General features: G+C 64.3%; 53 protein-coding genes and 2 pseudogenes (1 of these 55 only partly in view). 25 read left to right on the top strand and 30 right to left on the bottom strand.

What is annotated here, in order from left to right:
• The first annotated feature begins 164 nt into the window (after positions 1–164).
• The 8 genes and pseudogenes from QCE64_RS31390 to QCE64_RS31425 all read left to right on the top strand — a co-directional run.
• Positions 165–737, top strand: a complete 573-nt coding sequence (locus QCE64_RS31390) for a hypothetical protein (RefSeq protein ID WP_310008053.1) — start codon at positions 165–167, stop codon at positions 735–737.
• Complete coding sequence (locus tag QCE64_RS31395) at positions 691–1,851, top strand: TrkA C-terminal domain-containing protein (RefSeq protein ID WP_310008054.1); 1,161 nt, start codon at positions 691–693, stop codon at positions 1,849–1,851. Before QCE64_RS31390 ends, QCE64_RS31395 begins: the two co-directional genes overlap by 47 nt.
• A gap of 240 nt (positions 1,852–2,091) precedes the next feature.
• Entirely contained in the window at positions 2,092–3,195 is a 1,104-nt protein-coding gene (locus QCE64_RS31400) for an FUSC family protein (protein WP_310008056.1), read from the top strand.
• Between the two features lie 44 nt (positions 3,196–3,239).
• A complete protein-coding gene (locus QCE64_RS31405) occupies positions 3,240–3,926 on the top strand; it encodes a YoaK family protein (RefSeq protein ID WP_310008059.1) in 687 nt (228 codons plus the stop codon).
• A 161-nt stretch (positions 3,927–4,087) separates the two neighbouring features.
• On the top strand, positions 4,088–4,831 hold the full coding sequence (locus tag QCE64_RS31410) for a haloacid dehalogenase type II (protein ID WP_310008061.1): 744 nt from the start codon (positions 4,088–4,090) through the stop codon (positions 4,829–4,831).
• 589 nt (positions 4,832–5,420) lie between these two features.
• Positions 5,421–6,638, top strand: a complete 1,218-nt coding sequence (locus tag QCE64_RS31415) for an alpha/beta hydrolase (RefSeq protein WP_310008063.1) — start codon at positions 5,421–5,423, stop codon at positions 6,636–6,638.
• Between the two features lie 81 nt (positions 6,639–6,719).
• Positions 6,720–7,630 (top strand): annotated as a pseudogene (locus tag QCE64_RS31420) (transposase); the annotation flags it as partial.
• Positions 7,631–7,781: 151 nt separating this feature from the next.
• A pseudogene (locus tag QCE64_RS31425) lies at positions 7,782–7,994 on the top strand (ShlB/FhaC/HecB family hemolysin secretion/activation protein); the annotation flags it as partial.
• Here QCE64_RS31425 and QCE64_RS31430 read toward each other — a convergent pair.
• The 7 genes from QCE64_RS31430 to norR all read right to left on the bottom strand — a co-directional run bounded on the left by QCE64_RS31430 (position 7,978) and on the right by norR (position 15,070).
• Positions 7,978–8,793, bottom strand: coding sequence for a c-type cytochrome (locus QCE64_RS31430; protein WP_310008065.1), 816 nt, complete (start codon positions 8,791–8,793; stop codon positions 7,978–7,980). The pseudogene QCE64_RS31425 and the gene QCE64_RS31430 sit on opposite strands and share 17 nt — an antisense overlap.
• Entirely contained in the window at positions 8,790–10,415 is a 1,626-nt protein-coding gene (locus QCE64_RS31435) for a b(o/a)3-type cytochrome-c oxidase subunit 1 (protein WP_310008067.1), read from the bottom strand. The genes QCE64_RS31430 and QCE64_RS31435 overlap by 4 nt, the downstream gene beginning before the upstream one ends.
• Complete coding sequence (locus QCE64_RS31440; protein WP_310008069.1) at positions 10,405–10,971, bottom strand: cytochrome C oxidase subunit II; 567 nt, start codon at positions 10,969–10,971, stop codon at positions 10,405–10,407. The genes QCE64_RS31435 and QCE64_RS31440 overlap by 11 nt, the downstream gene beginning before the upstream one ends.
• Positions 10,972–10,989: 18 nt before the next feature.
• Complete coding sequence (locus QCE64_RS31445; RefSeq protein WP_309820351.1) at positions 10,990–11,154, bottom strand: hypothetical protein; 165 nt, start codon at positions 11,152–11,154, stop codon at positions 10,990–10,992.
• A gap of 13 nt (positions 11,155–11,167) precedes the next feature.
• The gene (locus QCE64_RS31450; protein WP_404987650.1) at positions 11,168–12,457 is read right to left on the bottom strand and encodes a c-type cytochrome; all 1,290 of its coding nucleotides are present in this window, start codon (positions 12,455–12,457) and stop codon (positions 11,168–11,170) included.
• Between the two features lie 13 nt (positions 12,458–12,470).
• Positions 12,471–13,082 carry a c-type cytochrome gene (locus QCE64_RS31455; protein WP_309935430.1) on the bottom strand — a complete coding sequence of 204 codons (612 nt, stop codon included), beginning with the start codon at positions 13,080–13,082 and terminating at the stop codon, positions 12,471–12,473.
• A gap of 395 nt (positions 13,083–13,477) precedes the next feature.
• The gene (gene norR, locus QCE64_RS31460) at positions 13,478–15,070 is read right to left on the bottom strand and encodes a nitric oxide reductase transcriptional regulator NorR (protein ID WP_309926435.1); all 1,593 of its coding nucleotides are present in this window, start codon (positions 15,068–15,070) and stop codon (positions 13,478–13,480) included.
• A 112-nt stretch (positions 15,071–15,182) separates the two neighbouring features.
• On the opposite strand from norR, the gene hmpA reads away from it, so the two are divergent.
• The 3 genes from hmpA to QCE64_RS31475 all read left to right on the top strand — a co-directional run bounded on the left by hmpA (position 15,183) and on the right by QCE64_RS31475 (position 17,196).
• On the top strand, positions 15,183–16,364 hold the full coding sequence (gene hmpA / locus QCE64_RS31465) for an NO-inducible flavohemoprotein (RefSeq protein WP_309934868.1): 1,182 nt from the start codon (positions 15,183–15,185) through the stop codon (positions 16,362–16,364).
• A gap of 163 nt (positions 16,365–16,527) precedes the next feature.
• Positions 16,528–16,965: a carboxymuconolactone decarboxylase family protein gene (locus QCE64_RS31470; protein WP_309926437.1), complete on the top strand. Its 438-nt coding sequence runs from the start codon at positions 16,528–16,530 to the stop codon at positions 16,963–16,965.
• A gap of 90 nt (positions 16,966–17,055) precedes the next feature.
• Positions 17,056–17,196, top strand: coding sequence for a hypothetical protein (locus QCE64_RS31475; RefSeq protein ID WP_309820363.1), 141 nt, complete (start codon positions 17,056–17,058; stop codon positions 17,194–17,196).
• Positions 17,197–17,605: 409 nt separating this feature from the next.
• On the opposite strand, the gene oxlT is transcribed toward QCE64_RS31475, so the two are convergent.
• From oxlT to QCE64_RS31510, 7 genes are all read right to left on the bottom strand, one after another.
• Entirely contained in the window at positions 17,606–18,922 is a 1,317-nt protein-coding gene (gene oxlT / locus QCE64_RS31480) for an oxalate/formate MFS antiporter (RefSeq protein ID WP_310008071.1), read from the bottom strand.
• Between the two features lie 354 nt (positions 18,923–19,276).
• Positions 19,277–20,677 (bottom strand): OprD family outer membrane porin, encoded by a 1,401-nt coding sequence (locus tag QCE64_RS31485; protein WP_309934872.1) that lies wholly within the window; start codon positions 20,675–20,677, stop codon positions 19,277–19,279.
• Positions 20,678–20,909: 232 nt separating this feature from the next.
• On the bottom strand, positions 20,910–21,893 hold the full coding sequence (locus tag QCE64_RS31490; protein ID WP_309926444.1) for an oligopeptide/dipeptide ABC transporter ATP-binding protein: 984 nt from the start codon (positions 21,891–21,893) through the stop codon (positions 20,910–20,912).
• The gene (locus QCE64_RS31495; RefSeq protein ID WP_310008073.1) at positions 21,886–22,881 is read right to left on the bottom strand and encodes an oligopeptide/dipeptide ABC transporter ATP-binding protein; all 996 of its coding nucleotides are present in this window, start codon (positions 22,879–22,881) and stop codon (positions 21,886–21,888) included. Before QCE64_RS31495 ends, QCE64_RS31490 begins: the two co-directional genes overlap by 8 nt.
• A 3-nt stretch (positions 22,882–22,884) precedes the next feature.
• Positions 22,885–23,775 (bottom strand): ABC transporter permease subunit, encoded by an 891-nt coding sequence (locus tag QCE64_RS31500; protein WP_309926447.1) that lies wholly within the window; start codon positions 23,773–23,775, stop codon positions 22,885–22,887.
• A gap of 10 nt (positions 23,776–23,785) precedes the next feature.
• Positions 23,786–24,706, bottom strand: a complete 921-nt coding sequence (gene oppB / locus QCE64_RS31505; RefSeq protein ID WP_309926448.1) for an oligopeptide ABC transporter permease OppB — start codon at positions 24,704–24,706, stop codon at positions 23,786–23,788.
• A 26-nt stretch (positions 24,707–24,732) separates the two neighbouring features.
• Positions 24,733–26,370, bottom strand: a complete 1,638-nt coding sequence (locus tag QCE64_RS31510; protein WP_310008074.1) for a peptide ABC transporter substrate-binding protein — start codon at positions 26,368–26,370, stop codon at positions 24,733–24,735.
• A gap of 390 nt (positions 26,371–26,760) precedes the next feature.
• Between QCE64_RS31510 and QCE64_RS31515 the strand changes: the two genes are divergently transcribed.
• The gene (locus QCE64_RS31515) at positions 26,761–27,663 is read left to right on the top strand and encodes a LysR substrate-binding domain-containing protein (protein WP_309926452.1); all 903 of its coding nucleotides are present in this window, start codon (positions 26,761–26,763) and stop codon (positions 27,661–27,663) included.
• Positions 27,664–27,679: 16 nt separating this feature from the next.
• On the opposite strand, the gene QCE64_RS31520 is transcribed toward QCE64_RS31515, so the two are convergent.
• Together QCE64_RS31520 and QCE64_RS38025 are read right to left on the bottom strand one after the other, a co-directional pair.
• Positions 27,680–29,074, bottom strand: a complete 1,395-nt coding sequence (locus QCE64_RS31520; RefSeq protein ID WP_310008076.1) for a cytochrome c — start codon at positions 29,072–29,074, stop codon at positions 27,680–27,682.
• A 14-nt stretch (positions 29,075–29,088) separates the two neighbouring features.
• Positions 29,089–29,433, bottom strand: a complete 345-nt coding sequence (locus tag QCE64_RS38025; RefSeq protein ID WP_404987655.1) for a sugar dehydrogenase complex small subunit — start codon at positions 29,431–29,433, stop codon at positions 29,089–29,091.
• Between the two features lie 343 nt (positions 29,434–29,776).
• On the opposite strand from QCE64_RS38025, the gene QCE64_RS31530 reads away from it, so the two are divergent.
• The 3 genes from QCE64_RS31530 to QCE64_RS31540 all read left to right on the top strand — a co-directional run bounded on the left by QCE64_RS31530 (position 29,777) and on the right by QCE64_RS31540 (position 34,083).
• Positions 29,777–30,538 carry an SDR family oxidoreductase gene (locus QCE64_RS31530; protein WP_310008080.1) on the top strand — a complete coding sequence of 254 codons (762 nt, stop codon included), beginning with the start codon at positions 29,777–29,779 and terminating at the stop codon, positions 30,536–30,538.
• A gap of 116 nt (positions 30,539–30,654) precedes the next feature.
• Positions 30,655–32,361 (top strand): gamma-glutamyltransferase, encoded by a 1,707-nt coding sequence (gene ggt / locus QCE64_RS31535; protein ID WP_404987805.1) that lies wholly within the window; start codon positions 30,655–30,657, stop codon positions 32,359–32,361.
• Positions 32,362–32,676: 315 nt separating this feature from the next.
• Positions 32,677–34,083: an NCS2 family permease gene (locus tag QCE64_RS31540; protein WP_310008084.1), complete on the top strand. Its 1,407-nt coding sequence runs from the start codon at positions 32,677–32,679 to the stop codon at positions 34,081–34,083.
• 111 nt (positions 34,084–34,194) lie between these two features.
• Here the strand turns inward: QCE64_RS31540 and QCE64_RS31545 are convergent, their stop codons facing one another.
• The 5 genes from QCE64_RS31545 to QCE64_RS31565 form a co-directional block, all read right to left on the bottom strand.
• Positions 34,195–34,344, bottom strand: a complete 150-nt coding sequence (locus QCE64_RS31545; protein WP_181290817.1) for a hypothetical protein — start codon at positions 34,342–34,344, stop codon at positions 34,195–34,197.
• Between the two features lie 108 nt (positions 34,345–34,452).
• Entirely contained in the window at positions 34,453–34,920 is a 468-nt protein-coding gene (locus tag QCE64_RS31550; RefSeq protein WP_310008086.1) for an RbsD/FucU family protein, read from the bottom strand.
• 64 nt (positions 34,921–34,984) lie between these two features.
• Positions 34,985–36,109, bottom strand: a complete 1,125-nt coding sequence (locus QCE64_RS31555; RefSeq protein ID WP_310008087.1) for a M14 family metallopeptidase — start codon at positions 36,107–36,109, stop codon at positions 34,985–34,987.
• A 79-nt stretch (positions 36,110–36,188) separates the two neighbouring features.
• On the bottom strand, positions 36,189–36,995 hold the full coding sequence (locus tag QCE64_RS31560) for an ABC transporter substrate-binding protein (RefSeq protein WP_310008089.1): 807 nt from the start codon (positions 36,993–36,995) through the stop codon (positions 36,189–36,191).
• A gap of 122 nt (positions 36,996–37,117) precedes the next feature.
• Positions 37,118–38,224, bottom strand: coding sequence for an ionic transporter y4hA (locus QCE64_RS31565; RefSeq protein WP_309926463.1), 1,107 nt, complete (start codon positions 38,222–38,224; stop codon positions 37,118–37,120).
• Positions 38,225–38,482: 258 nt separating this feature from the next.
• On the opposite strand from QCE64_RS31565, the gene QCE64_RS31570 reads away from it, so the two are divergent.
• The gene (locus tag QCE64_RS31570) at positions 38,483–39,454 is read left to right on the top strand and encodes a sensor domain-containing diguanylate cyclase (RefSeq protein ID WP_309934889.1); all 972 of its coding nucleotides are present in this window, start codon (positions 38,483–38,485) and stop codon (positions 39,452–39,454) included.
• Positions 39,455–39,666: 212 nt separating this feature from the next.
• On the opposite strand, the gene QCE64_RS31575 is transcribed toward QCE64_RS31570, so the two are convergent.
• Positions 39,667–40,098 carry an OsmC family protein gene (locus tag QCE64_RS31575; RefSeq protein ID WP_309838145.1) on the bottom strand — a complete coding sequence of 144 codons (432 nt, stop codon included), beginning with the start codon at positions 40,096–40,098 and terminating at the stop codon, positions 39,667–39,669.
• Between the two features lie 462 nt (positions 40,099–40,560).
• Between QCE64_RS31575 and QCE64_RS31580 the strand changes: the two genes are divergently transcribed.
• The 4 genes from QCE64_RS31580 to QCE64_RS31595 all read left to right on the top strand — a co-directional run bounded on the left by QCE64_RS31580 (position 40,561) and on the right by QCE64_RS31595 (position 43,837).
• The gene (locus tag QCE64_RS31580) at positions 40,561–41,328 is read left to right on the top strand and encodes a hypothetical protein (RefSeq protein WP_309934891.1); all 768 of its coding nucleotides are present in this window, start codon (positions 40,561–40,563) and stop codon (positions 41,326–41,328) included.
• Positions 41,325–41,708, top strand: a complete 384-nt coding sequence (locus tag QCE64_RS31585) for a hypothetical protein (protein ID WP_310008091.1) — start codon at positions 41,325–41,327, stop codon at positions 41,706–41,708. The genes QCE64_RS31580 and QCE64_RS31585 overlap by 4 nt, the downstream gene beginning before the upstream one ends.
• A gap of 1 nt (position 41,709) precedes the next feature.
• A complete protein-coding gene (locus tag QCE64_RS31590; protein ID WP_310008093.1) occupies positions 41,710–43,050 on the top strand; it encodes an FAD-binding oxidoreductase in 1,341 nt (446 codons plus the stop codon).
• Between the two features lie 133 nt (positions 43,051–43,183).
• Positions 43,184–43,837, top strand: coding sequence for a DsbA family oxidoreductase (locus tag QCE64_RS31595; protein WP_310008095.1), 654 nt, complete (start codon positions 43,184–43,186; stop codon positions 43,835–43,837).
• A gap of 41 nt (positions 43,838–43,878) precedes the next feature.
• Here QCE64_RS31595 and QCE64_RS31600 read toward each other — a convergent pair whose 3' ends face one another.
• The 3 genes from QCE64_RS31600 to QCE64_RS31610 all read right to left on the bottom strand — a co-directional run bounded on the left by QCE64_RS31600 (position 43,879) and on the right by QCE64_RS31610 (position 47,083).
• Entirely contained in the window at positions 43,879–44,781 is a 903-nt protein-coding gene (locus QCE64_RS31600) for a flagellar brake protein (RefSeq protein ID WP_310008096.1), read from the bottom strand.
• A 201-nt stretch (positions 44,782–44,982) separates the two neighbouring features.
• Positions 44,983–45,996: a lipopolysaccharide heptosyltransferase I gene (gene waaC, locus QCE64_RS31605; RefSeq protein WP_310008098.1), complete on the bottom strand. Its 1,014-nt coding sequence runs from the start codon at positions 45,994–45,996 to the stop codon at positions 44,983–44,985.
• 208 nt (positions 45,997–46,204) lie between these two features.
• Positions 46,205–47,083 (bottom strand): neutral zinc metallopeptidase, encoded by an 879-nt coding sequence (locus QCE64_RS31610; protein ID WP_309934898.1) that lies wholly within the window; start codon positions 47,081–47,083, stop codon positions 46,205–46,207.
• A 387-nt stretch (positions 47,084–47,470) separates the two neighbouring features.
• On the opposite strand from QCE64_RS31610, the gene QCE64_RS31615 reads away from it, so the two are divergent.
• Genes QCE64_RS31615 through QCE64_RS31625 form a run of 3 tightly spaced genes read left to right on the top strand, consistent with a single transcriptional unit; the run spans position 47,471 to position 49,988 of the window.
• On the top strand, positions 47,471–48,868 hold the full coding sequence (locus tag QCE64_RS31615) for a cytochrome ubiquinol oxidase subunit I (protein ID WP_309926481.1): 1,398 nt from the start codon (positions 47,471–47,473) through the stop codon (positions 48,866–48,868).
• 3 nt (positions 48,869–48,871) lie between these two features.
• Positions 48,872–49,873, top strand: coding sequence for a cytochrome d ubiquinol oxidase subunit II (gene cydB, locus QCE64_RS31620; protein WP_309838155.1), 1,002 nt, complete (start codon positions 48,872–48,874; stop codon positions 49,871–49,873).
• Positions 49,851–49,988 carry a hypothetical protein gene (locus QCE64_RS31625; protein WP_309926482.1) on the top strand — a complete coding sequence of 46 codons (138 nt, stop codon included), beginning with the start codon at positions 49,851–49,853 and terminating at the stop codon, positions 49,986–49,988. The genes cydB and QCE64_RS31625 overlap by 23 nt, the downstream gene beginning before the upstream one ends.
• Before the next feature lie 31 nt (positions 49,989–50,019).
• Here the strand turns inward: QCE64_RS31625 and QCE64_RS31630 are convergent, their stop codons facing one another.
• The gene (locus QCE64_RS31630) at positions 50,020–51,069 is read right to left on the bottom strand and encodes a permease (protein WP_309926484.1); all 1,050 of its coding nucleotides are present in this window, start codon (positions 51,067–51,069) and stop codon (positions 50,020–50,022) included.
• A gap of 34 nt (positions 51,070–51,103) precedes the next feature.
• The gene (gene mnmH, locus QCE64_RS31635; RefSeq protein WP_310008100.1) at positions 51,104–52,168 is read right to left on the bottom strand and encodes a tRNA 2-selenouridine(34) synthase MnmH; all 1,065 of its coding nucleotides are present in this window, start codon (positions 52,166–52,168) and stop codon (positions 51,104–51,106) included.
• Between the two features lie 157 nt (positions 52,169–52,325).
• Here mnmH and QCE64_RS31640 point away from each other — a divergent pair, with 157 nt between their 5' ends.
• Entirely contained in the window at positions 52,326–53,714 is a 1,389-nt protein-coding gene (locus tag QCE64_RS31640; RefSeq protein ID WP_309926488.1) for an ethanolamine ammonia-lyase subunit EutB, read from the top strand.
• Entirely contained in the window at positions 53,711–54,496 is a 786-nt protein-coding gene (gene eutC / locus QCE64_RS31645) for an ethanolamine ammonia-lyase subunit EutC (RefSeq protein WP_310008102.1), read from the top strand. Before QCE64_RS31640 ends, eutC begins: the two co-directional genes overlap by 4 nt.
• Here the strand turns inward: eutC and QCE64_RS31650 are convergent.
• From QCE64_RS31650 to QCE64_RS31660, 3 genes are all read right to left on the bottom strand, one after another.
• Entirely contained in the window at positions 54,493–56,346 is a 1,854-nt protein-coding gene (locus tag QCE64_RS31650) for a sigma-54-dependent Fis family transcriptional regulator (RefSeq protein ID WP_310008104.1), read from the bottom strand. The genes eutC and QCE64_RS31650 overlap by 4 nt on opposite strands.
• A 150-nt stretch (positions 56,347–56,496) precedes the next feature.
• Positions 56,497–56,670, bottom strand: coding sequence for a DUF1328 domain-containing protein (locus QCE64_RS31655; RefSeq protein ID WP_309820442.1), 174 nt, complete (start codon positions 56,668–56,670; stop codon positions 56,497–56,499).
• Between the two features lie 167 nt (positions 56,671–56,837).
• On the bottom strand, positions 56,838–57,162 hold the 3' end of the coding sequence (locus tag QCE64_RS31660) for an OpgC domain-containing protein (RefSeq protein ID WP_309926495.1). It continues 824 nt past the right edge of the window; 325 of the gene's 1,149 nt are visible here — the last part of the coding sequence; the start codon falls outside the window, past its right edge; its stop codon occupies positions 56,838–56,840.

The raw sequence follows: 57,162 nt of genomic DNA on the forward strand, positions 1-57,162 counted from the left end.
ATCGAAGTGTTTTATAACCGCAGTCGTCGTCATTCATCGCTTGGCTTCGTGTCGCCAACCCAGTTCATGCAAGACTGGGTTGTGGCTCAGCGGACAAGGGATGCGGCTGCATAACCCGGGGGCCTCTGGAAGGCGAAAAACCGAGGGAACCTCAAACCGCTTCGATGCTCGCGGGCAATGTAGCCGCGAACGTGTTGGCGGGTCTTGGTGGTGCAATCGTGGTGGGTGGTGCAGGCGCGGCCACGGCAACGAGTGCGGACCTCTACAATCGCAGCACGAGCAATGCTGACGGCAAGGGCAGCACAGGCAGCGAGTTCGTCGATAAAATCGTTGATTGGGCGAAAAACACCTATGGCGACGTACCGGGTACGCTAAGCCGTTGGTGCAATCAGATAACCGTTCAGATGAACGCGGATGCTGCGTCGACGGCGTCGCAACGACCGTCCGACCTGATTGCACAAGGTACGGCGAACGGTATCAACACTATCATCGGTTCCAAAGGTGGCGAGCCGCCGACGGCCAATCCGGGGACTGTGCTAGCAGATTCGACAGCGGGGGCGGCGGGATCGGCCGCGATGGGAACCCCAGGCTACGTGCCCAGTAATGCAACGCTCAATAGTGGGAATGGTGATGAGCCATCGGTAAACAACGGTTCAAGTAATTCGTCAAACAATTCTGGACCGGTTGAAAATGCTGACAGCGCTGATCCCGCGCTTCATGCGGACGTCGTTACGTGACGCGGCGAATGCGATCGAACAGGCATCCGGCAACGGCATCGACAGTCAAATGAACGAACGGTCGGCATCGATGCCTCTGCTGGTCGGCCGGGCATATATGGCTGGAGGGGCGGCCGGTCTCACCGTGGCCGAGATCGAGATACGTCAGCGCGATCTCATCAGCATCGAGCGGGTACGGCGCGCGGGGACATTCATCGAAATTCACGACGGCCTCGTTCTCGATCCTGACGACACCATCCTGATCGTCGGCATGCGCGACTCGGTCCTCGCGGCCGCGCGATGCTTCGGCGGCGAGGTCGCGGAGTGTCATGAGATGTCCGTCGAGATGCGCTCCCGGCAGGCCGTCTTTACCCGCGAAGGCGGGCAACGCCTGCGGCTCGTTGACGGCAGGGCGACGATCGACGGGAAGCCTCGGCGCGGCGTATATATTCAGGCCGTGACCCGGGCAGGCCGTTCACTACCCATACTCGCGAACACCGAACTGCAACACGGGGATGTCATCACCTTCTACGGTTCGCCCGAAAGCACGCTGCATGCGGCGGAGGCGGCAGGCTTCCATCTCCAGCGCTCCGACAAGACCGACTTCGTGTACATGAGCATGGGGCTCGTGGCCGGGTTGGTATTGGGCAAGTGCGTCGTTTATATCGGTGGCTTTCCGCTTACGCTCGGTGCGGGAAGCGGCTGTCTGATTGCGGGCTTGCTTTTCGGCTCGATGCGGGGCAAGCATCCGATGTACGGCGCAATGCCGCCCGCGGCTTCGCAAGCGTTCAAAGACTTCGGTCTGTCCACATTCGTTGCGGCGGTCGGTCTGGATTCGGGCGTTCAAGCGCTTCTGACAGTGAAAGAGAGCGGCATCACCCTTTTGTTGCTGGGGTTCTTCGTCACGCTGTTCCCGATGATCCTGTCCATGCTGTTCGCCCGCTACGTTTTGGGCTATCGGAACGCCGCTCTCCTGGCTGGCGCCATGGCGGGCTCACGAGGCGCGAGCCCCGCCTTCGGGCAAGTAATCGACAAGTCCGAAAGTTCGGTGGCCACCGTGCCCTTCGCCGTTACCTATGCGTTGGGATCCGTCTTGCTCGCGTTGTTGGGACCCGTTCTGATCGAGCTGGCCTGAGGGGTCCGCACGCGTGCGACGCAAGGACTGAAGCGCCCTGCCCGTTCAATCCGACACGCCATTTCCACGAGTAAATCTGGCCTAAGAATGGGAACCTATGATCTGTCTTGACGGATCGATCAGGCAACCACGGACGATCCCGCTATCACAAAGATCTGAAATCTGACGCGATCATTGCGCGTCGCCGGGCGGCCCGTATGCTGCCCAGTTCGCGCTTTCAGCGCGATTGGAGAGCGTGGCGTGTCTGAGCTTATCGAGAGGATTCTGGTCTGGTTTGAATGTATCGATCCGGGGGCGTACCGGCGCGTCAAAGGGCTACGAATCGTCACGGCATACGGCAGCGCTCTCGCGCTCGGAACCGTTCATGACATCACGGTCCTTGACCCCGGTCATGCGTCGATTGCAATGCTCGCGGGTAGCTTTGCACTCTGGGCAAGCGTGTTCGAAGCACGCGGCACGCGGTATGGATCGACGCGCGACCTCGTCATGCTATGCAGCTGCGCTGCGGTCGGCGCTTTGTTCTTTGCAATGCTCGCGCCTCTGCTGAGTCTTCCGCTAGTAAGGCAATATGGATTAGGCGGCGGCGAATGGATTCTCTTGCCCAGTGTTTTTCTGACCGGCTTTCTTCGACAATATGGCGTCCTCGGAACGGGTCTGGGTTTGCAGCTTTATATCGGCGAGCTGCTCGCCTACGGTGCTCACCTCACGCCCATCGACGTGCGCGAGATCGGTGTTGCCCTGGCGGTCGCGATCGTCGCGTCGGTCGTGCCTCGCCTCCTGACCGGTCCGAACGAAATGCCGGCCGCTGCGGCATCACCGTCGCATTCTTCCTGTCGCGCGTCCAGCCTCTCGGCCGAGTGCATCATTGGGCTGCAGGCAAGTGCCACGGCGGTGATCATCATCGTGTTGAACAGCGTGTTCGGACTCATTCAACCTGTGTGGGCCATCACGGCCGCCGTATGCGGCACGACCGTGACAGCAACCGGTACGGTCGCGCGCATGAGGCGGCGAATCATCGGGACACTCGTCGGCGTGCCGCTCGGGCTCGCGTGCCTGCCTATTGCGACGCATGCACCCCTCATCGTGTGTGGTGCTGTGGCACTCGCTCTCATCGTCTATACGGTGACGCTATCCGATCGCTATGACATCGCTTGCGCCGCCTTTTCTTTCGTCTTAGTGATAACGCTTGCCGCCACGGGAGAACATTCGGTTTCGGTGCTCGTTGCCCGCGCGTGGGAAACACTTCTCGGCGGAATGATCGCGCTGGTGATGGCCGTGTATGTGATTCCCCTGCGTCCGGTGCGAGAGTCCGAAGCGGCGGCAACGGGACGCACCCTTCATTGACCGTCGTAACGCGATCAGATATTCAATGTTTTGGAGGAGTTGACATGACGGCTCTTGAACTGGCCGGGAGGAGCCGCGGCGTCGCTGTCCTGCTGACACTGTCCGGTGGATTTCTGGACGCCTTTACCTATGTCGGGCACGGCGGTGTATTCGCAAACGCAATGTCGGGGAACATTGCCCTTCTCGGTATCAATGTGGCCAGCGGAGACTGGACGCAGGCTGCACGACATGTTCCACCGCTCATTGCCTTCGCTTTTTCGGTATGTGTCGTCCACATGCTGGGCCTGGCCACAATCGCCCGATTCGTGACGCGCCCGGCCCTTGCGTGCCTTGTTCTCGAGATCGGCTTTCTGGCGCTGGCTGCCAGCAATCTGCTCAGCCTGCCGGATTTCGTCCTGATTCCCGGCATAACGTTCGTTGCGACATTGCAAACATTATCGTTCACTCACGTCGAAAACGTGACCTACACGTCCGTGATGACGACAGGCAATCTACGACGGGCCACGAAGCGGCTGCTCGAAGGGTTGATTCCGCGCTATGACAAGGCGGCGCTACATGATGCCTCGCTCCTTGGAGCCGCGGGTCTGTGCTTTCTGACGGGAGCGGTTCTAGGCGCCTATACGACTGCGGCAATGATGAATAATGCCCTCTGGATTGCGGTCCTTCTGCTTCTCTCGGCGCTGACGCGGATGTGCCAATTATCGCGCAGCGATTATGTTCGACATTCTTGAGAAAGCGGCGGTTCGCTCCTCTCGTGATCTCGAACATGCAGTGTTGAATCAGTGTTTCCGACATCGCCGCTCGAACTCCTGAATCTGGTGGAATCGGCAAGGTCATATACCGGACTATTCCAGCTACAAACCAAACGGCGTGAGGAATAGAAACCAAAAAATTGCGAAAGTCCCGCCCTACTTCAGACAGGGGTCAAGATGAATTCTCTTCGGCATTAATTTTTGACGTGCAGGGAAGCACGACTGATTTTCGCTCAACCGTGTCCGCAGCGGCCCGTACCATCGCCTCAGATCGCGCGACGGGCGTCGACTGGGGACGTTTTGTCGATGAATGGCGGCGGAAATATCGTCCGGCGCTCGATGCAGTTCTCGCGGGAACCGAACCTTGGAGGCCGGTGGATCGAATCTATAGGTCAGTACTCGACGAAGTCATAGACGAATATAACGTGGGGTTCCTGACGCTCGACGAGCGTGAGCGCATCAACTTTGCGTGGCAGACGATTGAGCCATGGCCCGATGCTGTCGAAGGGCTGCAACGGCTGAAGCGGCGTTTCAAACTGGTGACGCTATCGAATGCGGACGTCAGCGCGATGATCAATATTTCAAAGCGCGGGTCGTTGCCGTGGGACGCAATCTTCACCGGCGAAATGATCCAGACGTTCAAGCCAGATCCGCACACCTACGAAATGGCCTTGCGCTATCTTGGCCTATCGGCTGGTGAAGCGATGATGGTCGCGTGTCACAAATATGACCTGTACGCGGCACGCGAGCTCGGACTGAAAACGGCTTTCGTTGCGCGTCCTCTTGAGTTTGGGCCCGACTGCAACGTCGACACTTCGTTTGAAGATGGCTTTGATATTAACGCGCATGATTTTCTTGAACTCGCGACCCAGTTGGGATGCTGAGGGCGAATACCTCAAACACTTTTGCGAGGTCTTGGATGCGCGCCGAAGGTCTTCTATGCGCGTCAAAGACCTCCTTTCGTGATGGTATCAAGTCATACATTTGATCGTTTGACTTTACAGTCGGCACAACAATGTAGTCGAGTGCATGTGTTCTGTCCCATCCGCAGAGACAGCTCCACGATGTAATACTAAGCTAACTTCACGCCAATATTCTGGCCCATATCGCAACATTTAGAAAAGGATTGACACGATTTTTGAGCCAAATGAGCCGATAAGGGTCAAACGATTCTACAGTCGCGCACCTGGTAACACCCCGTAAATGGGCCGAACTTTTAGCTCCGGAGGTCAGATTTGCGTTCGTTTTCCACCGCACTCTGATCCATGGGCAATGCTTAGGATCTCGGTCGTAATTTGATCTGATTGTGCCTACGTCTCGTTCGCGCGTGAACCTATGGGCAGGTTCGCGAACGCGAACGTCCGACCGTGACGCCCAGTTCAATAGCAGCGGAGCCTGCCAGATGACGGTAATCAACCGGGCCAATGTAATCGTCAGCAGCTGAACATTAACTTTACCTAGGAGTAGTAGAGCATGAAACTTGATGAATGGCTGTCTAACGACGCCAGCACAAAAGTCAACGTGCGAGGAAGAACGATGTGGTCAAACTGGTCTAGGACTCTCATCTCAGGGATTGTTCTTTCTTTCGCGTGTTCTGCTGTACAAGCGCAGCCAGGTAATCGAAGCAGCACCTCGGAATCCAATCCGATCGCGCAAGACAGCTTCTTCTTTGTGGGCGGTAGCTACGTTGGCGATTCAGCCAAACCGGTCATGCATGGCCAGATGTACGTGGAAAAACTCACGCCTACCCGGCGCCTCCATCCCTACCCAATCGTCCTTATCCACGGCGCGGGGCAAACTGCCACCAACTGGATGGGCACACCCGACGGCCGGGAAGGCTGGGCCAAGTTCTTTGTGGCTCAAGGCTACGAGGTCTATATGGTAGACCAGCCAGCGCGTGGACGATCGGCCTGGCAAGAAGGCATCGACGGTAAGTTGAGCACCTTCGACGCGAAAACCGAAGAGAGCCTGTTCTCCGTTCCCGAGCAATTTAATCTCTGGCCGCAGGCCAAGTTTCATACTCAATGGCCGGGTAGCGGTCCGAGTCACGGCAAAATCGGCGATCCAGTTTTCGACCAGTTCTATTCAACACAGGTGCAGTTCCTCGCCAGCAATGCGGAAACGGAGACGTTGATTCAGCACGCTGCTGCGGCGTTGCTGGATAAGATCGGACCGGCGATCGTGCTCACCCACTCGCAGTCCGGTCCGTTCGGCTGGTTGATCGCGGATGCGCGGCCAAAGCTCGTCAAGGCGATTATTGCCGTCGAACCCTCGGGCCCACCGTTCCAAAACGAGATCCCGTTCGGCACCGACAAAGCGCGTGCCTGGGGTGTGACCGACATTCCGATGACTTATGATCCGCCGATCACCGATCCTTCGCAGTTGCAGATCGAACAACAAGCCACGCCGGACAAGCCGGACCTGGTGCGATGCTGGAGCCAGAAGGCACCGGTGCATTCATTGGTGAACCTGAGTGGTATCCCGGTGATGATGGTGACGTCGGAAGCCTCATACCACTCCGCGTATGACCACTGCACCGCCCGGTATCTGAAACAGGCAGGGGTGAACACCGACTTCGTGCGGCTGCCTGACGTCGGCATTCATGGCAACGCGCACATGATGATGCTTGAGAAGAACAACCTCCAGATTGCTGGTCTAATCAGTTCGTGGCTTGGCAAGAACGTCAAATAGGCGATCCTGAAAAATCTCGAAGTCCCTTACTGACGGGCTGTTAAGGGCGAAACTGGATTACCGGAATTGCAGGATACGGGGCGCCTGGCCGGGTTGATCGACTGGGCGCATCTCGGCACGACGATGAGTGCAAGCTTCGTGTCTGTTGCCGGACGACCCGCGACATCCCCGCGCTTGATTGCTGGTTTGTTCTATCTTCAACACACGTTTGACCTGTCCGATGAAGAGGTTGTGTGGCAGTGGGTCGAAAACCCTTATTGGCAAGTCTTCACGGGCGAAGTGTTTCTGCAGACCGAGCCACCCATCGATCCGTCGAGCCTAACGCGCTGGCGCAAACGACTCGGTGAGGCGATGTCGAACGGCAAGTCGAGCGGGTATCGGAGTCGGGCCGCATCGCATTGCTCGAACTGATTGCTCAAACGAAGCGCATCCTGTCGCAAAAGCCCAGGGACAAGAACAAGCTCTACGCACTACACGCTCCCGAAGTCGAGTGTCTAGCCAAAGGCAAGGCTCGTATGCCTTATGAATTTGGGGTGAAAGTGTCGAGCACGACGACGCATAAGGAAGGGTTGGTCGTCGGGGCTCGCTTGATGCCGGGAAATCCGTACGATGGTCACACGCTGGCAGAGGCGTTGGAGCAAGCCGCAATTCTGAGTGATGTAAGTCCGGAGGTGGCGATTGTGGATCGCGGATACAAGGGCGTTGCGATTGAAGGCGTAAAGATCTATCACCCGGGTATGCGTCGCGGCATCACGCGTGGACTGCGCGCGATGATCCGCCGGCGAAGCGCAATCGAGCCCGCCATCGGCCACATGAAGACAGACGGCAGGCTTGATCGGAATTGGCTCAAAGGTGCATTAGGCGATGCGATTCACGCAGTGTTGTGCGGCGCGGGTCACAACCTGAGGATGATCCTCAGGAGGCTGAGGCTTTTTTACGTCTTGATGCTGAGCTTGTTCTTCAGCATGCCTCCTCGAATGTTCCTCTCGTAACTCAACTCGTGCAGGGCTCGGCGCATTGTTCAGGGTCGACTCGATAAGATCGCTGATTGGGCGAACAACACACGTCACGACGCACCGGGTACGCCAAGCCGTTGGGGCAATCAGATCGCTGGTCAGATGAACGCGGATGCTGCGGCGACTTGCACGCGTCGGCTACGGGCGCGTGTTCGGCCCAAACACGGCATTCCTTGCAGGCACCCGGTTGCTGGGAGCGGTACTCGGCATCCGAGGCAGTCTTCCGCTCAAGCTCGCGGCCCTGAAGTACGACCTCTTCGCGGGCACCCCGCTCCTCAAACCCGCCTCGCTCATCACGGCGCGCGTGACGCTCGGTTTTCAGCTCACTGCCCAGATCTGACCTTTTCCAGCTCCCGCGCGTAATACATCGCCGCCGCATCAATCTCCTCGGCGGTCATGTTGCGCGCCACGTTCCGCATGACGCCATCGATATCATTGGTCCGCGCCCCGCTCGCGAACGCCAGCAACTGCGACTTCGTATAAGCCGCCGGCAGACCATCGAGCCAGGGACTTCCCGCCTTGCTGTCGATGCCGCCATGACACACCGCGCACGGCGCCACATTCCGCATCGGCGCTCCGTGCGCGACGATCGCCGGCGCACGCGCATCGCTCACCTTGCGCTGCGCCGGCGGTCGCGGCAGGCTCGCGTAATACGCCGCGAGATCGCGCATGTCCTGATCGCTCAGGTTCATCGCCATCGGCGACATCACGGCGTTGCTGCGCGCGCCGTTCTGAAAATCGATCAACTGCTTGTAGATCACCGCCGCATACTGGCCTGCCAGATTCGGCGAGTTCGCATCGCTCATGCCGCGCTCGCCATGACACATCGTGCAGCGCAAGGCCAGCGTCGCGCCTCGTCCGATGGAATTCGAACTGACCGTCGCGAGCAGTTGCGGCGTCATCTCGACGCTCGTCAGCTTCGCCTCCGGCTCGACGATCACGCCTCCCGCGTACCAGCTGCGCGGCACGCCCGCCGCGCTGCAGATGGCGTTCCAGATGCCGCTGAACTGCGCATCGCGCTGCACCGAAGGCAGCCACACGAAGCCGATCAGCGCCGCCACGATGGCGATCCCGATCGTCCCCAGCACGCTGACCGTGAACCAGCGGTTGCGGAAAGTGAAGAGGCGTTCGTCGCTCATCGCGCGGCTCCGATGGGCACGGCAGGCACCGACGTGTCGGAGCGCGCGAGCAGTTGCGCGATCGGATAGCCGTAGTTGACGAGCGTGAGCCCGATCATCAGCGTGAGCCACAGGGCAAAGCTGTTCAGCGCCACCGGAATGCTGCTCGGCTCGTGCACCGCGCGGCTGAAGCGGAACGGCTCGATCGTGGCGCGCGGCGTGCGATGCGCCTTCACCAGCACGATGAAGAACAGCACCGCCGACACCAGCAGAATCAGCGCGCCCACCACCGAGATCACCACGGACAGCGCCTGCGCCGCGATCTCCGGATCGCTGTAGTCATAGAAGGCCATGCGTCGCGGCATGCCCAGCAGGCCGACGAAATGCCACGGGAACGTCAGCACGATCATGCCGATGAACCACAGCCACAGTTGCCAGCGCATCAGCTTCGGATGCAGCAGCGGCCGCCCGGTCAGATGCGGCCACAGATCGTAGGCAATCACGAAGTACATGATGACGATCGCCCCGCCGAAAATCAGGTGGAAGTGCCCGGTCACCCACTGCGTGTTGTGAATCGTCGAATCGAGCTGGTAGCTCATGTTGATGAGGCCGCCCGCGCCGCCAAAGCCGAGCATCACGAACGAAAACGCCACGGCCAGCATCATCGGATTGTCCCAGGGCAGCGCCTTAAGCCAGCCCAGCGGGCCGCGTCCGCCGCGCAGCCGCGCCGCGATCTCCACCGACGCGCAGATCGTGAACACGGTCAGCAGCGTCGGCACGGCGACGAGCGCGGTGAACACCGAATGCATGAACTTGAAGCCCGAGCCCACTTGCGGATCGGCGAACAGGTGATGGATCCCGATCGGCATCGACACCACGAGGAACAGGATGAACGAGATGCGCGCCATGGCATCGCTGTACAGACGGCCGCCGATCGCGCGCGGGATGATTGTGTAGTACGCCACGTAGGCGGGCACCAGCCAGAAATAGACGATGGCGTGCAGCGTCCACGAGAAGAAGATGCGAGCGAGGCCGGCATCGATGGTCGTCTTCCAGCCGAAGGCCACCGGCAGGATCAGGAACAGCACTTCGATCGCCGCGCCCACCGCGGTCCAGCCCCACAGATAGGCGCCCGCGACGGTCGCGAACATCGCGAGCGGCACCGGCTTGCCGCGGTTCTCGCGCTTCCACGCCGCGAGGTTCACCGACATCAGCGCAACCCACACCCACGAGCCCACCACGACCAGTACCACGCCGATGTAATAGAAGACATTGCCGATCATCGGCGGATAGAAGGTGTAGAGGACCGAAGCCAGACCCATCGCCACCGGTATGGTTGCCGTGATCGCGCCCGCTGCTACCAGCCAGAAGCCCAGCCACGCCCAGCGCAAACCCGCGAGCGGACGCTTCAGCGCCAGTTCGCTGACGGCATAGCCGAAGCCCATCGCCACGAGCGTCGGAAAGGCATAGCCCATCACGGTGCCGTGCTCCGTCACCGAGCGGTAGTACAGCTCCGGATTCTGCAGCCACGGATGCAGTGGACTGCGCACCAGCATCTGCCATGCGCCGAGCAGGAGCGCGATGCCGAAGGCGCCGAACGCCAGCCAGAAATGCGCGAGGACGAGCCGCTTGCTATTGAACACAGGACACTCTCCGCGAACGGGCCGGCAGCTTGGCGGCCCTCTCCATGAACTCGGCGCGATCGATCACCTTCACGTGCGCCCACATGTTCTGATGCCCGGTGCCGCAGTACTCGTGGCAGGGCATCAGATGATCGCCGGTCGTCTCGAAGGTCGTCTTGAAGGTCGAGACATAACCCGGTTCCAGCATCGAATTGATGTTGGTGCCGGTGATCAGGAAGCCATGTACGACGTCCGCCGCCGTCGCGCGGAACGTCACCGGCACGCCCGCCGGCACCACCAGGCATTGCGGCGTGAACGAATACTGCTGCGCGACGATGCGCACCGTCACCGAACCATCCGCCTCCGGTGCGCTGCCCAGATTGCTCTCGATGAATTCGCCCGACACGCCGAGCGTCTCCGGCCGCACGGTCTCGACCCGCGACGGCGGCATCATCGCCCAGTGCAGGCCGGTGTAGACGACCATCCCGACCAGCAGCACGGCGATCGCGAGGACGAGGATCGCCCAGCGCCGCTCCACGCGTTCGGCAGTGTCATGCGAGCTTGGATCGATGGCCATAGGCGAAGTCTGGATGAATCACCGGATCACGCCGCGCGGCAGGAACACGGCGAAGTAAAAAACGAACCACATGCCGATCACGATCGCAGTCGAGATACCGGCCAGCACGATTGCGCCGCTCGGGCCGCGCTTCACAATCTCGTCGAGCTTCGCGTCTTCCTCGGCGTTCGGGTCTTCGTTCATGGTCGTCAGGGTTCTAGTAAAGCGGCGCCGAGCGCAGTTCGTTCACGTCCTTCACCGTCACCGGCGCGCCCTGGTTGCCCCATGCGGTGCGGATGTAGGTCACCACCGCCGCCACCTCGACATCGGACAGCGCTTGCGCGAACGGCGGCATGCCATACGGCTTCGGATTCTTGAACGTGCCAGGCGGATAACCGCCGTTCAGCACCATGCGGATCGGGTTCACGGCCGAGTTCATCACGATCGACTGATTGTTCGCGAGCGGCGGAAAATCCGGCGGCTTGCCCTCGCCGCGCGCAGCGTGGCACTCGGCACATTGGGCGTCGTAGATCTTCTTGCCGAGCGGCGCGAGACTCGTCTGCTGCTCCATCACCGCCGGTCCGGGCGGCGCGGACTTGTCGCCGGAACGCGCGGGCAGCGCCTTCAGATAGACGGCCATCGCGCGGACGTCGTCCTCGCTCAGATATTGGAGGCTGTCGTACACCACTTCGGCCATCGGGCCGTACACCGCGCCGCGATGACTCACGCCCGCATGCAGCAAACCGACGATGTCGTCCATGCTCCAGTCGCCGAGGCCTGCCTCCCGGTTCGAGGTCAGCGAAGGCGCGTACCAGTTCTGGATCGGGATCAATCCGCCTTCGAATGCCTTGGAGCTCACGTTGCCGCCGAGTGCGTTGATCGCGGTGTGGCACATCGAGCAATGTCCGAGTCCTTCGACCAGATACGCGCCGCGATTCCATTCCACCGATTGCTTCGGGTCCGGCCGGTACTCGCCCTCCCTGAAGAACAGAGAGCGCCAGCCAAACAGCAGTTGCCGCTTGTTGAACGGAAAGCGCAGTTCGTGCGGCCGGTTCGGCTGGTGCACGGGCGGCGTCGACATCAGGAACGCGTAGATCGCGTCGGAATCGGCGCGCGTGACTTTCGTGTAGGACGTGTACGGCATCGCCGGATAGAGCAGCGAGCCGTCGCGCGACTTGCCGTCGTGCATCATCCGGTAGAACTCGTCGGCGCTCCAGCCGCCGATGCCCGTCTCCCGGTCCGACGAAATGTTGGGCGTGAAGAGCGTGCCGAACGGCGTGTCCATCGGCCGGCCGCCGCCGAAGGTCCGGCCGGCGGGCAGCGTATGGCACGCGATGCAATCGCCCGCGCGCGCCAGATACTCGCCGCGCTTGATCGTCTCCGCGCGGTCCTGCGCATGGACCTGCCTCAACGGTGCCAGCAGCAACACCGCCCATGCCGCGCATGCCGCGCATGCCGCCAGTAGAACCGCGACGGTCAGCGCTCCGGAGGGTCGAAATCGGCGCACGTCGGGGTCCTCGTCAGTGGGGAACGCTGCCGCAGGCGAGCGGCATCGTGAGCGAACCGGCCGCCACCGGCGCCGGATCAGCCGGCGCGGGCAGCGAGGCCAGGTACGCGGCGATCCCGGTGATGTCGCGATCGGAGAGCAGCTTGGCGATCTGGCCCATGCAATCGGGCGCGGCCGTGGTGCGGGTGCCGTAGCGCCATGCGCCCAGTTGCGCGCTCAGATAATCGGCATGCAGGCCCAGCAGGCCGGGGATGGCAGGCTCCATGCCGGTCATCGCCGGGCCGTGGCAGCTGATGCAGGCAGGCACGCTGCGCACCGGATCGCCTTTCGTGACCAGCGACCTGCCCAGTTCGAGCGTTTTTGCATCGACACTGACGGGCGCCGGCGGCGGGAACGGCGGACGCTCGCCCGCGAAGTACGCGGCAATCTCCTTCAGATAGGCATCCGGAAGATAGGCGAGCAGGTAATTCATCGGCGGATATTTGCGCCGGCCGTCGCGGAAGGCGAGCAACTGGTTGTACAGGTAGCCGGCAGGCTTGCCGGACAGGCGCGGGAAATAGTCGTTGTCCGTGCCCTCGCCGTGCGCGCCGTGGCAGGCGGCGCAGCCCATCACGCGGGCCTGCATGGTGTCCGGCGCGCGCTCGGTGGCCGGCGCGTCCGCGGCGAACGCCCCGCTGCCGAAACACAGCAATAGTGCGCACACGATGAACGTGCTGAGCTTCGCCGCGTCTGTCACGTTCTGCACGTAACCCCCGGTTGTCGAAATGCCGTGTTCGAAATGCCGTTGTCGATACGCCGCGCGGGACAGGCCCGCATCCGGCACGCTGCTTCAAGGCACTGCAGTGAACATGCTGTCGATGGGTTGCGTCAGGCTGTTCTGATACTAGAAGACAGCGCCCGCTTTTCCCAGCACCGGGATTGTCTCAATGCGCGCGCACGCCGCGTGGCGGGCACGAGCGCGTTTCTTGATCTAAAACAATCTATTCAATATTTTCGGGATAGGCAAAGAGCCGGCCGCGCTCACTTGAGCCCAAGGCGCTTCGCGAGACGATTCAGGTTGGCCCGATCCAGACCCAGCTCGCGGGCCGCGGACGCCCAGTTCTGCTCATGACGCCTGAGCGTATCGAGGATCAGCGCGCGTTCGTAGGCGCTCACCGCTGCACGAAAGTCCGTGCCGCTTGCCGACAGCGGCGGCGGCGCGGCGGACGCCTGCGTCGGGGCGGCATCGCCATTGAGCGCGAGATCGGCGGCGCTGAGCGTCAGGATGCGCGGACGCTCGCGGTGCGACGCCAGCGCCTTCAACGCGCTCCGGCCGATCAGATGCTCCAGTTCGCGCACGTTTCCCGGCCAGCGATAGGCCAGCAGCGCGGCCTGGGCGTCGGCGGCGAGGCGCAGACTCAGCAGGCCGAGACGCGAACGGTTTTCCTCGAGGAAGAAGCCGGCCAGCAGCAGCACGTCGCGGCCGCGCTCGCGCAGCGCCGGCACGACCAGCGGATAGACCGACAGCCGGTGATACAGGTCCGCGCGGAACCGCCCTTCGCGCACTTCTTCGGCGAGATCGCGATTGGTCGCGGCGATCAGCCGTACATCCACCTTGTGTTCGCTGTCCGAACCGATGCGCTGCAACTGCCCGTTCTGCAGCACGCGCAGCAGTTTCGCCTGCACGGGCAGCGGCAGTTCGCCGACTTCGTCGAGAAAGAGGGTGCCGCCGTCGGCGAGTTCGAACTTCCCGCGCCGGTCCGACGACGCCCCCGAAAACGCCCCTCGCACATGCCCGAAGAGCTCGCTTTCGACGAGCGTATCCGGCAGCGCGGCGCAGTTGAGGCTGACGAGCGGCTTGTCGGCGCGCGGCGACAGCGCGTGAATCTCGCTCGCGACGAGTTCCTTGCCGACGCCCGTCTCGCCCGTCACAAGCACGGTGAGATCGCTCGAGGCGACGATCGCGATCTCCTCCAGCATCCGCCGATGCCGATCGCTGCCGCCGATCATCTCGCGCCGCTTCGGCCCGCCTGCCTGCCGGTAAGCCTCCGCGCGATGACGCTCCGCCTCCCTCGAACGCGCCAGCCGGTCGATGCGCCCCGCGACGCTCACCGTCGCCGCCGCAAGACTCAGAAACGCTTGCAGCGAGGCCATGTCGATGCCGTCGAAACGGGCGGGATCGAGCGCGTCGAGGGTCAGCAGGCCCCACGCGCGGCCATCGATCCACAGCGGGCAGCCCAGGCAGTCGTGCACCTCCAGATGGCCGCTCAAGCCCTTGACGAGGCCGTCATAGGGATCGGGAAGGTCGGAGCTGGCGGAGAAGCGTGTCGGCGCCTCGTGCGCAAGGATGCGCGCGAAACGCGGATGTTCGCTCACCCGGAAGCGCCGCCCGAGCGTATCGCCCGACAGACCGTCGATGGCGAGCGGCACGAGCGTGTCGCCGTCGAGCCGCAGGAGCGCGGTGGCGTCGCTCGGAAAAAGCGCGCGGGACGTATGCAGCAGACGCCGGTAGCGCTCGGTGTCCGGCATCTCGCTCGACAGATCCTCGATGAGCGGAACCAGCGCGTCGAGCAGCACGCGCGAAGTCATTGCGACTACGTCAGCAGTCTTTTTGACTAGAGTCGAATCGACCATATAAATCTTCAAAGCATTGATTTAACGACGATTCTACCTTGGCACAAAACCTGTATTGGAGTTTGCACAGACTTCCGATGCGCCATGCATCTTCATCAACGAGGAAAGAACCATGCTGTCAGCCGAACACCGTGCCATCGTCAAGGCAACCGTTCCCCTGCTCGAAAGCGGCGGCGAAGGGCTCACCACCCATTTCTACGCCCGGCTGCTCGCCGACTATCCCGAAGTCCGCCCGATGTTCAATCACGCGCACCAGGCGAGCGGCGCGCAACAGCGCGCGCTCGCCAACGGGGTGCTGATGTATGCGCGCCATATCGATGAACTGGAGAAGCTCGGCGGGCTCGTCGGCCAGATCATCCATAAGCACGTCGCGCTGAATATCCTGCCCGAGCATTATCCGATCGTCGGACGCTGCCTGCTCGCATCGATCCGGGACGTGCTCGGCGCGGAGATCGCCACCGATGCCGTCATCGACGCTTGGGCCGCCGCCTACGGGCAACTCGCCGATCTGCTGATCGGGCTCGAGGAAGGCATCTACAGCGAACGCGAACAGGCGCCCGGCGGCTGGCGCGGCACGCGGCGCTTCGTCATTGCCCGCAAGGAAAAGGAAAGCGACGAGATCACGTCGTTCTACCTGACGCCCGAAGACGGCGGCGCCCTGCTCGACTTCCGTCCGGGCCAGTACATCGGCTTGCGGGTGGTAATCGACGGCGAGGAAGTGCGTCGCAACTATTCGCTGTCGGCCGCGCCGGATGGCCGCGAGTACCGCATCAGCGTGAAGCGCGAGGCGAACGGCAAAGTCTCCGGCTTCCTGCACGAGCACAAGCACGCCGGCGACGTGCTCGAACTCTATCCGCCCGCCGGCCATTTCACGCTCGAACCCGGCGAGAAGCCGGTCGTGTTCATCAGCGGCGGCGTCGGCATCACGCCGACGCTCGCGATGCTGCACACCGCGCTCGTGACGCAGCGTCCGGTCACGTTCATTCATTCGGCGCGGCACGCCGGCGTGCATGCGTTCCGCGAGACCATCGAGACGCTGGCGGCGCGCCATCCGCAGCTCAAGCGCTTCTACTGCTACGAGCACGCGCGCGACGGCGATCATCCGGCGGACGGAATCGGTTTCGTCGACGAAGCCTTGCTCGACAAGTGGCTGCCCGCGGATCGCGACCTCGATGCCTATTTTCTTGGGCCCAAGCCCTTCATGAAAGCCGTGAAGAAGCACTTGAAGGCGCTTGGCGTGCCCGAGTCGCAGAGCCGTTATGAATTCTTCGGCCCGGCAGCGGCGCTCGACTGAACGCCTTGACGCGGGTGTTCGAAACCGCGGCGCAGCTTGCCGCGGTTTTTTTCGTCCGGCGAAGACTTCCACTGGTTACCCCATATTCCACAAAACCGGCTATTTGAATAGGCCACCATCCGGCCTATTCTGAACCTGTCCAAACCCACCAAGGAGCAGCGCCATGGAATCCCGTCTCGACTTCTACAAGGCCAATCCCGCCGCTATCAAGGCCCTCGTTGGCGTGGAAGAGCGCATCGGCAAATCCGCGCTCGAAAAGTCCCTGACCCATCTGGTGCGCCTGCGCGCGTCGCAAATCAACGGCTGCGCGTTCTGCGTCGACATGCACACCACCGATGCCCGCAAGGGCGGCGAGACGGATCGCCGTCTTGCGACCGTCGTGGTATGGCGCGAGACGCCGTTCTTCACGGATCGAGAACGCGCCGCGTTCGAATGGACCGAAGCACTGACGCTGGTCTCGCACGACCATGTGCCGGACGCCGTCTGGCAAGCTGTGAAGCCGCATTTCAGCGACGAGGAAATCGTCGACCTGACGCTGCTCGTAACCGCGATCAATGCATGGAACCGTTTCGCCATCAGCTTCCGCAAGCTGCCCGCCTGACGCGCCCGGCCCACTTTGACGATCCGGGCGTCGCAATGTGACTATGATGGCAGGCACCTTCCATGAACATGGCGCCCTGCCCATCTGATCGTGAATCTTCGTTCTCTTCGCCTCGCCGTCCTGGTCATCGCCGCGTCACTCGCGCTCGGCGGCTGCGGTCTGTTCGGCTGCGGCGGCGTGGCCACCAACGGCGGCGGCTTCGGCGGTTGCAGCGTCGGCACGCGCTTCTGAGGCTTCTCCCTCATTCGGCAGGGCTCGCATTGAGCCCGCGAAGCGGCGTCCTTCCCCACGGGAGCAGGGTTTTCCGGCAAGCCGTTCCCGCCGACACTGTCTCCAACCACCCGTTTGGAGAAAATCATGGACGCTGACCTCGCTCTCGCCCTCTTCGCATGCGCTTCACTGGCATCGGCACTGAGCTTTCCGGCGTGGCTCGCCATGATCGAACGGCGCACGCCACGGTACGTCACAGTCACGGCTGCCGTCCGGCCGACGAGATAAGAGAGCGAGGAGACCATCCGCCGGCGGCTGCACAACACGCGCAATCGCAATCGGCCTGCGGGCCGCCTCGTCAGTCGCAAGCCGCGAAACGCGCGAGCTCGATAACAATAAAACGGGCGACACGCCGGGTCGCCCGTCCTGGTCACTCCTTCATGGCAGGCGTATAAGGCAGATCCAGTGCCGCCGCGCGCGCATGCCGCACCGTATGCGCCTGACGCATCGGCTTCAGCACGAAGAGCGCAAGCAGCGCCGAGAGCGCCGCCATCCCCGCCGCGAGCATGAACACGGCGTGCCAGCTTCCGGTCATCGACGTGATGACGCTCGAAAATGGCACCAGCAGCGCAGCCGTGCCCTTGGCCGTATAGAGCAGCCCTGCATTGGTGGCCGCGAACTTCGGGCCGAAGGTGTCGCCGCAGGTCGCCGGGAACAGGCTGTAGATCTCGCCCCAGGCGAAGAACACGATGCCGGTCAGCACCACGAAGGCCACCGGATTCTGTCCATAGCGCGACAGCGCGACGATGCCCACCGCCTCGATGGCGAACGCGATGAACATCGTGTTCTCGCGCCCGATGCGGTCCGATACCCAGCCGAAGAAGGGTCGCGTGAGGCCGTTGAGCACGCGGTCGATGGTCAGCGCGAAAGTGAGCGCCGGCAGCGTCAGGCCGAGCAGCGAGACGGGTGAATCATGCAGGCCGAAGTCCTTCGCGATGGGACCGAGTTGCGCGGTGGCCATCAGGCCGCCTGCCGCCATCATCACGAACATCAGGTACATGACCCAGAAGATCGGCGAGGCCAGCACCTGCTTCGGGCTGGCGTTGTAGACGGCCGCCTTGACCGCGCTTTTCATGGAGGCAAGCAGTTGAACCGGCGGGGCATAGAGCGCCATGCCGAGCAGGAAGACCACGAGTCCCTGTCCCAGCCCGAACCACAGGAAGGTCGCTTCATAGCCGCTCGATTTGATCATGTGCGCGATGGGCACGACGGTCGCCGCCGATCCCATGCCGAAGCCCGCCGCCGTGATGCCCGCCGCCAGCCCGCGCCGCGCCGGAAACCACTTCAGCGCATTGCCGACGCAGGTGCCGTACACCGCGCCCGCGCCCACCCCGCCGACGGCCGCCGCGAAATAGAGCAAGGGCAGCGAAGACGCCACCGAGTTGAGCGCCCAGGCAATCGCGCAGAGCAGACCGCCGCCCACGACGACCGGACGCGGACCGTATTTGTCGACCAGATAGCCTTCCACCGGAACGAGCCAGGTCTCGGTCACGACGAAGATCGTGAACGCCACCTGAATGGCGGCGCGGCCCCAGTGATACTTCTCATCGATCGGATTGACGAAGAGCGTCCAGCCGTATTGCATGTTGGCGATCATCGCCATGCAGATCACGCCGAAAACCAATTGCACCCACGGCGAAGCGAGACGCGAGGTCCTGCCTTCGCGGTCCATCTGGTCCGTTCCCATGCCTGTCTCCTTGGCAATCATGCCTTGTGTATGCGTGCGCCGATCGGCGCCTCTCGCGGCATGAGCAGCGTCGCCGCATATACACAGTATTTGATATATCAAGTAAGTCAAGCGAAAGAAACGACGGGGTTTTCACGGAGAAAACCGGGCATCGTAAGCGCTTGAAAGCTGGAGGAGAGGCAGAACGAAGGGCAAAAAAAAACCCGGCAGAGACAGGCCTGCCGGGCGATGAGCGTGGGCGAGACATGGCAATCCGCAACACGCCCTCTCTTTATATTGAAAGATAAACGTAATGTAAACGGAAATTTATGTAGGGTTTACGATCCGGCCGGTTTCGCCTGTTCGTGGAAGCCGTCAGAACACGTTCACCGGCACGTTCACCATCAGTCGATACACGTCGCTCGTGCCGTCCGGATAATACGGGCTGTTGCTGTGGTGGTGCATGTAATAGAACTTGATCGACGTGTTCTTCAGCTTGCCGCTTGGCACCGTGTAGCTCGGAATCACGCCCACTTCGTAGTGCGTGCCCTGGATCGGCGTGCCGTTGATGCGGTATGCCGCGGCCTGCGCGCTGGTGCCGTTGGCCATCGCGCTGCCGTCCGCATCCCAGCCATATGCGCCCCACACCGCGACCTTGAGACCCGGCACGCCGTAGTGCTTCATGTCGAGCGTATAGGTGAGACTCAAGGACTTTTCATGCGGCTGGTTGTAGTCGACATCCAGCGAGTTGGACAAGTAGTCGCCCGCGGACTGCCCCATGTAGTCGAACCTCTGATCGCTCACGATCTGCTGATACGCCACCTGCACCGTATGCGCGCCGTGCGTACCCGACAATGCCAGCGAGTAGGCATTGTTGGTGATCGCGCCCTGCCGCTGGTCGCCGATCGAACCCGTGTAGTAGTAGTTCAGCGCGCCCGTCCAGCGTATCGAGGCGGGATCGCCGATGCTGTGCGTCGCATTCAGGTAGTACTGTTGCCACACGTCGTTGGCAATGCCGCCCCATAGCGAGACGGCCGTGTCGTCGCCATGGGTCCAGTCGCCGCCGAAGAAGCTGAAGCGCGAGATATGCGTGCCGCCGTATTCGGTCGTGAGTCCGGTGACGCTCGTCATGCCGCGCGCAAGCACGGCGTCCACCGTGCCGGCCTTGAGCGTCAAGCCCCTGATCTCATCGCTCTCCAGCGAGAAGCCGCGATACGTCGGCGGCAGCGAGCGGTTGTCGTGCGGCACGAGGAACGGATCGTCGAAGAGTTGCTGACCGTATTTGAGCACGGTGTTCGAGACGCGCGCCTTCACGTCCCACACGCCGGGATAAGCCCACGCCAGTTGTCCCGATCCGCCGCCGTCCGTGCCGAGGTGCACGCGGTTGCCCGCGCCCTCCCCGCCATTGAACTTGAATGCGCCGAACAGGGAGACGTCGCCGCCCAGTCCGATCAGCCCCTTCGTATAGCCCGACTCGAACACGGCCTGTGCGCCCAGCACCGATGCATCCTTCTTGCCGCTGCCCTTCAGGTCGTCATGCTCGGTGTAGGACCGCAGCAGCAGGTTGAAATGCGAGTCCTCGATCAAGCCGTTCGACTTCGCCTGGCTGCTCATGGGCGCATCGGCTTCCGTATGCGGCGGCGATGCGGGCGGCGCTTCGGTGTGACGCGTCGAGGCGTCGGCATCGGTTTCATCGGCATGAGAGGTAGCGGCGGCGGCCATGAAACCGCTGCACAGCAGAATCGACAGCGCGATTGATCGCTTTTGTTTTTTCATTAGAAAGATCTCCACGAATTGATGCAACGCTCGACTGCGCGCACAGAAAAATCAGGATGCAGAACACCCCGCCCGCAGATCGGCAAGGTCTGGGCGTACGGACAGGATCGGGTGAAGCGGCAGGCCGGCCAGGTCGGCTACACCGGCCTTTCGCTATAGGGCGTGGATTGGGCGACTCATGCGGGTGGACGCGTCCTCGCTATCGAAGGGTTGCAGTGAAAGCGCACGTCCGTCATGCGAACAGACAAGCTACTGAGGCATCGCCGCCGAGCGGGCGCAGCGCGGGCACCTCGTGCGCGCAGCGCGCCTGCGCCATCGGGCAGCGCGTGCGGAATACGCAGCCCGAAGGCGGATCGATGGGACTGGGGATATCGCCCGGCAGGATCTCCACGGTGCGGGCACGCTGGATCGCCGGATCGGGCACCGGCACGGCGGAGAGCAGCGCGCGCGTATAGGGATGGCGCGGCGTGTCGTAGAGCGCGTGCTTGCTGGCCAGCTCCATCACGCGTCCGAGGTACATGACCATCACGCGATCGGAGATATGGCGCACCACGGCCAGGTCGTGCGCAATGAAGATCAGCGCGAGCTTCATCTCCTTCTGCAACGACCGGAGCAGGTTCACGATCTGCGCCTGAATGGAGACATCGAGCGCGGACACGGGCTCGTCGCAGATCACGAGCTTCGGCTCGACCACCAGCGCCCGCGCGATGCCGATGCGCTGACACTGGCCGCCGGAGAACTCGTGCGGATAGCGATTGATCATCTGCTCGCGCAGGCCGACGCGCGCCATCATCGCGCGCACGCGGGCGTCGATCTCGCGCTTGTGCATGCCCGGCCGATGCTCGACGAGCGGTTCGGCGATGATCTGCCCGACCGTCATGCGCGGATCGAGCGAGGCGAGCGGATCCTGAAAGATCATCTGCACGTTGGCGCGCAGCGCGTGCCATGCATGTTTCGACGCGTTCGCGAGCGGCGCGCCCATCCAGACGATCTCGCCGCCCGTGGCCGGAATCAGGTTGAGGATCGCGCGTGACAAGGTGGACTTGCCGCAGCCCGATTCGCCGACCACGCCAAGCGTTTCGCCGGCCTTGAGATCGAAGCTGACGCCATCGACGGCCTTCAGCGTGCGCTTCGCTGCCCACGGCAGGCGCTGCTTCGCCCCGACCTGAAAATGCACGCGCATCTCGCGTACGGAAAGCAGGCTGGCGTCAGACATGATTGATCTCTCCGAGGCGGGCATGCATCTGTTCGACAGGTCGATGGCACGCGCGCATCCCATGCAGGCCGATGCGCTGGAGCTCGGGCGCCACGCGCGCGCACTCATCGCTCGCGTCCGCGCAGCGCTCGTGAAACGGGCAACCCGCGGGCGGATGCGCCATGTTCGGCGGATTGCCCGGAATGCCGACCAGCTCGCCGCCGTCGTGGTCGAGCCTCGGCAGCGCGCGCAACAGACCGATGGTGTACGGATGCGAAGGCCGGGCGAAGAGCGTCGGCGCATCGCACTGTTCCATCACGCGGCCGCCGTACATCACCATCACCTGATCGCACAGGCCGGCGACGACGCCCAGATCGTGCGTGATCAGCACGATCGACGTGCCGAAGTCATGCTGGAGCGTGCGCAGCAGTTGCAGGATCTGCGCTTGCACGGTGACGTCGAGCGCGGTGGTGGGTTCGTCGGCGAACAGGATTTCAGGCTCGCACAGCAGCGCCATCGCAATCATCACGCGCTGCCGCATGCCGCCCGAGAGTTCGTGCGGATACTGCCCGATGCGATGCGCCGCTTCCGGAATGCGCACCGCTTCGAGCATCGCGATGGCGCGCTTGCGTGCCTCGCGGCGCGTCAGGTTCTTGTGCAGTTCGAGCACCTCGGTCATCTGCCGTTCGATGGTCAGATACGGATTGAGCGAACTCATCGGGTCCTGGAAGATCATCGAAAGGCGATTGCCGCGGATGCGGTTCAGGCGCCGCCCGCTCATGCCGATGAGATCGTCGCCGCGATACAGCGCCTGGCCCACGGCCCGGCCGTTCGGCGCCAGCAGCCCGAGCATCGCGAGCACGCTCTGGCTCTTGCCCGAACCCGACTCGCCAACGATGCCGAGCGTCGCGCCCGCCTCAAGCGTAAAGCTCACGCCGTTGACGGCGCGCACGGCGGCGTCGTGAGTCGCGAACTCGACCTGCAAGTCCTTCACTTCGAGTAGCGGCATGGCTCACCTGTCCTTCGGATCGAGCGCGTCGCGCAGCCCGTCGCCGACAAAGTTGATGCAGTAGAGCGTGACCGACAAGAGCGCCGCCGGACACAGCAGGATCCACGGCGACGCCTCCATCACGCCGACGCCGTCCTGGATCAGCACGCCCCAGCTGGTCATCGGTTCCTGCACGCCGAGGCCAAGAAACGACAGCACGGATTCGGTGAGGATCACGGCGGGCACGGTGACGGTCGTGTAGATCGCGACGATGCCGAGCAGGTTCGGCACCACGTGGCGCCGGATGATGCGCGCGGTCGGCACGCCGATCGCACGCGCTGCTTCCACGTACTCTTTCGAGCGGATCGAGAGCGTCTGGCCGCGCACGACGCGCGCCATGTCCATCCACGAGAACACCGTGATGGTGATGACGACGAGATAGAACTCGCGGCCGAGCAGCGTGACCATCAGGATGGCGATCAACAGGTACGGAATGGCATACATCATGTCGACGATGCGCATCATCGCGTTGTCCACGCGCCCGCCGACAAAGCCCGCCACCGCGCCCCACACGATGCCGAGCGTGACCGACGTGAGCGTGGCGAGCGCGCCGATCATCAGCGACACGCGTCCGCCGATCAGGCAGCGCACGAAGAGGTCGCGGCCGGTGTCGTCGGTGCCGAAGAAGTGCCAGTTGGCGAGCGTGGGCGGCGTGCTGGTGGCGTTCCAGTCGGTGGAATCGAAGGCGTTCGGCGACAGCCATGGCCCCGCGATGCACGCCAGCGTGATGACCGCGAGCAATGCGAGACTCACGACCGCCGCCTTGTTGCGCAGGAAACGCGTGCGCGCGTCCTGCCACGGACTGCGGCCCGCGACGGCCTGTTCGAGCGTCGAACCCAGCGATGCTGTTTTCATGGCGCGCCTCTCAGTAACGGATCTTCGGGTCGAGCCACGCATACGCGAGGTCGGCCAGCAGGTTGAGCAGCACGGCCACCGCCGTGACGAGCACCACGAGGCCCAGCACGAGCGTGTAGTCGCGATTGGCCGCGCCGTTCACGATCAGCTTGCCGATGCCCGGCAGCGAGAACACGGACTCCGTGACGACCGCCGCCGTGATCGATGAAATCGCCAGCGGGCCGATCACCGAGACGACCGGAATCAGCGTCGGCCTGAGCGCGTGGCGCAGCACGATCACGCGCAGCGGCAGGCCTTTCGCGCGCGCGGTGCGGATGTAGTGGGTGTTCAGCACTTCGATCAGGCTGGCGCGCGTCACGCGGCCGATGGTCGCGACGTTGATGGTGGCCAGCAGCGCGACCGGCAGCACCATGTAGCGCAACTCGAAGCCGTTCCAGCCGCCGGCCGGCAGCCACTTCAGCGCGATCGCGAACACGAGGATCAGCACCGGCCCGAGCACGAACGACGGGATCACGTTGCCCGCGTTGCCGACCAGCATCAGCGCGTAGTCGGCGAGGCTGTTGCGGCGCAGCGCCGCGACGACGCCCAGCGCCACGCCCGCGCCGATGGCAAGCAGCATCGACGCGCCGCCGACCGCCAGCGAGACCGGCAGCGCGCGCAATACGAGGTCGTTGACGCTCCAGTCCGCGTAACGGAACGAGGCGCCGAGATCCCCGTGCAGGAGGCCGTCGAGATACAGCAGGTACTGCTTCCACAATGGCTCGCCGAGGTGATACTTCGCCTGCAGGTTGGCGAGCACGTCGGCGGACACCTTGCGCTCGCCATCGAACGGGCCGCCGGGCGTCGCGTGCAGCAGCAGATAGCAGACCGTGATGACGATCAGAAGCGTCGGCAGCGTGAGCAGCACGCGCCGCAATGTGTATGACCCCATGAGCGTTCCTCCGGTGCGTCAGGACTTCAATGCCTGACGATGTAGAGATCCTTGCTGGCGTAATGATCCATCGGATTCTTCAGCGAATAGCCGCCCACATAGCTTTTCACGAGGCGTGGCAGGCCGTATTGCAGCAGCGGCAGCATCGGGTAGTCGTCCATCACGAGTTTCGCCGCCTGGGTCTGCAGCTGCGTGCGCTTCGCGGTATCGGCGGTGGCGGCCGCTTCGCTGATGAGCGCATCGGCTTTCGGGTTGCAGTTGAAGTTGTCGTTCTGCGACGACTTGCACTGCACGAGCGTCAGGAAGGTCGTCGCGTCGTTGTAGTCGGCCACCCAGCCATTGCGGGCAATCTGGTAGTCGCCGTCATGGCGCTTCTTGAGCAGCACCTTGAATTCCATCGACTCGATGTCCATCGTCAGGCCCAGCTTCGTCTTCCACTCCGACGCCACGAAGATCGCCATCTTCTTGTTGTAGTCGCTCGTGTTCATCGCGAAGCGCAGCTTCGTGCCGGGCTTCACGCCCGCCTGATCGAGCAGCTTCTTCGCTTCCTCGACACGCTTCGTCATCGGCCATGCGGCCCACTCGTAGTTCGACACGTCCGCGCCGCTCACGCCCTTCGGCAGCAGGCCGAGCAGCGGCGTCTGCCCGTCGGCGGTCACGCGCCGCGCCAGCAGGTCGCGGTCGATCACCATCGACAAGGCCTGGCGCACGCGCACGTCCTTCAGCAACGGATCGCGATTGTTGAAGCTGTAGTAGCGCGTACCGAGAATCAGCGAGTTGCGGATGTCGCCCGGAAACTGCTTGCTGTAGGTCGCGTACGTGCCGGTGGGCAACTGGTAGGTCATGTCGTTGTCGCCGGACTGGAACATCTTGACGTCGGTGTTCTCGTCCTCGATCGGCAGATAGGTGACTTGCGTCAGCTGCACGTTCGCCTTGTCCCAGTATTGCGGATTCTTCGTCAGCACGAGCTTGCTGTTCACCTGCCAGTCCTTCAGCTGGAATGCGCCGTTCGTGACGATGTTGCCGGGCTTGGTCCATTCGCGGCCGTACTTCTCGATGGTCGCGCGGTGCACCGGTCCGAAGTTCGGATTCGACATCAGTTCCGGCAGGAACGGCACGGGGCCGGCGGTCTTCACCTCGACGGTGGCGGCATCGACGGCGCGGATGCCGAGCGTGCTCACCGGCTTTTTGCCCGCGACGATCTCCGCGCCGTTCAGGATGAACGGACCGAACACGCTCGCATACGACGAGGCGGTTTTCGGATCGAGAAAGCGCTGGCTGCCGTACACGAAATCGTTTGCGCTGACGGGCTCGCCATTGGACCAGCGGGCGTTGGCGCGCAAATGGAAGAGCCAGGTGGTCGCGTCCTTCTGCTCCCATTTCGCGGCGACGCCCGGCACGACCGCGCCGTCGCCATTGGTGGCCGTCAGGCTTTCGAAGAGATCGCGTGCGAGGTTCGCCGCGCCCACGGTTTCGACCAGCGCCGGATCCAGCGTCTCGACCTCCGAGCCGTTGTTGCGCACCAGCTCCTGTCTGGCGGCCAGCGTTACGCCGGGCGGCACGATGGCCGCCGTGGCGTTCCACGCACTGATAGCCAGCACGAGCGCCGCGCTGGCGGCGAGGCATGTGCGTTGAAGACGGGCACGAACGGCGATCGGTTTCATGGGCATTCCTGGGGTCCTTGTCTCGTGTTGTTGTGCTTGTTGTGTGTGTTGCGCCGGCCGGCGGATCCCGGCCGTTTATCTCTTTCGAGATAAACAATGAGGTTTCCGAATCAAGCGCATCACGCGGGCGATGCTTCACCGGGCGGGCTGTCACGCGGCGCCGGGCCGCTGCATTCATCTGCGGTTCAAGACTGGCGGCGAGTATTTCGCATCAATAAGCCAGATGCCACTCACATGTGCTTATAGTCACTAAATTTTTCGAATAGTCGTTCGAATTGTTGCAAAGGTGTCAATGAGCACGGCGGCACAGGGTTCCGGTCGAGGCGGCGCACGACGGTTTCCGCTAAGATCGGCGTCGCTTTCAACCGTCGCTTTCCAGCCGTACGCCAGATGATCCGTTTCCGCCAGATCGAGGCTTTCCGCAGCCTCATCATGACCGGCACCAGTGTCGGCGCAGCCCGCAAGCTGCATGTGACCCAGCCCGCGATCAGCCGCCTGATCGCCGATCTCGAAGCCGATCTCGGCTTCAGCCTGTTTTCCCGCATCGGCGGCCGGCTCAATCCGACCACCGCCGGCCTGCGCTTCTACAAGTCCGTCGAAGAGAACTTCCTGGGACTGGAGCGCCTCAAGCAGGTCGCCGCCATGATCCGCGAGGAAGCCTCGGACGGTCTGACCGTCGCCTGCATGCCGGTGCTTGCCACGACCCTGCTGCCGCCCGTGCTGCTCGGCTTCACCGGCCAGCATCCCGGCGTGCCCATCAAGGTCGATTCCGTGAAGGTGCCCGAGGTGCTCGTCAACCTGCAGAACCACAAGGCCGATGTCGCCTTGAGCCTGGCCTTTCCGGCGGTCGCGGGCATCGAGGTGGAGAGCCTGCTGAAGGCTCCCGCGGCCTGCGCGATGCCCGCCACGCACCGGCTCGCGAAAAAGAAGCTCGTGCGCCCTGCCGATCTGCGCGGCGAGAATCTGATCGGCTGGCTGCCGAATTCGCGCCAGCCCTACGAGGCCGAGCAATCGCTCATTTCGGCGACCGAGGACCGGCCGCGCTACACCGTCTTCACCGATACCGCGCATACCCGCTATGCGATGGTCGCGGGCGGACTGGGCGTGTCGATCGTCGAGCCCTTTGCGGCGAAAGTGTGGCGCGCGCATGGAGTCGTCGTGAGGCCGTTCGAGACCGACATCGAATACGAATACGTGATGTCGTATCCAAGCAGCGGCATTCGCTCGGATCTGGTGGGATCGTTCAGGAATGCCGTGAAACGGGTCGTCGAAGCGTATTCCTTCGACGACTGACGCGCGCCGAAGTCACCTACTGCTTCGCGCCTCGATGCGTGCGCCGCACCGCCAGCAGCACGATCAGACTCACGAGCAGCAACACCGCGATCGCGCCCGCCGCACGCGCGAGTCCCGCCAGCGGCGACGGCTGCGTGCCCGTCCGCAACCGCGCGACCTGCGCGACGCTCACCTTCGCCTCGACGTTCCCATACAGCCCCAGCAGATGATTGCCGAGCGTGGCGATCTGCTGATCGGTGAGCAAGGCCGCGAAGCCGGGCATCGAGGCGTCCGACGTGCGCTCGGGATGTCGCGTGCCGCCCAGCATCACGAGCACGAGATTGTCCGTGTTGCTGCGGCCGAGCGTGGTGCTGTGGAACAGCGAAGGCAGCCGCCCGCCGCTCGCGCCTTCGCCGCTCGCCTGATGACAGGACGCGCAATAGCCGTCGTAGAGCTGCGCGCCGCTCAGGCGGCCGCTGTCCACGGGCCACGCCACCCCGCGCAAATCGCCCAGCCCGTTCGCCGGCTTACCCCAGGTGCTGGCCGGCTGGGTGTCGGCTTCGGTCCGGACCGCTTCGACCGTCTTCAGATACACCGCGACCGCGCGCAGATCCTCGGCGGCGAGATGACGCAGGCTGTTGTCGACGGCTTCGGCCATCGGACCGGCCGCGTGCGCCTTGCCGCGCGCATAGCCGTCGCGCAGATAGCCGATCAGCTCCGCCTCGCTCCATGCGCCGATCCCGCTGTTGACGTCCGGCGTGATGTTCGGCGCATGCCAGGCCCCCGCCGATCCGCCCGCGAGCGCGCGCGAGCTCGATTCGGCCAGCCACGCGTTGCGCGGCGTGTGACAGGCGCCGCAATGCGCCAGGCCTCGCACCAGATACGCTCCGCGATTCCACGCCGCGCTGCGCGATGTATCGGCGACGTAAGGCTGTTCATCGAGGAACAACAGGTTCCAGACCGCCAGCGTCTGCCGCACGCTGAACGGAAATGGCAGCGACGTCCGGGGCGCCGCCTGATCCACCGCGCGCACGCGCTCCATGAAGTACGCGTACAGCGCCCGGGTATCTTCATCGGTCACGCGGGCGTACGAGGGGTAGGGCATCGCCGGGTACAGGTACACGCCGTCGGCGCGGATGCCGCGGCGCAGCGCCGCGGAGAACTGCTCGAACGTATAGCCGCCGATGCCGTGCGTGCGCGACGGCGTGATGTTCGTCGAGACGATCTCACCCAGCGGCGTGGCCAGCGTCAGGCCGCCCGCGAACGGCTGGCCATCGGGCGCGGTGTGGCAGGCCACGCAATCGCCGGCAATCGCCAGATAGGCGCCGCGTTCGAGCAAGGCGTCGTGCGCGCGTGTGTCCGCCTGCGCGGCCGCGCACAGCATCGCCCATGCGCATCCGGCCAGCACGCGCCAGCGCAGAGCCTCAAGCATGAAGAGCGCTCCGTTCACGTCGTGCTCGTCGCGTGGAGGTGCTCGGCCGTGCGCAACGCGAGCGCGACGGCGGTCAGCGTCGAGTTGACCGTCGCCGCCGTGGGCATGACGCCCGTGCCCGCGATGAAGAGGCGGTCGGCGAGCGCCAGATCGAGCGACGCCTGCCCGGTGAGAAATTTCGACAAGGCCACGAAACTCTCCGGCGCAGGCAACGCCGTGGCGAGTTCGGCCGGCATGGGCCGGCGCGTCGTGCCGGGCACCCAGGTCGTCACGCAGGACGCCGCGATGCCGGCCAGAAGCGTGCGCCGGGTACGCGCCCGCACCGGCCCGCGCTGCATGGAAACACTTGGCTGATTCATGTTGATTCGATGGTTCGTTCTGACTGACGGATGCGCCGCAACGCGCATGACGTGCGCGACTGCTTCCCCGACCCGTTGCTCGCTCGCGGTCGGTACAGTGCGGCATGCGGCGGCGCGGCGATAGAGCCCGCGCTCGAATTCAATGAAATTGACAATTGCGGGCGACGTCGCGGCATGACATCGGCTTGCTGGAGCGCTTCGTGCTGCCTCCCGACGACGCGTCCAACGCGTGCCGGCGCGACGGCTCATACTCTCGGTCACGGCACACTGCCGGCGCTTTTCCCAGCACCATCCGGCGCATGTTCGGGCGAACCTGCGCGGACCTCATCGACACGGAGCATCCATGCACGACCTGAAAGGCAAGTCGATCCTCATCACGGGCGCGAGCACCGGTATCGGCGCGGCGGCGGCACGGGCGTTCGCGCAATACGGCGCGGATGTCGCGGTTCACTACAACAGCTCGAAGGAACAGGCCGAGGCGGTCGCGCAGGACGTGCGCGCGCTCGGCGTCAGCGCGATCACCGTCGGCGCCGACGTGCGCGACTCAAAAGCCATCGACGCGGCCGTCGCGCAAGTGGTGGACAGCTTCGGCAAGATCGACGTGCTCATCAACAACGCCGGCAGCCTCGTGAAGCGCGAGCCGATCGCCTCCGCCAGCGACGAACTCTTCGACGAGATCATGCACATCAACGCGCGTTCGGTCGTCGCGTTCACGCGCGCCGCGCTGCCTTCGCTGCGCTCGGGCGGCGGCGGCTCGATCATCAACGTGACCTCGGTGGCCGCGCGCAACGGCGGCGGTCCTGGCGCGCTGCTCTATGCGGCGTCGAAGGGCTTCGTCAGCACCATCACGAAAGGCATGGCGAAGGAACTCATGCCGGACCGCATCCGCGTGAACGCCGTCGCGCCCGGCGTGATCCAGACGCCGTTCCAGGAACGCTTCACGACGCCCGAGCAGCTCGAGTCCTTCCGCAAGTCCATCCCGATGGGCTTCATCGGCGAACCGGACGATTGCAGCGGCGCGTTCCTCTATCTCGCGTCCGAGACGATGTCGCGCTATGTCACCGGGCAGATCATCGACGTGAACGGCGGGCAGTTGATGCCCTGAGTCCGGCGGAGCCGCGTGATTTCGGCGGCCTCGCGCGCATGGTATATAACGGACTGATCTTTCGTCGCACGCAAAAAAGGAGAATGCAGGAGATGCTCTTGAAACAAACACCGCGCATGCGGACCTTCGCACTGAGCGCTATCGTGGCGTCCGCGCTGCTGACGGCGGGTTTCGTCGACACGACACCCGCCCATGCGAAAACCGCGGATCAGCCGCAGGTCCTGACTTCGTCGGCTGTCGCGGTCGCCGACAAATACGCCGCCGACACCGCCGAGCAGATCTTCAAGCAAGGCGGCAATGCCGTGGATGCCGCGGTGGCCATCGCGTTCTCGCTCGCGGTCACGTATCCGGAAGCGGGCAACATCGGCGGCGGCGGCTTCATGACGCTGTACGTCGATCATCGTCCCTACTTCCTCGACTATCGCGAACGCGCGCCGCTCACCGCCACCCGCAACATGTATCTCGACGACAAGGGCGAGGTCATCAAGGGCATGAGCCTGTACGGGCATCGCGCGGTGGGCGTGCCGGGCACCGTCGAAGGCATGTGGGAAGCGCAGAAGCGCTTCGGCAAGCTCAAGTGGAAGCAGGTTCTGGCGCCGGCCATCCATTACGCGCAGGATGGCTTCGTCGTCGATGACCAGCTGGTGGCGCGCCGCGACGCCGCCGCGAAGGAGTTCGGCGGCAAGACCAACTTCGACCTCTATTTCGGCGGCATGAAGTCCGGCGAAGTGTTCAAGCAGCCGGACCTTGCCAGGACCCTGCAACGGATCTCCGACAAGGGCGCCAAGGGCTTCTATGAAGGCGAGACGGCACAGCTGATTGCGAAGTCGATGGAAGGCCACGGCCTCATCACCGCGCGCGACCTGAAGGACTACAAGGCCGTGTGGCGCCAGCCGATTACCGCAAGCTGGAACGGTTATCGCGTGATCACCGCGCCGCCGCCGAGTTCGGGCGGCGTCGGCCTGGTGCAGCTGCTCAAGATGAAGGCAGACCTCAAGGACAAGTTCAACGATGTCCCGCTCGACTCGGCGCAGTACATCCATCTGGTGGCCGAGATCGAAAAACGCGTGTTCGCCGACCGCGCGCAGTATCTCGGCGATCCGGACTTCTACAAGGTGCCGGTCGCGCAGCTCACCAACGACGACTACATCCTGAAGCGCGCGCAAGAGGTGAATCCGGACCAGCCTTCGGACACCAAGAGCGTGCAGCCGGGACTCAGCACGTCGATGCCGGAGAAGGCCGAGACCACGCATTTCTCGGTGGTCGACAAATGGGGCAACGCGGTATCGAACACGTACACCATCAACGGCTACTTCGGCTCGGGCGTGGTGGCGGAAGGCACGGGCATCGTGCTGAATGACGAGATGGACGACTTCGCTTCGAAGCCGGGCGTGCCGAACATGTTCGGCGTGGTCGGCAGCGATGCGAACTCCATCGCGCCGAAGAAGCGCCCGCTCTCGTCGATGACGCCGACCATCCTCACGAAGGACGACAAGGTCGCGATGGTGATCGGCACGCCGGGCGGCTCGCGCATCTTCACGTCGATCTTCCAGGTGCTCTCGAACGTGTACGACTTCAACATGCCGCTGCCCGAGGCCGTCGGCGCAACGCGCTTCCATCACCAGTTGCTGCCGCCGAACACGATCTTCCAGGAGCCGTTCCATCAGCTCGATCCGGAAGTCATCAAGCAGCTCGAAGCCAAGGGCTACACGTTCCAGATGCAGGGCTTCAATGGCGACATCCAGGCGATCCGCGTCGATGGCGACACGCCCGAGGCCATGTCCGATCCGCGCGGGCGCGGCGTCTCGCGCGTGATCAAGTAACGCGGCAGTCACGCGCCGCTGCCGGTCTTGCCGGACTAGGCGTTTGCCCTAGTCCGGCGTTTTCGCGGTCCGGCCGGTGCCCCGTCGCGTGGGGCGTTGACGGCATATACGCCGCGTGGCATGACCGGCATGTTTTTCATGGGATTGGACCCTGCGTTCTGTTCCCCTAGGCTCTGTCCTGACCGAGTGCAGCCTCAGGTGCGAGACCTCGGCATCATTCAAGACACCCTACGAGACGACCCTGATGACGGCTCCGAAGTACGCCTCGTGCGTGCACGGCCCTGCCGTTTCAGCGTGCTGATAAAGGAGCAGCTCATGTTGGAATCCTCTGCCCAGCAGCTTGGCGACATTGACATTTCCCCTACGGAGCGACAGGAGAGCGGGCCATCCGGCAACGGCGGCTTTCTCGATCGCTATTTCGGTATCTCAACCACCGGCAGCACGGAGAAACGCGAAATCGTCGCCGGCGTGACGACCTTCCTCGCGATGGTCTACTCGGTGTTCGTCGTGCCGGGCATGCTCGGCAAAGCCGGCTTCGATACCAGCGCGGTATTCGTCGCCGTCTGTCTGACGACGGCGTTCGGCTCGCTGCTGATGGGCGTGTGGGCGCGCCTGCCGATCGCGATCGGCTGTGCAATTTCGCTCACCGCGTTCACGGCCTTCGGGCTCGTGCTCGGCAAAGGCCTGACGCCCGCCATCGCGCTCGGCGCCGTGTTCCTGATGGGCATCGTCTTCACGGCGATCTCGGTCACCGGCGTGCGTTCGTGGATCCTGCGCAACCTGCCGACGGGCGTCGCGCACGGCACGGGTATCGGCATCGGGCTGTTCCTGCTGCTGATTGCTTCCAATGACGTTGGTCTCATCATCAAGAATCCCGCGCCCGGCATGCCGGTCTCGCTCGGACACATCACGGCGTTTCCGGTGCTGATGTCGGTGGTGGGCCTCGCCGCGATCTTCGGGCTGGAACGCCGGCGCGTGCCGGGCGGCATCCTGCTCGTGGTGATCGGCCTTTCGGCGATCGGCCTGATCTTCGATCCCTCCGTGCGCTTCCATGGCGTGTTCGCGTTGCCGGCCTTGTCCGCGCCTGGGCATGCCTCGCTGATCGGCGCGATGGACATCAAGGGCGCCCTCTCGATGGCCGTCCTGCCGAGCGTGCTGGCCCTCGTGATGACCGCCGTCTTCGATGCCACCGGCACGATTCGCGCGGTGGCCGGCCAGGCGGGACAGATCGACCAGAACGGACGGATCGTCAACGGCGGCCGGGCCCTGACGGCGGACTCGCTCAGCTCGATCTTCTCGGCCTGCTTCGGCGGTGCGCCGGCGGCGGCGTACATCGAATCGTCCGTGGGTGTGGCGGCCGGCGCGAAGACCGGTCTTGCGGCCAGCGTGGTGGGCGTGCTGTTCCTGGTGGTGATGTTCCTCTCGCCGCTCGCCGCGCTCGTGCCCTCCTATGCGACGGCGCCCGCGCTCATGTACGTCGGCCTCCTGATGCTCGGCAACGTCAGCAAGCTGCATTTCGAGGATACCGTCGACACCATGTCCGGCCTCGTCTGCGCGGTGTATATCGTGCTGTCGGCGAACATCGTGACGGGCATCATGCTCGGCTTCTCGACGCTCGTGATCGGCCGGCTGGTGGCAGGCGAATGGCGCAAGCTGAATGTCGGCACGGTGGCGATTGCGGTGGTGCTCGCCGTGTTCTATCTCGGCGGCTGGGCCATCTGACCGCTCGTCTGGCTGATCGTCGACGATAGCCACATACGACAACGCCCCGCAGGCTTTCGCCTGCGGGGCGTCTCTACTTTTACGACCTGACCGGGGTGCTACGACTGATGCTTACTTCCGGCGATACGATTCCACGAGGATTTCGCAGTTCTGCAGATGCAGTTGCAGCGCCCGGTTCCACTCACGACGCACCGCAGCCTTTGCCGCGCGCAGCCAGGAACCGAACGAAACGAGCAAGGATTGTTGTGCAGTGGTCTTCATGAGCGTCTCTCAGGGTAAGTAGCTAGGGGATAACCCTGAATATACGCCTTTTACGCTGCATTGCAACAAGTTCTTAAAAAAGAATCAGGGTAATCCCTAGACCATCGGTCAATCCTTCCGGGGCGCGTCCGGCGCGAGTTGCACGCCCTTCTTGAAAATGAAGCAGCCGTAGCCGCGCGCCTCGCCCGTCGCAATCACGCAGTACGCCTTCCGGGCGCGCTCATAAAAGGCAAAGCGCTCGACCGGCGCCAGCGGCACCGGCCGTCCCTCGGCGGCGTCGATTTCCTTCTGCACTTCGCGTTGCACGGCAGGCAGCGCGCTCGCGTCGCCCACGACTTCCATGCGCTCGGCGGGATGATCGACGAAAGTATCGAGCGGCAGCACCGACAGCACGGCCCGCGCGGCACGCGGCGCATCGACGCCGTCCAGCCGCAGCAGACGGCCGAGTACCGTCTGACGCGCGACGGAATCGGCGGGGAAATTGGCGTCGCAGATCACGACTTCGTCGCCGTGACCCATCGCGCAGAGCGCATGCAGGATGTCGGCATTGAGCAGCGGATTGAGATTTTTCAGCATGTCGCGGGATTCTCCATGACGGTTTGAGCAGACGGATCCATGGTAACCGGCACCGGCGCCGCGTTCAGGGCACCAGCAGGTCGCCGGTGCGCGCCGCGTGCGCGCCCGCGATGCGCGCCACCAGCATTCCGGCCGTCGCGAAGCGCGTCCAGTGGCGCGCGTACAGCACGCCATCCGTCCCGGCGACGAGCGGCACGAGCCGGTCTTCGAGCGGATCCAGCACCTCCGCGATGGTCTCGCCCGCACGCACCGTCTCGCCGATCTCCCGTCGATGCAGGATCACCCCCGCCAGCGGCGCGCGCAGATGCTCGCAGCCGGCAAGCGGCGTCGCGGGATGGCGCAGCGGCGGCGGCTCCGGCGCGTCGCCTTCGATCATGCCGAGGTGCGTCAGCGTATCGACGATCGCCTGCGCGTCGCGCGCCGCCAGTTCGTGCGACACGTCGCGGACGCCGCGTAACTCGAGCGTGACCGTCAGCACGTCCGGCGGCAGCGGATAGCGCTCGCCGAACGCGCCGCGCAAATAGCGCCACGCCGACGCGCAGGCTTCGTCGAACGGCTCGCCTCCCGACACGTCCGCCAGCAGTTGCGCCTCGCTGCCGAGATAGCGCGCCAGCGGCTCGATCGCGGGCCACGCTTCGGGCGTCGTGTAGAGATGCGGAGCGGCTTCCCAGTCGCAATGAAGGTCGATGACCAGATCGGCGTCGCAGGCGAGGCGCATCAGTTCGAGCCGCTGCGCATCCAGTTCCGTCACCGGCTGGCGAGCGGCCAGCGCGTCGCGCAGCGCCGTGCGGATCAGGCGGCCGTTGCGGTGTTCATCGCCGTTCAGGCGGGATTTCAGGTGCAACGCCAGCTCCGGACCGAGCTCCGGAAAGCGCCGGTTGAAATCCTGCCCCGAGCGCAGGTCGAAACGCCCCATTTGCGCGCCGAACCAGTGCTGGTTCAGGCCGGCCGGATTGGCGACCGGAACCAGAACGATCCGCGCCATCAGCCGTCCGGCGGCTTCCAGCGCGGCGAAGCGCTGCTTCAGATACCACGCGACGACCATGCCCGGCAGTTCATCCGCGTGCAGCGACGCCTGGATATAGACCTTGCGGGGCGCGTCGCCGTGTTGCGGGCCGAAACCGTAGCTCGTGAGCACACGCCCGGTGCCGAGCGGCGCGCCCGCGAGCGGATGATGATGAACCTGCATGTGCGCAGACCTCGTGTCGAAAAGAAAAGGCACCGCGAGCGATGCCTTTCCGAAACCCTGCAAACCCGCGGCGAGGCGCTTACTGGATCGAGATATCGGTCTCGAAGTACTTGGCCATGATGCGCTTGAACGTGCCGTTCTTCTTGAGCTCCGCGAATGCGTTGTCGAGGCCGTTCTTCAAGTCGGTGTCGCCCTTGCGCAGCCCGATGGCCGTTCCCGGACCGATGATCGCGCGGTCCTCGACGATCGGGCCGACCAGCGCGAACGGCTTGCCCTGCGGCTTCTTCAGGAAGCCGATGGCGGCTTGCGCGGCGTCGGTGAACATTGCGTCGATGCGGCCCGCGACCAGATCCGCTTCGACCTGTTCCTCGTCGGCGTAAGGCACGACGGTCACGCCCTGCGGCTCCCACTTCGCCTTCGCATAGCGTTCCTGCACGGTGCCCTGCTCCACGCCGACGCGCTTGCCCTTCAGCGATTGCGGCGTCGGCAGGATGCCCGAGCCGGCGCGCGCGACGAGTTGCGCATGCGTGTCGTACAGCGGCACGGTGAAGTCGATCTGCTTCAGGCGTTCGTCGGTGATGCCCATGTCGGAGAGGACGGCGTCGAACTTGCGGGCCTTCAGGCCGGGAATCATGCCGTCGAAATTGTTCTCGACCCACACGCACTTGACCTTCATCTGCGCGCACAGCGCATTGCCGAGGTCAATGTCGAAGCCGGCGAGCTTGCCGTCGGCCTGCTTGGATTCAAACGGCGGATAGGACGGGTCGACGGCAAAGCGGATTTGCGTGATTTCCTTGGCTTGCACGGCGGACGACACTGCGCCGAAAGCGGCGGTTACAGCAAGGAGGGTACAAACGGCGAGCGAGGCGGACTTCTTCGATGACATGCGTTTCCTTCGGGACTTTCGGTGTAACCAGACGGTGAAACCAGAGCGGCTGGAGCGGGCTTGCGCCCGCGAAAAACCGAGCATGGTAACAAATTGGCACGATCGTCCCGGATTCCCCTCGCTCAAGGCACCACGGAAAGGAACAGGAAAGCCGCGAAGATCACGAGGTGCACGACGCCCTGGAGAACCGTCGAGCGGCCGGTGCCGAGCGTGATGACCGAGACGATCAGCGTGAGCGCCAGCATGACGATTTCCTTCGAGGCGAGCCCGAGCGAAATGGGCTGGCCGATGACGATCGACACGACCGCCACCGTCGGAATGGTCAGGCCGATGCTCGCGAGCGCCGAGCCGAGCGCGAGATTCAGACTCGTCTGCAGGCGGTTGAGCCGCGCCGCGCGCAGGGCTGCGAGCCCTTCCGGCAACAGCACGAGCGCCGCGATGACGATGCCGACCACCGCTTCGGGCGCGCCCGCGGCCGCGACGCCCGCCTCGACCGCCGGCGACAGCAGCTTCGCGAGCCCGACCACCGAAACCAGCGACAGCAGCAGGAACGCCAGCGCGATCCACGCCTCGCGGTTGCTGGGCGGCGGCGCATGGGGCGCGCTTTCATCGTCGGGGGCCGCGACAGGGACGGACGTGGCGGCTTCGGGCGTGGGCAGCAGGAAGTAGTCGCGATGCCGGATGGTCTGCACGAACACGAAGGTCACATACAGCACGAGCGAGATCACGCCGACGAACACCAGTTGCGAAGTGGACAGCGCCGGACCTTGCACCGTGCTCGTGAAGTTGGGCAGCACGAGCGTGAGCACCGAGAGCGCGCACAGGATGGCGAGCGCCGCGCTGGCGCCCTGCAGCTGGAAGTTCTGCACGTGATGCCGCAGGCCGCCCACCAGCAGACACAGCCCGACGATCGCGCCGCTGCAGATCATGATCGCGGCAAAGACCGTGTCGCGCGGCAAGCCGGCCTTGTCGGGACCGCCGGAAAGCATCACGGAGACGATCAGGGCGACCTCGATCACTGTGACGGCGATGGCCAGCACCAGCGTGCCGAACGGCTCGCCGACCCGATGCGCGACCACTTCCGCATGATGCACCGCTGCGAACACCGCGAAGGCGAGCGCGATGGCGGCAAGCACCATCAGGACGCCGCTCGGTATCAGCGCGGTCGCGGCGAGCACGACGAGCGCAAGGATCGGGGTAATGACGGTCCAGTCCAGCTTGAGTTTCATCGGCGCTCCGGGCGGATCGGTTGAGGGGACGTCGAGGTTCGGTCTCGAGCTGAACGGGTTGCATGCATGGGTCCGACCCACGGGCGCGACCGGCGTGCCGTAGCGCGCCGTGACATGCAGCCGCAGCCCCTCGGCATGATAGCGAATGTGCCGGCTGAAGCGCGGATAACCGAGCCAGGTGGTCGAAGGAATGAATTTGTCGCGTGTTTGTCGGAGAATAAGGGTGGTCAATGGCCACGTCCAGGAACCCGGAGAACCATGCTAGTCGCCCCGATACCCGAGAACGAACCCATTCGCCTGTCCACGCTGCGCACGCTCAGATTGCTCGATACCCCGGCGGAAGAACGCTTCGACCGCCTCACGCGGCTGGCGCGGCGTCTGTTCGACGTGCCCATCGCGCTGGTCAGCCTGATCGACGAAAACCGGCAGTGGTTCAAGTCCTGCGCCGGTCTGGGCGTGCGGGAAACCGGCCGTGACATCTCCTTCTGCGGGCACGCGATCATGCACGACGACGTGTTCATGATCCCCGACGCCCGTACCGACGCACGCTTTCATGACAATCCGCTCGTCACTGGCGATCCGGGTATCCGTTTCTATGCGGGACAGCCGCTGACCGTGCCGAACGGCAGCAAGCTTGGCACGCTGTGTCTGATCGACACGCGTCCGCGCGAACTCGACGGCGAGGCGGTCGGACTGTTGCGCGACCTGGCGCATATCGCGGAGCAGGAGATTGCGGCGATCGAACTCGCGACCGTCGATGAACTGACGCTGATCGCCAACCGGCGCGGCTTCGAGGCGCTGGCGCAGCATGCGCTGAATGTCTGCCGGCGCATGGGCCGGGACGCTTCGCTGCTGTTCTTCGATCTCGATGATTTCAAGCGCATCAACGACAGCTTCGGCCATGCCGAGGGGGATCGCGCGTTGACGACCTTTGCGGCGGCCTTGCGCGCGGCGCTGCGGGAAAGCGATGTGATCGGCCGGCTGGGCGGCGATGAGTTCGTCGCGCTGCTCACCGACGCCGGCGATGAAGAAACCGATCGCGCGCTCGAGCGGCTGCGGGATGCGCTGGCGGCCAGCAACGCGGCGGCGGAGCGCGGGTATCAGATCCGCTTCAGCGTCGGGCAGACGCTGTTCGAAGCGGGGCAGCATGGGTCGATCATCGACTTGCTTGCTTTGAGCGATAGCCGGATGTATGCCGACAAGGTTGCGAGGAGAGGCGGAAGGGGATGATAAAGACGCGTTCATGCCGGGCACTTTGGCGACGGTGAACAGGCCCGTCTGGAATACGTGTTGAGTTTCGCTATCGCCGGAAAGCGGAACGATTGAAGCTGACGGAACGCCTTGAGTCGATCCTGTTTATTGAAAAAAAGGGCAGCCGAAAAAAACGCGCGGGAAGCATCGACTACCGATGCTTCCCGCGCGCCATCAACCAGCCAATACGCTTACGACACGAGTTCCGCGTTCAACGTGATCTTCGCGTTGCCCGCGAAGAGCTTCGACACCGGACAGCCCTCCTTCGCGGCTTGCGTGGCCTTGTCGAAGGCGGCCTTGTCGGCGCCCGGAATCTTGGCCTTGAGGTCGAGCTGGCAGGCGGTGATCGTGAAACCTTCGCCATCCTTGTCGAGGGTGACGGTGGACTTGGTCTCGAGACTCTCGGCCTTCAGGCCCGCCATTTCCAGTTGCAGCGAGAGCGCCATCGTGAAGCAGCCTGCGTGCGCCGCGCCGATCAGCTCTTCCGGATTCGTGCCCGGACCTTCCTCGAAACGCGACTTGAAGCCGTACGGTGCCTCATTGAGCACGCCGGTCTGCGTCGAGATGAAGCCCTTGCCGTCCTTGATGCCGCCGCTCCATTTTGCCGATGCTGTCTTTTGCACGTGAGTTCTCCAGAGGATGAAGGTGAAGGGAAATGATCGAACGGCGGCGTGACCCTCGGTCGCGCGCCGCATGCGCGTTGTCGGTCCGCACGCGTCGTGCCCGCTCGGACTTGCATGCATCCGCCGGATGACCTTGATTCGTCATCACGGCACGGCCGGACCGGCACGTCGTCATGCATCGTAACGGATCGCTCCGAGGCGCGCAGCGGAGGCAGGAAGCAAGCGATGAAGCGGCCTATGCCAGTCGGACGATGATGCCCGCAAAGCCTTTCCCGGCAAGGCTTTGCGCGGTGCCGCCCGGCGCCTGAGGGGGTCGGGCCGATAACTCGGAAGTATTCATATGGTCAAAGACCATCGATTCACTTAGCATGCGTTCACCCTTCGACCCGAAGCACTTCGACACCGTGCAAGCCGCCCGCGCACGGTCCGGCCTCGCGTGTCGATCATGACCGGCAGAAAGACATGAACGCATTACCGCAACCGAAAACCCATCAGCTCGTCGACCGTATCAACGCACTGCGCGCGGCTTCGCCCCGCTTCATCGACCCCGCCGAAATCACGCCGCTTTCGCGTGAGTGGCGCGCGATCGGACATGACATCCGCCAGCTGTTGCAAGCCGATGCTCGCGCCGCGTGGGAACTGACCGGCTCGTGGCGCGCGCTCGCCGGCGATGTCGAAGGCGCTGAAGGCGCGTTCAGGAACGCGGTGGCGCTCGGACTGTCGGACGTCGGCCGTGAGAATTGGATGATCACGCGGCTCGGACTCGGCATGTTCTCCGAGGCGCAAGCGCTGTATCGCGAACTGTGCGGCGCGCGGACGCGCAACCTCGCGGTCATTGCGCCGTATGGGTTTCTCGCGGGAGCGGTCGGATGTACGGCGGAGTTGATCCGGGAAGCGAGGATGCGGGGGGTTGAGTGGGATGAGGAGTGGGCGGAACAAGTGTCGGCCGCGGCTTCCATATTGACGGACGCAGGCGTGACAGACGACGAAATCGCACAACGTCTCGATTGCACGGGCATCGTGTTGAGACAGCATCGGCTTTGCCCGGACGTCAATCCCCTCGTACTCGACGTGGAAGGAGTCTGCCGCTGCGTCAGCTTCAGACTCAGCGTGCCTACCTCGTGGGATCTTACGAAGAAGATGAATGAGGCGTTGCTACGTGAAGAGGAACGGCTGATGTTCTTCAACACCGCTGCACTGGGCGTGTATTTCGACGGAGCGTGCAAATGAGCAGCACAGCGCAGGAATGGGTCGAGTGCGCAGCGGCACTCATGCGCCACGCCACCACCGAGCCTCAATATCGTACCGTCTGCAGCCGCGCCTATTATGGAGCGTTTCATGCGGCAAACGAATTTCATCGGAGGTTGCCCGCGCCCGGTACCGTCGGTCGGGCAAGCGGCCGCCATGACCAGTTGATCCAGCAGTTGTGCAATCCAATGATCCGCCCGAATGACGCGAAACACGCTTTATCGAAAGCAATTGGACTGGACCTGATCACGCTTCGCAATGCACGAGTCAGAGCCGACTATCACCCTAGCGAGAACGTCAATCACGACGTGGCTGAACAATCCACCCAACTTGCCGCCAAAGTCATAAGGAAAACCACCTGACATGGGCCCACCCACCGACACCATCCCCGAAGACCGCACCCTGCCCGACCGCGTCGACGTCGTCGTCATCGGCGGCGGCATCGTCGGCGTCAGCACGGCGCGGGCGCTCGCCGACAAAGGCCTCTCCGTCGCGGTCTGCGAAAAGGGCGTAGTCGCCGGCGAGCAGTCGAGCCGCAACTGGGGCTGGTGCCGCGCCACGCACCGCGACTTGCGCGAGCTCGAACTGAGCCTCGAAAGCCTGAAGCTGTGGCGGCGCATCGATGCGGAACTCGGCATCGACACCGGCTTTCGCACGAGCGGCATCCTCTACGCCGCCGACGACTCACAAGCCCTCGCCGATCACGAAGCCTGGCTCGAACGCGCGCGGGCACTCGTCGGGCGCGACGCGCTCGACTCGCGCATGGTCTCGGCGGACGAAACCGCTGCGCTGATGCCAGGCACCGCGCGCCGCTTCGCGGGCGGCATCTACACGCCCTCGGACGGCCGCGCCGAGCCGCAACGCGCAGTGCCCGCCATGGCCGCCGCGCTGCGAGCACGCGGCGTGACAGTGCTCATGCCATGCGCCGTGCGCGGCGTCGAAACCAGCGGCGGCGCCGTCAGCGCCGTGGTGACGGAACTCGGCCGCATCGCGTGCTCAAGCGTGGTGGTAGCCGGCGGCGCGTGGACGCGCTATTTCACCGGCAGTCTCGCGGTCGACGTTCCGCAGTTGCTGGTCCGCTCCTCGGTCCTGCGCACGGCGCCCATCGAAGGCGGGCCGGAGGTGAGCGCCTGTAACCAGGACGTGGGTTATCGCAAGCGGCTCGACGGCGGCTACACCATCGCCAATGCATTCCACAGCGATCACGACATCACGCCGGACAGCTTCCGGCTGTTCTTCAAGTTCCTCCCCGCCCTGAAAAGCCAGTTCGGTTCGATCAAGCTCGGCCTGAACGCCCGCTTCCTCGACGGGCTGCGCATGCCGCGCCGCTGGCCGCTCGACCAGCCCACGATCTTCGAACTCGTGCGCACGCTCGACCCCGTGCCGAATCCGTCCTTCAACGCGAAGGCCCTCGCGGAGTTTCGCGCGATCTACCCTGCGCTATCGCAGATCCGGGAAGCGCAGGCATGGGCCGGCTATATCGACGTGACGCCTGACGCCGTGCCGGTCATCTCGGGCGTGGACGGCAAGCCAGGACTCTTCATCGCGACCGGCTTCTCCGGACACGGATTCGGCATCGGGCCCGGCGCGGGGAGACTGATGGCGGATCTCGTCGCGCGCGACCGGCCGATCGTCAATCCGCACGCCTTCCGGCTGTCACGTTTTTTCGATGGCAGCAGGATAGAAATCGACGGCGGATTCTGATGCCACGCTTGCCATGCGTGTCGCACGTCCGCAATCGTCCCGCGCTACCATATCGGTTCAACGCCCGTCGCACATGACGCCGGCCCAGGTTCACAAGACGGCGCATCCCGCGCCGTTCGCTTTTGAGGCTTACATGGCATCCACGCCTGTTCTGTATATCGACGTGTGGTCGGACTTCGTCTGCCCGTTCTGCTATCTCGAAACGCCCGTGCTCGATCAATTCCGCAACGCCTATGGCGATGCAGTCGAGATTCGCTGGCATGCGTTCGAACTGCGCCCCGAGCCGGCGCCCCTGCTGGATCCCAATAGCGACACGATCGTCGAGGCTTGGGAAAGATCAGTGCAGCCGCTCGCCGAAGAGCGCGGCGTCACCATGCGCATGCCGCCCGTCACGCCGCGCAGCCGCAAAGCGTTCGAAGCCGCCCTGTTCGCGCGCGAATCGGGCCGCTTCGACGTCGTGCATCGCGCGATTTTCAAGGCGTACTTCGAGGAAGGCATCGACATCGGCGATACCGATGCACTGCTCGATATCGCGTCCGCATGCGGTGTCGATCCCGAACTGCTGGAAGAAGCGCTCGACGACGGCACCTACACCGATCTCGTGATCGAGGACGAAGAGTTCGCAAAGAAGCTGGGTGTGGGGGGCGTGCCGTTCGCGGTACTGTCGCGCGAGCCGGCGCCCGGTCAGGAAGCACCGCCTCCTATCGCGCTGCGTGGCGCCGCCCCGGTGCAGCATTTCGAAGCCGCAGTCGAGCGGCTCTTTCCCGACGGCTTCCCGGGCAACTGATCGCCGGCCGGCATGCACGAGACGCGGGCCGGGCGCGCGGTTCAGCTGTGCTCGGCCATGAACGACTTCAGCGCGATGCGCTGCGAAGGCTCGAGTGCTTCGAATTCCAGCCCGTAGGCCACGTGACCCGTACCGGGCTCCGGTGCGCCGACATGCCGGACGATCGCAATCGTGTCGATCTTCACGTCCACGCCATCGGTGCTGAACTGGAACGAGAGCGCCAGCTTGTCGCCGATGCGCGCAGCCGGCTTCGCCACCGTCAGCGACATGCCATACGGGCTGATATCGCTGACACGCCCCAGTTCCGGCACATCCGTCGAACCATGAGCCGAAAAGTGCGCAGCGAGACGCGTGGGCATCCGGGCGAACTTTCGGGTGCGAAGTCGGCGGATCGCGCCGGGCGCGGAGAGCACCGCATAGTTGAACGGCTCGCGGCAGATCGCATCGACCGTGCAGGCAAAACGGAATACGCCGCGCCCGGTCAGCGCAACCAGATCGACTTGTTCGCCGACATTGAGATCGAGCGGATCGAAGCCGGTCATCAACGGCTGCGTCACGAACAGCGAGCGCTCGCCGTTACGGCGCGGCGTCGAAAAACCGATCACGCGGCTCGCATACATCGCAGACCCTGTCCCGCCGGTGCCGCGCAGTCCGACTCGCGCGCCGATCGTCAGGCCGATATCGTCGAGCGACAAAGGCTGATCGCCGGACACATCCGCGTCCTGACTCACCGCACGCGCCGGTTCCTGAACCGCCCGATGCGGCTCGAAGTGCTGGAACATGAAATCACGCGCCGCGACGTCCGGCACGACAGCGCCCGCATCGAACAGCACGGCGCCATCGGCGGACATGATCGGCCAGTCCAGCGCTGCATTCAGCGGAATCTCGGCCGGCCACAGACGAACCAGGGACTGGCGCGCTTCCAGTACGGTTTCTTCGGTCATCTTTAGGACGATTCTTAAGTGTTTTCGTAATCGTCAGTCTTGAACCCTTCGCCGTCAAGAGTCAAACGGCAACTTTTACGTTGGCGCACCAATTTTTTGGAAAAAACGCCACGTTGATGACACAACAATTTGAGATAGAAGTTTTATGCGCATAAACATGGGGCCCGACTCAGCGCAACACGCTTCGTTCTCGTCGCGGCTCTAGCGCAGCATCGCACCCGTTTCCGCCGAGCCGGATACCGCTTGCGGCGCGCCGTTCGTTGCGCTTTCGATGGCTGCAAGCACTTGCGGCACGTCGGGCGGCGCGCCGTGATCGCCGACCGATACCGAGCGCCCCGGCGCATCGATGCCGAAATGCTCGCGCGATGTCGCGGCAAACAGCATGACCGTGCGGCGCTGCATGGCATGGGCGAGATGCACGAGACCGGTATCCGTCCCGACCACCAGCTCCGACGCCTGGATCCAGTGTGCGCATTCCTCGACCGTCACTTTCGGCAGCACGATCGCGCCCGGCACGATAGCCGCAATCGCCTGCGCCTCGCCGCGCTCGCGCTCGGTGCCCCATGGCAAGGCAATCGTATAGCCGCGCGCGACGAGCCAGCGCCCGACTTCGCCCCAATGTTCCTTAGGCCATTTCTTCACGTCGGCCGAAGTGGCGTGGAACAGCATCGCGATGCGCTTGTCGCGCGGAATATCGAGGCTGTACGCGAGCGCAGGCAGACGCACGTTGTAGTCGGGCGTCTCGTCGAAGGTGTAGCCGAGCGCCTCGGCGACGCTCACGCGCATGCCGCGCCAGGCATCGGTATGCGGACGCGGGCCAAAGCGCGCGTTATACGCGAAGGCCGCGCCACGCTCGCCGAGATCCTGGTTCAGATAGCCGAAGCGCCGCTTCCCGCGTGCAATGAACGCGATGATCGCGCTCTTGTAGACGCCGTGGATATCCACGATGGCGTCGTATTTCTCGGCACGCAGTTCGCTGATGGATGCGCCGATTTCCTTCAGGTCGTTCCAGTTGCGGGCCTTCTTGAACTTGCGCAGCGGCGCGCTCAGCACGCGGTCCACACCCGGATTCCAGCGAATGATGTCGGCGAAGGCGGCGTCGGCGGCCCAGTCGATTTTTGCGGAGGGAAAGGCACGCCGCAGGTCGGAAACGACGGGCAGCGTCTCCACGATGTCGCCGAGCGACGTGACTTTGACGATCAGAATTCGCTTCATGGAAGAGTCTTGAGTGCTCGGATGCCGGCGGCGCGCGGGAATGGGCCGCCGCAGGCGGCGCAGTGAGCCGCGCTCCGCAAAACCAGCGATTCTAATGAAATTGGGAAAGCGGCATTGTCAGCCTTTGTAAGTTCTTCCGCCCGCTCGCGCCGGTTTGCGTGCGTCGCGCGTATCGAGAATAGTCCAAATCGCGCAGCGTGACCGCAACTCAGAGCGCGCGTGCGGAGAAGGTATCGCACTGGCCGACATCGCCCGTCGACAGCCCGCGCCGCAGCCAGCGCTGCCGTTGCTCGCTGGTGCCGTGGGTGAAGGCCTCCGGAACGACGCGCCCTTGCGACTGCTGCTGAAGCCGATCGTCACCGATCGCGCCTGCCGCGTTCAATCCCTGCTCGAAATCGCCCGGCTCGATCAGTTGCGCGTTCATCCGTTGCGCGACTGCGGCCCATACGCCCGCGAAACAATCCGCCTGCAACTCGACGCGCACGGACAGCGCATTGGCCTGCGCGCGCGACATCCGTGTGCGCGCCTGATCGACCTTGTCTGAAATGCCGAGCACGTTCTGCACGTGATGCCCGACTTCATGCGCGATCACGTATGCCTGGGCGAAATCGCCGCCAGCGCCGAAGCGGTCGCGCAACTCGCGATAAAACGAGAGATCGATGTAGACCTTGCGATCCGCGGGACAGTAGAACGGACCCATGGCCGCCTGTCCGGTGCCGCAGGCCGTCTGCGTGCCGCCGGAGAACAGCACCAGCGTGGGTGCCGGATAGTCCTGGTTGAACTGTGTGTGGAAGATCTGCTGCCAGGTGCGCTCGGTGTTGCCGAGCACCTTGCGCACGAACACGGCGCCCGGATCGGTGGCGGGCTGCCTGCTGGCGGGCGCTGCCTGCTGCTGCGGCGCGTTGCCCTGCAGGACCTGTGCGCCGTTGATGATGGTCATCGGATTGATGCCGAAGAAGTACGAAGCCGCGAGCGCGACGATGATCGTGCCAATGCCGATCGATCCGCCGCCTACCCGGAAGCCGCCGCCTCCGCCGCCGCGCCGGTCTTCGACATTGCGGCTTTCTGCTTCGTCATCGAGGCGCATCGTATCTCTCCTTGTTTGTCTGCGCGGCGCGCGCGCTGCGATAGCCATTATCGTACCCGGCCGAATCGCGCGGTTTGTGATGACGCCGCCTCAGTTCTTTTAGCCCTTTCGCACAGGCTTCGCCGGTCGTGCGGTCGATTGTCGCGAACGCCCCTGCGCGTTCATGCCGCAGCGCACGATAAACGTGCCCCAAAAGCATCGGAGAATCAACCCGATAGCGCCTGCAAGCCCTTGAAACTGCGGCATTTGCGCGCGCAGCAAGATCGCTGACGCAACGCAACACTTTTTGCGATTGGCGCTAAGCTCGGCCCCGTTACACGACTGAATCGGCAAGAACACACACGCCCGACAATCCGGGCGCGGGTGACATTCAAGGCACAGGGCATCATGCATTCGACTCTCGAAGCACTCGATCTGGCGCGGCTCCAGTTCGCGTTCACTGTCTCGTTTCACATCATTTTTCCGGCGTTGTCCATCGGGCTCGCGAGCTTCATCGCGGTGCTCGAAGGCGCCTGGCTCAAGACCGGCAAGCCCGTCTACAAGGAGCTGTGTCTTTTCTGGTCGAAGGTCTTTGCCGTGGCGTTCGGCATGGGCGTCGTGTCGGGCGTCGTGATGGCGTACGAGTTCGGCACCAACTGGGGCGGCTTCTCGACCTTCGCCGGCCCGATCACCGGCCCCCTGCTCACCTACGAGGTGATGACCGCGTTCTTCCTCGAGGCGGGCTTCCTCGGCATCATGCTGTTCGGCTGGAACAAGGTCGGACCGAAGGCGCACTTCGGCGCCACGCTGATGGTCGCCATCGGCACGCTCATCTCCACCTTCTGGATCCTCGCGTCGAACAGCTGGATGCAGACGCCCCAGGGCTTTCGCATCGAAGGCGATCACGTCGTGCCGGTGGACTGGTGGGCGATCATCTTCAATCCGTCGTTCCCGTACCGGCTCGCGCACATGGCGATTGCGGCGTTCATCGTCGCGGCGCTGGTCGTCGCCGCGACTGGCGCATGGCATCTGCTGAAAGGCCGGCGCGATCCCGCCATCCGCAAGATGTTCTCGATGGCGCTCTGGCTGCTGCTGGCACTGACGCCGATTCAGGCGCTCGTCGGCGACGCCCATGGTCTCAACACGCGTGAACATCAGCCCGCGAAGATCGCGGCGATCGAGGGTATCTGGGACACGGAGAAAGGCGGCACGGCGCTGAACCTGTTCGGCATTCCCGACATGGAAGCCGAAACCACGAAGTACGCGGTGCGGATTCCGCATCTCGGCAGCCTGATCCTCACACACAGCTGGGACGGCGAGATTCGCGGCCTCAAAGAGTTTCCGAAGGCGGACCGGCCGAACTCGACGCTCGTGTTCTGGACCTTCCGCGTCATGGCGGGTCTTGGCGTGCTGATGATCCTGATGTCGTTCGCGGCGTGGTGGCTGCATCGCAAGCGCCGGCTGTTCGAGGCGCGCTGGTTCCATCGCTTCGCGCTGGCGATGGGTCCGAGCGGCTTCATCACGCTGCTGGCCGGCTGGATCACGACCGAGGCAGGCCGCCAGCCGTGGGTGGTGTACGGCGTGATGCGCACCGCCGATGCCGTCTCGCCCGTTACTGCGCAACAGGTTGGCGTGTCGCTGCTGGCGTTCGTGATCGTCTACACGATCGTCTTCGGCACCGGCATCTACTACTTGCTGAAGTTGCTGCGGCAAGGGCCCGCGCTGCCGGGCTCGCCTACGGAGACGCCCGACGGCACCGCGCGCCGGCCGCTCAGCCTTCCGCATCAGTCCATCGAAGGAGCTTAAGACATGGACCTCACGCTTGCCTGGGCCGCGATCATCGCGCTGGGATTGTTTCTCTACGTGGTGCTCGACGGCTTCGATCTCGGCATCGGCATTCTCTTTCCGTTCTTTCCCGACCAGCACGACCGCGACGTGATGATGAACACCGTCGCGCCGGTCTGGGACGGCAATGAAACCTGGCTCGTGCTCGGCGGCGCAGGACTGTTCGCCGCGTTCCCGATGGTCTATTCGACCGTGCTGTCCGCGCTCTATCTGCCGCTCGTGCTGATGCTCGTCTGCCTGATCTTTCGCGGCGTGTCGTTCGAGATTCGCGCAAAGGCGCAGCGCACGCGGCATCTGTGGGATCTGGCGTTCATCGGCGGATCGGCGGGCGCGACTTTCTTTCAAGGCGTGGCGCTCGGCGCGTTTCTCGACGGCATTCCCGTCGCCGATGGCCGTTTTGCCGGCGATCCCTTCGGCTGGTTCACGCCGTTCGCGCTCTTTACCGGCGGCGCGCTTGTCGTGACGTACGCGCTGCTCGGCGCGTGCTGGCTGATCGCCAAGACCGAAGGCGATTTGCAGCGGCGGATGTATCGCGTCGTCTGGCCTTTGACGCTGCTGCAACTCGCGACCATCGCCGTCGTCAGTATCTGGACGCCGCTGCAGGACGCCGGCATTGCGTCACGCTGGTTCGACTCGCCGCTGTTCTACCGGCTGCTGCCCGTGCCGGTGCTGGTCGCGGCGTGCGCGTGGGCCATGAGACGTTCGATCGAATCGCGTCACGAGACACGGCCGTTCGCCGTCGCGCTGGGCTTCGTGCTGCTCGGCTATGCGGGACTTGTCGCGAGCATTTCGCCCCATGACATCTTCCCGGGTGTCTCGATCTGGGACGCGGCCGCGCCGCATTCGAGCCAGTTGTTCACGATCGTCGGCGCGGCGGTGATCCTGCCGGTCATCATCGCGTACACGACGCTAAGCTATTGGGTATTCAGAGGAAAGGTGCGCCATGGCGAACATCATTACCACTGAGCGCGCGCGCAAGCTGTTCTGGTTTGTGGCGCTGTGGGTGGCGGGCGTGGGCGGCGCGATGCTGCTCGCGCTGCCGTTCAAGCTGCTGATCAAGGCGGGGGCGGCGATTCATTGAGGGCGGGGTGTCGTCTTCGACAAACACCCCCTCAAGACACCCCCGCCGCCACCACCCCGCCGACGATCCCGAACACCACCACCGCCACCGTCACGAACGCCAGCACGCGCGGCGGAAACGATCGCCCGAGCATCGCCAGCGACGGCACGCTCACCGGCGGCAGCGTCATCAGCAAGGCTCCAGCAGGACCGGCAGCCATGCCGAGCGACAGCATCGCCTGGATGATCGGCACTTCACCGGCCGTCGGGATCACGAACAGTGTGCCAGCCACGGCGAAGGCCGCGATCCACAGCAAGCCGTTGCCGATATCCGGCCCGATATGCGGAAACAGCCACGCGCGCGCCGCGCCGAGCAGCAGCACGAGCACGATGTATTCAGGGATGAGCCGCAAGGTCATGCGGCCGAGAATCTTGAGCCAGCGCGAAAACGCCGTGCCGGGGTCGTCGGTTTCGACGAGCTTCGCCAGCGACTCGCGCGATGCCGCCGCCTGTGCCGGCGTCACCATCCGGTTCACCGCGTAGCCGAGCCCGAACACCATCAACACGCCCAGCACGAGGCGCAGGCCGGTCCATTGCCAGCCGAGCACGAAGCCCATGAACACCAGCGCGGCCGGATTGAGCACGGTATTGCCGAGCCAGAACGCGATCGCCGCGCCCGGCGCCGCCTCGCGCGCCCGCAGGCCCGCGACGACCGGCGCCGCGCAGCACGTGCACATCATGCCCGGCAACGACATCAGCCCGCCGTTCACCACGCTGCCGAAGTTATGCTCCCCGAGCGCCCGGGCGACCCAGCGCGGCGGAATCAGCGCCTGCACCGCCGAGCCGAGCAGCAGGCCGAGCACCATGGCCTGCCAGATGGCCTTGCCATAAGCGAGCGCGTAATCGAGCGCGGCCTGCCACGAAGGCGTCGGCGCATTCGCGGCCGTGCCCATCAGAATGGACTTGCCGATGGAATGCTGGCTCGCCGCAACAAACGCGCGGTTGTAGTACGGAAACCATTTCACATAGAACAGTCCCAATACGGCGATCAGCAGGAACACCATCCAGCCGAGCGCGACGCGAGGTTGTCGGAGCGTGGTCATAACGTGTTTTCTTGTTTCGAGTGTGAAGTTGGAATCAGAGTGCGGGCGTGGTTTCGGCGAGCTGCGCGAGCAGTGCATGCGCTTGTTCGATACTGTCTTCGTCGTTCGGCCGGAACAGCACGTGCGCCGCGTGCGGCAACTCGCGATAGAGCGCCTGGCTGCTGCGCGCGTAGGCCGGATCGTAATGCCGGTCGATCAGCTCGCCGAACAGCTCCGCGCGCGCATCGGCGTCGATCAGCCCGTGCCAATGCGCCACGCGTTCGCGGCTGTGCAGCGCAACCAGCTTCGAGAGCTGCGTCTTGAAGAAGGCCGGATCGTCGAACAGATGGGCGTAATCCTGCAACAAAAACGCGATGCGGTCTTTCCGCTGCGCACGAACCTCCACGCAGGGCGACGCGTGCAGACTGTCGAGCAGCGCGTCGGGCAGTGTGATGGAACCGATGCGGCGCCCTTCCGCCTCGACGAACACCGGCCGGGTCCGGTCGAAGTGGGACAGCACCTCGAGCAGCGCCGAATCGAAGCCTTTCTGCGACGGTTGCGGCTGCCCCGGCAACGCCCCGAGCAGCGACCCGCGATGCGCCGCCAGCCCTTCCAGATCAAGCGCCTGCGCGCCCGCCCCGTGCAGCGCTGTCAGGAGCCGCGTCTTGCCGCTGCCCGTATGGCCGATCAGCACCACATAGCGGAACTGGCGCGGCAGTTCGCTTAGCCGCTCCATCACGCCGCGCCGGTAAGTCTTGTAGCCGCCGTCGAGCTGACGCGCCTGCCAGCCGATCAGGTTGAGCCAGGTCGTCATCGAACCGGAGCGCTTGCCGCCGCGCCAGCAATAGACGAGCGGGCGCCAGTTACGGGGTTTGTCTGCGAAAAGCGTATCGAGATGCTGCGCGATGTTGCGCGCGACCATCGCCGCGCCGACGCGGGTCGCCTCGAACGGCGAAACCTGCTTGTACATCGTCCCGACGATCACCCGTTCCTCGTTGCTGAGCACCGGCGCGTTGATGGCGCCGGGAATGTGATCCTCGGCGAATTCGAGCGGCGTGCGGACGTCGACGATTTCATCGAAATCGCCAAGGCGGTCGAGAGGAACAAGCAGGTTTTTCACGGGAAACGGGGCGCGCGGCGGCTGACTGAAGCGAAAAATTATCGCATGGGCACGGATTCGCTTCCGGCGGGCTCTTTTTTCTCCGCCGCCCCAGGCGGGCGCGAAGCGGCTACAGTGGCCGTATCGCAGGACCGTCCGCACCGTGCAAGGAGAAGCGATGAGCTATCACGAGACGATCGGCGTGCGCCGCTACCGTTTCGACGACCTGAAGACGCTGCTCGCCCGCGCCAGTCCGCGACGCTCCGGCGATGAGCTCGCCGGTCTCGCGGCCGCCACCGAGGAAGAGCGCGTGGCCGCCAAAATGGCGCTGGCGCAGGTCCCGCTCGCCGCCTTCCTCGACGAACCGCTGATCCCCTACGAGGACGACGAAGTCACGCGGCTGATCGTCGACACGCATTCGCGCGAAGCCTTTGCGCCCATCGCGCATCTGACGGTCGGCGCCTTCCGCGAATGGCTGCTCGCCGACAGCACCGACACCGCCGCGCTCGAAGCCGTCACCCTGGGCATCACGCCGGAGATGGCCGCGGCGGTGTCCAAGCTGATGCGCAACCAGGACCTGATCCTCGCCGCCAAGAAGCGCCCGGTGGTCACGCGCTTCCGGACGACCATCGGCCTGCCGGGGCATCTCTCCGTGCGCCTCCAGCCGAATCACCCGACCGACGATCCCAAAGGCATCGCCGCCGCGATGCTCGACGGCCTCTTCTACGGCTGCGGCGACGCGGTCATCGGCATCAATCCGGCCTCGGACTCGCCGGCGGCCATCGGCACGCTGCTCACGATGATGGACGACTTCCGCCGCCGCTACGACGTGCCGATGCAATCCTGCGTTCTCACGCACGTCACCAACACGCTCGCGGCGATCGAACAAGGCGCGCCGGTGGATCTCGTGTTCCAGTCGATCGCGGGCACCGAGCGCGCCAATGCGAGCTTCGGCGTGTCGCTCGCGCTGCTCGCGGAGGCGCGCGACGCGGCGTTGTCGCTCGGGCGCGGCACGGTCGGCGACAACGTCATGTACTTCGAGACGGGCCAAGGAAGCGCGCTGTCGGCGAACGCGCATCACGGCGTCGATCAGCAGACTTGCGAGGCGCGTGCCTACGCCGTGGCGCGCCGCTTCCAGCCGCTGCTGACGAATACCGTGGTCGGCTTCATCGGTCCGGAATATCTGTACGACGGCCGGCAGATCATTCGCGCGGGACTGGAGGATCACTTCTGCGGCAAGCTGCTCGGCGTGCCGATGGGCTGTGACATCTGCTACACGAATCACGCCGAAGCCGATCAGGACGACATGGACACGCTGCTGACGCTGCTCGGCGCCGCGAACGTGAATTTCATCATGGGCGTGCCGGGCGCGGACGACGTGATGCTCAACTATCAAAGCACCTCGTTTCACGACGCGCTGTATGTCCGCCGGCTGCTCGGCCTCAAGCGCGCGCCTGAGTTCGAAGCGTGGCTCGCCAGAATGCGCGTTACGGATGCAGAGGGCGGTTTGCTTGCGCGTCCATCAGGCGCGCCCCGTCAACCCCTGCTCGACTGGATCGACGCATGACGACGCCACCCCGCCAGGACGATCCGTGGGACGCGTTGCGGCGTTTCACGAATGCCCGCATCGCGCTGGGCCGCGCGGGCAGCAGCCTGCCGACCGCGCCGCTGCTCGCCTTCGAACTCGCGCACGCGCAGGCGCGCGACGCGGTCCACCAGCCGCTCGATACCGGCGCGCTTGCCGAGGCCATCCGCGCCGCAGGGTTCGACACACTCGATGTGCCGAGCGCGGCGCCCGATCGCGCTAATTATTTGCGTCGTCCCGACCTGGGGCGCATGCCCGGGGAAGCAGGCGAGGCGCATCTCGCCGAGTACGCGAAGACCCTGCATGACGCACCGGACCTGGTGTTCGTGGCCGCGGACGGACTGTCCGCTGTCGCCGCGCAGCGCCACGTCGCGCCGCTGCTCGCGAGCCTGCGGCCACGTCTCGAAGGCTGGCGCATCGGTCCCGTGGTAATCGCCACGCAGGCGCGGGTTGCGCTGGGCGATCCCGTCGGCGAACGCTTGCGGGCGCGGATGGTGGTGATGATGATCGGTGAACGGCCGGGACTCAGTTCGCCGGACAGTCTCGGGCTCTACGTCACGTATGAGCCGCGCGCCGGCCGTCACGACGCCGAGCGCAACTGCATCTCCAACGTGCGCCCGGAGGGCCTGCCTTACGACGCCGCCGCGCACAAGCTGATGTGGCTGCTGAACGAAGCGCGCCGCCTCGGACTGACCGGCGTCGGGCTGAAGGATCACAGCGGCGCGTTGCCCGCGCCTCACAGCCCGGACGCACTCGAAGACTAGCCGCGCAGCTTGCGATACACCGTCGTGCGCGACACGCCGAGTTCGCGCGCCGTCGCCGATACATTGCCGCCGTGCGCCTTGAGCGCTGCCGCGACCGCGCCGGCTTCGATGTCGGCAAGACGCCCGCCTGAGGGCAGCGTCGGTGCGAATGCCGGCTCTATCTCACCGAGTGCATCGAGTTCATCCACGAAATCGTGCGGCAAATGGGCGACGCGGATATGGGTGTCGTGGTCGTCGAGCATCGCGCAGGCCGTGCGCAGCACGTTGCTCAACTGCCGCAGGTTGCCCGGCCAGGGATGGCGCGCGAACAGCGTGAGCACGGCCGGATCGATCTCGATCGGATGGCCGATAAATCGCTCGTCGCGCAGCATCTTGTCGGCGACCGCGCGCAGATCGGTTCGCTCAGCCAGCGGCGGCAGTGTCACCGAGAGTCCGTTGACGCGGTAATACAAATCCTCGCGGAAGGCGCCCTGCGCGACGCAATCGCGCAGCTTGCGGTTACTCGCGCAGACCAGCATGAAATCGACCGGCACCGCGCGCGCCGCGCCGAGCGGCTCGACCACGCGCTCCTGCAGCACGCGCAACAGACGGCTTTGCAGTGCGAGCGGCATGTCGCCGATTTCATCGAGGAACAGCGTGCCGCCGTTCGCCTGCACGATCTTGCCGGTCGCGCCGCGTTTGGCCGCGCCCGTAAAGGCGCCCGGCACATAGCCGAACAGCTCGGATTCGATCAGCGTCTCCGGCAGCGACGCACAGTTCACCGCGACGAACGGGCCCGCGCGACGCGGCGAATCGGCATGGATCGCGCGCGCGAGCATTTCCTTGCCCGCGCCGGTCGGCCCGCCGATCAACACTGGAATGTTCTTGCCGATCACCTTGCGGACGCGTCCGGCGACGTCCTGCATGTGCGCATCGCCGGTGCAGAGCGCCGCGAGCGCCGACGACACCGGCTCGGCGACCGTCACGGCCACGCTCGTCGACGGCCGGCCGCGAAACTCGATGCTCGCAAACACGCCGACGCCGCTGTGCAGCACGAGCCGCCGCGGCGCGTCGCCGGGACGCCCGATAAACTTTTCGACACCCTCGCCGAACAGCGTCTCCGCCGTCTGCGCACGCAGACTGCGCAAATCAAGCCCGAGCTGGAACTGCGCGCTGCGGTTCGCGCACAGCAGACGGCCGTCCAGTTCGAAGACGGCAATGCCCTCCATCAGCGTGCCGATGAATTCGGGCCGGCTGTGGAAACGGACGCGCAGCTTGTCTTCGAAAGCGCTCGAAATCAGCCGGTTCTCGATGGTTTGTCCCGACATCTTGACGAGCGCCATCGTGTGCTGGTGATAGCCGCGCCGGTCGCCGGTGACGTCGAGGACGCCGGACAGGTTGCCGAGCGGATCGAGGATCGGCACGCTCGAGCAGGTCAGGAAATGATTCGCGCGCAGGTAGTGCTGGTCGCCGTGAACGGTGACGGCCGTGCGCTCCGCGATGGTCGTGCCGATGGCGTTCGTGCCCTGATGCGCTTCGTTCCAGATCGCGCCGGCGCGCAACGCGACTTTTTCGGCGCGGGCGAGAAAGTCGTCATCGCCGAACGAATGCAGGATCAGGCCTTCCGCGTCCGTCAGCGCAATCATGCTGTGCGTATTCGCAAGCTGGGCGTACAGCGTCTCGATGACCGGCAGCGCGTGCGCGCACAGCGTGCGGCTCTCGTCGAGCTTGACGGCGAGTTGCGCGCCGGTCAGCACGACGTAATCGGGGCGCATCGTTTCACACAGCCCGAAAGTGGCCGAACGCTCGTGCGAATGACGGATGAGATCGCGCTGCGCGGGCTGCAAGGCCGCGCCGATGGCGTGCTGCATCGCCTTCCTCCTTGTCGGTTCAGCGCGGCCGTCGGCGGGGCTTGGTGCCATCCGACGCCGCGTGACTGTCTCCTCGCCGCAATGTAACACTGCGGCGGGACACGGGTCGATCCGAGGAAGCACGCGTAAGCGGCATGGCGCCGCCCGGCGCTACAGCACAAGCGAGCCCGCGGATATCGCGATGACGAGGAAGATCACGAACAGGATCAGGAAGATGAAGAAACAGATCTTGGCGATGCCCGCCGCGCCCGATGAAACGCGTGTGAAGCCGAAAAGGCCCGCAACAACGGAGATGATCGCGAAGAGGATGGCAAGTTTGAGCATGGCGATTCCGGTTTTTTTGTCGTGATGGCCGGTGTACATGCAAGCAGCGTGCCGCACATGCTTTTCCGCATCAATCCGATGGTGCGTTGCGAAAAAGACGGTTAGTTGCTGGTCAATCCCCAAAAAAGCGGGCGAAGATTGCCCGCTTTTTTGGCTCGTTGCTGCTGTCAACGCCCGCGCGTATCGGCGGCGACGCGAGCTGGCGCTGCTGCCGGCGCCGGTTTGGGCAGCGGTCGACGGCTGCCGAGCCAGCCCGCCACGGCTTGATGCACGCGCGGCACGGCGAGCAGCGCGCCGATGGCGAGCGCATCGGCGGCTAGCCCGGCCGGCACGTTGATGAGGCCGTCGGTGAGCGTGAACAGGACAGAATCGACGACCAGCGAAATGACCGTCCCCGCGACGAATGCCACCATGCCGTCGCGCCCTACCGCGCCGATCCACGGCAAGCGGTTCGCGATCGCCTTCACGACGCCATAGCGCGCCAGATTGGCG

Source organism: Caballeronia sp. LZ043, from assembly GCF_031451075.1.
In the GTDB taxonomy this organism is placed as follows: Bacteria; Pseudomonadota; Gammaproteobacteria; order Burkholderiales; family Burkholderiaceae; genus Caballeronia.

Coding starts and splice junctions, on each gene's coding strand:
- QCE64_RS31565 (WP_309926463.1), bottom strand. CDS start 38,224: ATGAAACTCAAGCTGGACTGGACCGTCATTACCCCGATCCTTGCGCTC.
- QCE64_RS31540 (WP_310008084.1), top strand. CDS start 32,677: ATGTTGGAATCCTCTGCCCAGCAGCTTGGCGACATTGACATTTCCCCT.
- QCE64_RS31570 (WP_309934889.1), top strand. CDS start 38,483: ATGCTAGTCGCCCCGATACCCGAGAACGAACCCATTCGCCTGTCCACG.
- hmpA (WP_309934868.1), top strand. CDS start 15,183: ATGCTGTCAGCCGAACACCGTGCCATCGTCAAGGCAACCGTTCCCCTG.
- QCE64_RS38025 (WP_404987655.1), bottom strand. CDS start 29,433: ATGAATCAGCCAAGTGTTTCCATGCAGCGCGGGCCGGTGCGGGCGCGT.
- QCE64_RS31610 (WP_309934898.1), bottom strand. CDS start 47,083: ATGCGCCTCGATGACGAAGCAGAAAGCCGCAATGTCGAAGACCGGCGC.
- QCE64_RS31395 (WP_310008054.1), top strand. CDS start 691: ATGCTGACAGCGCTGATCCCGCGCTTCATGCGGACGTCGTTACGTGAC.
- QCE64_RS31485 (WP_309934872.1), bottom strand. CDS start 20,677: ATGAAAAAACAAAAGCGATCAATCGCGCTGTCGATTCTGCTGTGCAGC.
- QCE64_RS31655 (WP_309820442.1), bottom strand. CDS start 56,670: ATGCTCAAACTTGCCATCCTCTTCGCGATCATCTCCGTTGTTGCGGGC.
- oxlT (WP_310008071.1), bottom strand. CDS start 18,922: ATGGGAACGGACCAGATGGACCGCGAAGGCAGGACCTCGCGTCTCGCT.
- QCE64_RS31650 (WP_310008104.1), bottom strand. CDS start 56,346: ATGCAGCACGCCATCGGCGCGGCCTTGCAGCCCGCGCAGCGCGATCTC.
- QCE64_RS31555 (WP_310008087.1), bottom strand. CDS start 36,109: ATGCAGGTTCATCATCATCCGCTCGCGGGCGCGCCGCTCGGCACCGGG.
- QCE64_RS31595 (WP_310008095.1), top strand. CDS start 43,184: ATGGCATCCACGCCTGTTCTGTATATCGACGTGTGGTCGGACTTCGTC.
- QCE64_RS31440 (WP_310008069.1), bottom strand. CDS start 10,971: ATGGCCATCGATCCAAGCTCGCATGACACTGCCGAACGCGTGGAGCGG.
- QCE64_RS31495 (WP_310008073.1), bottom strand. CDS start 22,881: ATGCCGCTACTCGAAGTGAAGGACTTGCAGGTCGAGTTCGCGACTCAC.
- QCE64_RS31615 (WP_309926481.1), top strand. CDS start 47,471: ATGCATTCGACTCTCGAAGCACTCGATCTGGCGCGGCTCCAGTTCGCG.
- QCE64_RS31510 (WP_310008074.1), bottom strand. CDS start 26,370: ATGAAACCGATCGCCGTTCGTGCCCGTCTTCAACGCACATGCCTCGCC.
- QCE64_RS31630 (WP_309926484.1), bottom strand. CDS start 51,069: ATGACCACGCTCCGACAACCTCGCGTCGCGCTCGGCTGGATGGTGTTC.
- QCE64_RS31405 (WP_310008059.1), top strand. CDS start 3,240: ATGACGGCTCTTGAACTGGCCGGGAGGAGCCGCGGCGTCGCTGTCCTG.
- QCE64_RS31600 (WP_310008096.1), bottom strand. CDS start 44,781: ATGACCGAAGAAACCGTACTGGAAGCGCGCCAGTCCCTGGTTCGTCTG.
- QCE64_RS31490 (WP_309926444.1), bottom strand. CDS start 21,893: ATGTCTGACGCCAGCCTGCTTTCCGTACGCGAGATGCGCGTGCATTTT.
- QCE64_RS31585 (WP_310008091.1), top strand. CDS start 41,325: ATGAGCAGCACAGCGCAGGAATGGGTCGAGTGCGCAGCGGCACTCATG.
- QCE64_RS31530 (WP_310008080.1), top strand. CDS start 29,777: ATGCACGACCTGAAAGGCAAGTCGATCCTCATCACGGGCGCGAGCACC.
- oppB (WP_309926448.1), bottom strand. CDS start 24,706: ATGGGGTCATACACATTGCGGCGCGTGCTGCTCACGCTGCCGACGCTT.
- QCE64_RS31520 (WP_310008076.1), bottom strand. CDS start 29,074: ATGCTTGAGGCTCTGCGCTGGCGCGTGCTGGCCGGATGCGCATGGGCG.
- QCE64_RS31430 (WP_310008065.1), bottom strand. CDS start 8,793: ATGAGCGACGAACGCCTCTTCACTTTCCGCAACCGCTGGTTCACGGTC.
- ggt (WP_404987805.1), top strand. CDS start 30,655: ATGCGGACCTTCGCACTGAGCGCTATCGTGGCGTCCGCGCTGCTGACG.
- QCE64_RS31625 (WP_309926482.1), top strand. CDS start 49,851: ATGGCGAACATCATTACCACTGAGCGCGCGCGCAAGCTGTTCTGGTTT.
- cydB (WP_309838155.1), top strand. CDS start 48,872: ATGGACCTCACGCTTGCCTGGGCCGCGATCATCGCGCTGGGATTGTTT.
- QCE64_RS31445 (WP_309820351.1), bottom strand. CDS start 11,154: ATGAACGAAGACCCGAACGCCGAGGAAGACGCGAAGCTCGACGAGATT.
- QCE64_RS31500 (WP_309926447.1), bottom strand. CDS start 23,775: ATGAAAACAGCATCGCTGGGTTCGACGCTCGAACAGGCCGTCGCGGGC.
- eutC (WP_310008102.1), top strand. CDS start 53,711: ATGACGACGCCACCCCGCCAGGACGATCCGTGGGACGCGTTGCGGCGT.
- QCE64_RS31545 (WP_181290817.1), bottom strand. CDS start 34,344: ATGAAGACCACTGCACAACAATCCTTGCTCGTTTCGTTCGGTTCCTGG.
- QCE64_RS31415 (WP_310008063.1), top strand. CDS start 5,421: ATGAAACTTGATGAATGGCTGTCTAACGACGCCAGCACAAAAGTCAAC.
- QCE64_RS31550 (WP_310008086.1), bottom strand. CDS start 34,920: ATGCTGAAAAATCTCAATCCGCTGCTCAATGCCGACATCCTGCATGCG.
- QCE64_RS31590 (WP_310008093.1), top strand. CDS start 41,710: ATGGGCCCACCCACCGACACCATCCCCGAAGACCGCACCCTGCCCGAC.
- QCE64_RS31640 (WP_309926488.1), top strand. CDS start 52,326: ATGAGCTATCACGAGACGATCGGCGTGCGCCGCTACCGTTTCGACGAC.
- QCE64_RS31390 (WP_310008053.1), top strand. CDS start 165: ATGCTCGCGGGCAATGTAGCCGCGAACGTGTTGGCGGGTCTTGGTGGT.
- QCE64_RS31560 (WP_310008089.1), bottom strand. CDS start 36,995: ATGTCATCGAAGAAGTCCGCCTCGCTCGCCGTTTGTACCCTCCTTGCT.
- waaC (WP_310008098.1), bottom strand. CDS start 45,996: ATGAAGCGAATTCTGATCGTCAAAGTCACGTCGCTCGGCGACATCGTG.
- norR (WP_309926435.1), bottom strand. CDS start 15,070: ATGGTCGATTCGACTCTAGTCAAAAAGACTGCTGACGTAGTCGCAATG.
- QCE64_RS31470 (WP_309926437.1), top strand. CDS start 16,528: ATGGAATCCCGTCTCGACTTCTACAAGGCCAATCCCGCCGCTATCAAG.
- QCE64_RS31515 (WP_309926452.1), top strand. CDS start 26,761: ATGATCCGTTTCCGCCAGATCGAGGCTTTCCGCAGCCTCATCATGACC.
- QCE64_RS31580 (WP_309934891.1), top strand. CDS start 40,561: ATGAACGCATTACCGCAACCGAAAACCCATCAGCTCGTCGACCGTATC.
- QCE64_RS31455 (WP_309935430.1), bottom strand. CDS start 13,082: ATGCAGGCCCGCGTGATGGGCTGCGCCGCCTGCCACGGCGCGCACGGC.